This window comes from Kribbella sp. NPDC050124, from assembly GCF_044460355.1.
In the GTDB taxonomy this organism is placed as follows: Bacteria; Actinomycetota; Actinomycetes; order Propionibacteriales; family Kribbellaceae; genus Kribbella.
Genome location: NZ_JBITJU010000014.1, coordinates 1 through 55,602 on the forward strand (window position 1 = coordinate 1; position 55,602 = coordinate 55,602).

Consider the following 55,602-nt stretch of genomic DNA (forward strand, 5'->3'; position numbering starts at 1 on the left):
AGCAGATAGACCACCACCCGCGACGGCAGTCGCCGCAACCGCTGCTCACGCCCGCCCGCAGCAGTGAGCGCCTCATCGACAAGCTCGAACGGAACGACCTGGGTCAACTCGCCCAGATGCCCCGGGGCGAAGACCCCAGGCGCAGGGGTGATGGCAGAATCGGGCATCGCAGCCTTTGTTGGGGAAGACCAGTCTTGGAGGACCGGACATCCCTACAAGGGCTGCACCCATCTCGCCAGCCGCAACGCCGGAAGTTGCGCCACCAGCGCGATCCGTAACCGAACGGCGTTGGGGTTAGCGGGGGGTGACGACTACCTCGGCGCCTCGGGCGGGGACCAGCGTGACGTTTTTGGGTTTGGCTGGTTCGGGGGTGGGGTTCGGGGTGGTGAAGTTGTGGGTGGCGAGGGCGGCGCGGAGGATTTCGGTGGCTTCCATGAGGGAGAAGCCGGCGCCGATGCAGCGGCGGGCGCCGCCGCCGAAGGGGATCCAGGTGCCGGGGGCCGGCGGGTCGTCGTCGAGGAAGCGTTGCGGGCGGAAGTCCTCCGGCGCCGGGAAGTGCTCGCCGTCGCGGTGCACCAGCCCGATCGCCGCCATGATCGTGGTCCCGCGCGGCAACCGGTAGCCGGCCACGTCCGCGGTCTCGGTCAGCCGCCGGCCGACCTGGTAGACGACCGGATGCAGCCGCATCGCCTCCTTCGCGATCGCCTCCAGCTCCTCGTCCGCCCCCGCGTCCGCGGCCCGTTGCCCGAACGCCAGGTCCTCCGGCCGCCGGGCGAGCTCGTGGAAGGCCCACGCCAGCGCCGTCGCGGTGGTCTCGTGCCCGGCCAGCAGCAAGGTGACCAGCTGGTCCCGCAGCTCCACGTCCGACCAGTTGCCCGCGGCAAGCAGTCGGGAGAGTACGTCGTTGCGTCCGGCAAGGTTCCCGCGTCGCCGGGCGATCTCGTCGTACAGGATCTCGTCGACCTGCTGCTGCACGGTCAGGTACGTCCGCCACGGTGGCACCCGGAGCAGCGCCGGGTAGAACCCGCCGAGCATGATCACCGGTGACACCGAGACGATCTTGTCCAGCAGCGGCCGGAGCCGGTTCAGTTTGTCGGAGTCCGTCACGCCGAACACGACCTGCAGGATCACCTCCAGCGTGAGGTTCCGCATCCGCTGGTGCAGCTTGAACGGCTTGCCGACCGGCCAGGTCTCGACTTCGGCGCGGGCGAGCTCGTGGACCATCCCGGCGTACCCACGCAGCGCCTGTCCGGAGAAGGCAGGCATCAGCTGTCGCCGCATCCGGACGTGGTCCTCGTCGTCGAGCAGCAGCAACGAGTGCGCGCCCATGATCGGCTCCAGCACCGTGTTGCCCTCGCCCGCGTGCATCACCGACGGCGGGCTGCCGAACACCTCCCGGATGTGCTCCGGTCTGCTCAGTACGACGACCACGCGGCTCGACGGGACCAGGCGGATCGTGAACACGTCGCCGTACCGCTCGCGCATCCGCGGGAAGAACGTCTTGCGGTGACTCGCGAACAGCACGGTCTGGGCCAGCGTGGGCAACCGCGGACCCGGCGGCAGTGTGCGAGCCGTCTGCCGATCGAGCGTCCGGGAGCCGAGCAAAGGTGTCGAGGCCATGCCACCTCCTAGCCGGGGTCTCCAACCTACGTCAGCTCGGTGAACTGTTGCCTATGTCTGGGCGTCGAATGCAACAAGCGCGGCCACCAGCCGAGAAATGGCCGCCTTCGCCACCATCGTCGCCGCCCATTTCGCTGGCTGACCAGCGGGCTTGTGGGTTTGCCACCCGGAACCAGGGTGGCAAACCCCGCGTTCGGCTGGTCAGCCAGCCAAAGGCGGAAGGCCCGCCCGGGTGTGCCGGGCGGGCCTTCGTGGGGTGGGGGTCAGGAGCGGGTGAAGCGGAGGGTGAGGATTTGGAAGGGGCGGAGTTCGAAGGTCACGCCGCCGTCCACGAGCTCACGGTCGGCCAGGTGGCGTTCGAGGAGGTCTACCTCGGTTGCCGAGGCCGTCGCGAACGACGGGGTGATGGTGGCGCGGGAGCGGCCGCCGGTGGACTCGTAGAGCCGGACGACCACGTCACCGGACTCGTCGTCGGCCAGCTTCAGCGCCTCGACGATCACGTTCGGGTTGTCGACGGCAACGATCGGGGCGACCCCGTCGGCGCCGGTGACGACCCGCTCCGGCAGGTTGATCCGGTAGCCCTCCTCGATCGCGTCCGGGATGCCGGCGCCGACCACCAGCGCGTGGTTGACGGTGTGCACGCCCTGGTCGGTCTGCGGGTCGGGGAACCGCGGCGCCCGGATCAGCGACGTCCGGATCGTCGTGGTGGTGCCGCCGTCCTCGCGGGCGGTCCGGTTGACGTCGTGGCCGTACGTCGAGTCGTTGACCACGGCGACGCCGTACCCGGGTTCGCCGACGTGCACCCAGCGGTGCGCCGCGATCTCGAACTTCGCCGCGTCCCACGAGGTGTTCTGGTGGGTCGGCCGGAAGATGTGCCCGAACTGGGTCTCCGACGCCGACCGGTCGGCGTGCACGTCGACCGGGTACGCCGCCTTCAGGAACTTCTCCGCCTCGTGCCAGTCGATCGTGGTCTCGATGTCGACCCGCTTGGCGCCCGGCCGCAGCCGCAGCGTCTGGGTGACCGACGACCGGTTGAAGGACCGCTTCACGACGACCGTCGCGACACCGGAGACGGTGCTGAAGTCGACGCTGTCCACCTCGGTCACGTCCCGAACGTTGTTCTTGTAGAACGAGTCGACGTCCCACGCGTCCCAGTGGTTCGGGGTGTCCACGTGCAGCTGCAGCAGGTTGCCCGCGGTGCCCGGCGCGATCACCTCGCGCGCGGCCTCCACGTCGTACAGGGAGGTGATCAGGCCGCGCTCGTCGATCGTGACCCGGATCCGCCCGTTGTCCAGTACGCCGTTCTCCACCGAGACGGACTGGCCTTCGCCGGCGGCGACACCGGCGCCCAGGCCAGCGACACCGTTGCGGCTGTGCGGCGCGGCGTTGAAGACGATCTGCGCGTCACCGGAGCCGGCCAGTGCCTGCTGCGCCGTCGCGATGATCGCCTCGAGCTCCGACGCCAGCTGCGCGTACGTCGCCTCGGCCTCGCGGTGCACCCACGAGATCGACGAGCCCGGAAGGATGTCGTGGAACTGGTTCAGCAGCACGGCCTTCCAGATCCGGTCCAGGTCCTCGTACGGGTACGCGTCGAGCTTGCCCGCGACGACCGCCGCGGCGGACCAGAGCTCGGCCTCGCGGAGCAGGTGCTCGCTGCGTCGGTTGCCCTGCTTGGTCTTGGCCTGCGAGGTGTAGGTCGCGCGGTGGATCTCCAGGTAGAGTTCGCCCGACCAGACCGGCGCGTGGTCGTGGTACTCCTCCTCGGCCGCGCTGAAGAACTCGGTCGGGGACTCGATCGTCACCCGCGGCGAGGACTCCAGGTTGGCCACCCGGCGCGCGGTCGCGACGAACTCCCGGGTGGGGCCGCCACCGCCGTCGCCGTACCCGAACGGCACCAGCGAGCGGGTCGCCGCGCCGTTCTCGGCGAAGTTGCGCTGCGCGTGCGCTAGCTCGCGACCGGACAGGTCGGAGTTGTAGGTGTCGATCGGCGGGAAGTGGGTGAACACCCGGGTCCCGTCCAGGCCCTCCCACCAGAAGGTGTGGTGCGGGAACCTGTTCTCCTTGTTCCAGGAGATCTTCTGGGTCAGGAACCACTTCGAGCCGGACAGCTTCACCAGCTGCGGCAGCGCCGCGGTGTAGCCGAACGAGTCCGGCAGCCAGACCTCCTGGGTGTCGATCCCGTACTCGTCCAGGAAGAACTTCTTGCCGTGCACGAACTGGCGGGCCAGCGCCTCGCCGCCGGGCAGGTTGGTGTCGGACTCGACCCACATGCCGCCGACCGGGACGATGGTGCCGTCGGCAACGGCTTTCTTCAGCCGCTCCCACACCTCGGGGTAGTTGTCCTTCACCCAGGCGTGCTGCTGGGCTTGCGAGAACGCGAAGACCAGCTCCGGGTACTCCTGCGCCAAGGTGGCGACGTTGGAGACGGTCCGGGCCACCTTGCGGCGGGTCTCCCGCAGCGGCCAGAGCCAGGCGGAGTCGATGTGCGCGTGCCCGACCGCGGACAGTTGGTGGGCGCTGGCGTGCGCCGGGCGGCTCAGGGCGTCAGTCAGCTGCGCGCGAGCGTCGGCTGCGGTGCCGGCGACGTTCTCGTAGTCCAGCGCGTCCAGCGCGCGGCTCAGCGACCGCAGGATCTCGCGGCGGCGCGGCTCCTGCGGCGACAGCTCCTTCTGCAGGCCGTCCAGTGCCTCCAGGTCGAGGATCAGGTCCCACACCTCGGCGTTGAAGACGGCCAGGTCGGCGCGGGCCAGCCGGTAGATCGGCGTGCCGCCCGGCTCCGGCTTGCTGCCGATGTCGGTGGGCGCGAACGCGTTCGACCCCAGCACCTCGGGGTTGGCCGCCGCCTCGACGTAGAACTCGATCCGGTCGCCGGGCGAGGCCGCCGTACCGTCGGGGCCGAGGATCGACAGCGGGGCGTAGGTCTGCCGCGGGTGCAGGCCCTTGAGCGGTACGCCGGACGTGGTGTGGATCAGGCCCTCCGCGGAGAACCCGGGGCCGCCGCTGAAGCCGAGGTCGACCACGGCCTCGATCTCGCGGCCGGCCCACTCGGCCGGCACCTGGCCGCTGAACTTGAACCACGCGGTCCCCCAGGCGGGACCCCAGGGCAGGCCGATCGCGGCCGGCTCGTAGGTGGCCGCGATCGCCTCGGCGGCCGGCACCGGCTCGCCCGGGGCGTGCCACACCTGGATGTCCAGCGGGACCGCCGCGCCGTAGATCGCGGGGCGGATCCGCTCCCGCAGGGCGCGCTGGAGCCGCTCCTCGATGAGTTGACGGTCGTCGTGCACGAAATCATCCTCCGGGGGTATCTGCCGTGCCTAGTCCTGCGACCCACGCGGCCGCTGCGATGACAACGCTGTCACACCCACCCCAGGCCCGTCCAGACGCAGTTCGTCGTCGCACTCCTGGTAGCGGCCGGATCGCAGTCTGCGGCCGCGGCTACCGGATCGGACCTGTTGCCGTCTAGGTTGTCCTGCATGGATCGCCCCCGCCTCCTGACCCCTCCCGGGAACGGCCTCCTCAAACCCAGCGGAATGACCCGCCGCAGCGTGCTCGGGCTCGGTGCTGCCGCGGCAGCCGCGCTGGCTGTGCCGGGCTGCTCCCGCGGTCGCTCCGACGAGCCTGCCCCGGCCGGCCCGGCCACGCTGGCGACCGGCAACAAGGGCGGTGTGTACGACGTCTTCGGCACCGGGCTCGCGAAGCTGGTCAGCGAGGTGACCGGGATGGAGATGCGGACGCTGGCCTCCGGCGGGTCGGTCGACAACCTGCAGCAGGTGGCCGGCATGAAGGTCGACATGGGCTTCACCACGTCGGACACCGCGCTGAACGCGCACGAGGGCACCGGGTTGTTCAGCTCCGGCGGGCTCAAGTTCAGCGCGCTGGCCCGGACCTACGACAACTACGTGCACGTCGTGGTGCCGACCGCGTCGAACGCCGTCCAGCTGAAGGACCTGAGCGGCCTGACGGTCAACGTCGGCCCGATGAACTCCGGGACCAAGGTGGTGGCCGACCTGATCCTGGAGACGGCCAAGCTCCGGAAGGTGCGGACGACCAACCTCTCGCTCGAGGACGCGGTCAAGTCGCTGAAGGAGAAGGCCGACCGGATGGGCAAGGGCCCCGGGATCGACGCCTTGATCTGGAGCGGCGGCCTGCCGACCACCCCGATCGCCTTGCTGCAGAAGTCGGTCGGCTTCCGGCTGGTCGACATCGGCACGGTCGCCGAGGAGATCTCGCTCAAGCGGTTCGGCGGCTACATCGTGTCCTCGATCCCGCCCTCGGTGTACGGCCTGGCCAGCTCGGTGCCGACCCTGGCGGTGCCGAACTACCTGATCGCCCGGCCGAACCTGTCCGACTCGTGGGCCTGGTGGACGGTCAACACGATGTTCCGCCGGCAGAACGACCTGATGGCCGCGCACCAGGAGGCCGGCTCACTCGACCCGCGCTCGGCGATCGCCACCATGCCGATCCCCCTCCACCCCGCCGCCGAACGCTGGTACCGCGCCAACCACATCTGACCCGGCAGCCGGTACGCCGTACCGGCTGTCAGGCGTCGTAGTCGTCGATGAGGGGGACTCGGACCTCGATGACGAGGCCGCCGCCGATCGGGGGGCGGGCGACGACGCGGCCGCCGACGCGGGCGGCCTCGGAGCGGACGATCGCGAGGCCCAGGCCGGTGCCCGGCATCTCGCGGTGGTGGGCGCTGCGCCAGAACCGCTCGCCGACCTTCTTCAGGTCGCGCGACCCGAGTCCGAGGCCGTGGTCGCGGACCGACATGACCACCTCGGTGCCGTCCCGGGTCACCGAGACCTCCACCGGCGGAGCGCCGTACTTGGAGGCGTTGTCGAGCAGGACGTCGAGGATGTCGTCGACCTCGAGCTCCGGCGCGACCCCACCCGGCACCATTTCGCCGATGATGAGCTCCAGGTCGTCGGCGGCGTACACGGCCTTCCAGCCGACCAGCCGCTCCTTCACCGCCTGGGCCAGGTCCAGCGGCTCTTCGTTGCCCTCGGCATCGGCTCCGGGGCGGTCCGAGCCGGCCAGCCGGGACAGCCGCTGGACGATCCGGCCGAGCCGGTCGATGTCGCTGAGCGCGAACCGCGCGGTCGGCGACAGCCGGGACAGGCCCTCGATGTGGATCCGGGCCGAGGTGAGCGGCGTCCGGAGCTGGTGCGACGCGTCGGCGACGAACTCACGCTCGCGCTGGCGGGCCTGGTGCAGGCTGAGCGCCATCGAGTTGAAGCTGTCGCCGAGTCGCCGGAGCTCGGGCGCACGGCCGTCGGTGGACACCCGGGTGTCGAGGGCGCCGCGGGTGATCTGGTGGGTCGCGTTGTCCAGGTCGTTCAGCGGCCGCAGCACCCAGCGGGTGATCGGCCGGACGATACCGATGACGATCGCGCCGATGCTGATCAGCAGACCGCCGAGGAGCAGCAGCAGACCGCGCTCCACCTGGTCGCGGGCCTTCTCGGTCGGCACCCGCAGTACGGCGGCGCCGAGCACGCGGCCGTTGTTGACGACCGGGCGGGCGACCACCATCTCGCCGGTGCGCCACGGGAACAGGGCCGGCGGCTCGGCCGGCAGCCGGCCGGCCAGCGTGCTGTCGAGGGCGGTCTTGAGGTCCGGCTCGTCCACGTTCACGCCGGAGCGGGACGTGGCGACGACCTTGCGGTCGACGTCCACGACGAACACCGGGGTGTTGTAGAGCTCGTGGTAGCGCACGGCCAGCTCACGCAGGTTGGCGATGTCACCGGACTGCAGCGGCGACTCGGCCATCGTGGCGAACCAGTCCGCGTCGTTGCTGCGGGACAGGAACAGCGTGCGCGACGTACTGGTGGCGATGTAGTTGGCCAGCGGTACGGCGGCGACGATGGCGAGGACGATCACCATCGGTACGAGCGACTGCAGCAGGCGACGGCGCAACGGTCAGTCCGAACCCAGGCGGTAACCGACACCGCGGATGGTCTGGACCAGCTCGGGCCGGCCGAGCTTGGCGCGCAGGCTGGCGACGTGCACGTCCATGGTGCGCGACGAGGCCTCGAAGACGGACTGCCACGCGTACAGGGCGACCTGTTCGCGCGGGACCACCCGGCCGTGGTGAGCGGCCAGCACAGCTAGCACGTCGAACTCCTTGCGGGTCAGGGCGATGGGCTTGTCCGCGACCTGGACGGTCCGGGCCTCGATGTCCACGGTCAGGTCGCCGACGGTCACCCGGGGGCGGGGCTGCAAGAGGCCGGTACGACGAAGTACAGCATCGATCCGGGCCAGCAGCTCGGATATCGCGAACGGTTTCACCACATAGTCGTCGGCGCCGCTGCGCAACCCCCGCACCCGGTCGGCCGCCTCGCCGCGCGCGGTCACCGCGATCACCGGCACGTCCGACACCGTGCGGATCTGCCGGCACACGTTGATACCGTCCCCGTCCGGCAGGCCGAGGTCCAGCAGGACCAGGTCGCCGGGGTCCGCCGCGAGGGCGTCAGCGGCCGTCCGGACATGCGTCACCATCAGGCCGTAGCGCCGCAACGCGGGTATCAGGGCATTCGCGATATCGAGATCGTCCTCGACCAACAAGATCCTGACCGCGCCACTCATGCCGAGATCGTAGGCCAGGTGACGCTCATATGTGTCAGATCTTGGTAAAGACGTAATCACGCGACTCCACGCAGTGTTCGGCAACATTAGCCTTCCGGACACAGGAGGGAACCGGTAGATGACTGTCGGTATCGGTACGGGGGCCGGCTCGGCCGCGCCCTCCGACGAAGAACTCGCCGAGTACGAGCAGGAACGGCCCGCTCGGCGGCTTCGGCCTGCCCTGGATCTGGTGATTGCGGTCTGGTGCGCAATCGTCAGCGTCGGCGTGCTGCTGCAGGTGTTCTTCCCTCTACCACAAGGCACGCAGTTTTACCTGGTGATCTTTCTCGCAGCCGTTCTGCCGATCACGCTGCTCTGTTACCGCGGCTGGAAGGTCCCGCCGTTCCTCAACCCGTTCCGGAACCGGTCGAACGACGACCCCGGGATCACCGACTGGATCCTGGCCGTGGTCGCGTTCGCGGTCTGCGTCTACCCGCTGCTCGACTTCGACGGTTACCTGGAACGCCGGCAAGCGCCGACGGGTCTCGATGTGGTGGTCGGCGCGCTGTTGCTACTGCTTCTGCTCGAGGCCTGCCGCCGTACCACTGGATGGGTCCTGCCCGCCTTCAGCCTGCTGTTCATCGCCTACGCGTACTACGGCGGCTTCCTGCCCTACACCTGGTCGCTGGCGCACCAGGGCTTCAACTTCGACGCGATCATCGCGCAGTTCACCATGGGCACGGCCGGCTTCTACGGGACGCCGTTGGCCGTCGCGGCCAGCTACATCGTGCTGTTCACGATCTACGGCGCCGTACTGGACTACTCCGGTGCGGGCAAGTTCTTCATCGACCTGTCGTTCGCCGCCTTCAAGCGCAGTCGTACGGCGCCCGGCCGCACGGTCACCCTGGCCGGCTTCCTGCTCGGCAGCGTCTCCGGATCGGGGACGGCGACCGCGGTCTCGCTCGGCACGGTGTCGTGGCCGATCCTGCGGCGGGCCGGGTACCCGCCCGAACCCGCCGGCGGCATGCTGGCCGCCTCCGGCATCGGCGCGATCCTGTCGCCGCCGACCCTCGGCGCGGCGGCGTTCATCATCGCCGAGTTCCTGCAGGTGTCCTACCTGACCGTCCTCGGGTACGCCGTCATCCCGACCATCCTGTACTACCTGGGCATCCTGCTCGCGATCGAGATCGACGCCCGCCGGCACGGGACCACGTCGGCGGAGACGTCGACGGACTCGGCGCTGCGGCTGCTGATGCGGTTCGGGTACCACTTCCTCTCGTTGTTCGTGATCATCGGCTTCATGGCGGTGGACGTGCCGCCGTTCAAGGCCGTGGTCTACGCGGTGCTCGTCCAGTTCGCGCTGTCGTTCCTGGACGGTGAGCACCGGCTGACCGCGAAGCCGCTGTTCAAGGCGCTTGCCCAGGGCACCCGTTCGGTGCTGCCGGTGGCGGCAACCTGTGCGACCGCCGGCGTGATCGTCGCGGTCACCACCCAGACCGGGCTCGGACTGAACCTGGCCGAGATCATCGTCGGCGCGGCCCGCGGGCTGACCGACAACCACACCGTGGTGCTGATCCTGACCGTGGTGCTGTCCGCGTTCGCGGTGCTGATCCTCGGCCTTGCGGTGCCGGTGACCGCGTCGTTCATCATCGCCGCGGTGATCATCGCGCCGGCGCTGGTGCAGCTCGGGGTGACGCAGCCCGAGGCGTACATGTTCATCTTCTACTACGCGGTGCTGTCGGAGGTGTCACCGCCGACCGCGCTGGCAGCGGTGGCGACCTCCGCGATCACCGGCGGCAGGGTGATGCCGACGATGTGGCAGGCGTGGAAGTACACGCTGCCGGCGTTCCTGGTGCCGTTCGCGTTCGTGCTCACCGACAACGGCGCGCACCTGCTCGGCCAGGGCGCGTTCGTCGGCATGCTGTGGACGCTGGCCGTCTCGATCCTGGCCATCGCGGCGCTCGCGGTGGTGACCGGTGGCTGGATCGTGGTCGAGGCCGGCTGGCTCGAGCGGGCCGTCTGCGCGCCGGCCGCCGTACTGCTGCTTTACCTCGCGCCCGTAACCATCACGGCCGGAATCTGTTTGCTACTTGTTGCCGTCGTCATCAACCTGATCCGGCGCTCGCGTCAGGTCGGGCCAACGGAAGGATCCGCCGCTTCATGAGAATCCGTCGCCTCCCTGCCGCCCTGGTGGCGCTCGCCGCATCCGTCTCGCTGGTCGCCTGCGGTGGTCAGCGAGAACCCTCCGGATCCGGTTCGGCCGACGGCGGCCGGCTGACCATTGCCACCGGCAACACCACCGGGGTGTACTACCAGCTCGGCGGAGCGCTGGCGTCACTGATCTCGCAGAAGGTCTCCGGCTACCGCGCGACGGCGAGCGAGACCGGCGCCTCGGTGCAGAACGTGCAGGGCCTGGTGGCGGGGAACTACGACATCGCGTTCTCGCTCGGTGACACCGCGGCCGACGCGGTGAAGGGCGAGAACAGCTTCCAGCAGCCGCAGGACGTCGTCGCCCTGACCCGGCTCTACAACAACTACACGCAGGTCGCCGTGCGTACGTCGGCCAACATCAACTCGATCGCCGACCTCAAGGGCAAGCGGGTCTCGACCGGCTCGCCGAACTCGGGCACCGAGGTGATCGCCCGGCGGCTGCTCGAGGCGGCGGGCCTGGACCCGGCGAAGGACGTCACCGCGCAGCGGCTCGGCCTGCCGGAGTCGGTGGACGCGATGAAGTCCGGTTCGATCGACGCGCTGGTCTGGTCCGGCGGCCTGCCGACCGGCGGCATCACCGACCTGACCACGAGCATGGGCAAGAACGTCAAGCTGATCCCGATCGCTGACCTGCTGCCGAAGATGCAGGAGAAGTACGGCTCGGTCTACAGCCAGGCGCCGATCCCGGCGGCGACGTACAAGCAGCCGGCCGACGTGGCGACCATCGTGGTGCCGAACGTGCTGCTGGTCCGCAAGAACATGAAGGACGACCTGGCTGAGCAGCTCACCAAGGTCATCTACGAGAACAGGGACGCCCTGGTCGCGGTGAACGCGGCGGCCAAGGGTATCGAGCTCGCGAACGCCGGCAACACCGACCCGGTGCCGGTGCACCCGGGCGCGAAGAAGGCGATCGACGGGTTGAAGTAGACCGGACTGTCCTCTTCCGCACACCAGGCGCAGCGGGAGAGGGCACAACGGTCCCACCTCCGCAAACCAGGCGCAGCGAAGGCGGGGCCGAGCCGGCTCTCACAACCAGGCGCAGTGAGAGCAGGCAGGCCGGGCCCGGCCCTCCGGAGGCATCCGGAGGACGCCGGGCCCGGTCACTTCCCAGGCCGTGGCCGGCACGGCCTACTTGGCGTCTTCCTCGGTCCCCGGCAGCGGCGTGCCGTACAGGTAGTGCGACAGAGCCGAGTCGCGCTTCGGGTGCACGTGGTACTTCGTCGGAATGACGCGGCCCTCGGCGCTGTCCCACGCGGAGTCGGCCATCCGCCACATGCGATGCGCCAGCCGGCCTGCCATCCCGGTGTGGGGCGAGTACGGGTGTGCCCTGGTCGGAGCCACCTCTTCCGCCTCCAGCAGTTCCTCCGTCAGTGTGTTGACCTCCGCGTCGTCCAGCTGCTCACTGAGCCGTTGGCTGCAGGTGGTCTCCAGGAGTTCGTGCCGGGCGAGCAGCCGGTCGATCGACTGCCACACCTCGTACGACGACAGGTCCTGCATGCGGCTGTCGCCGTACTGGCGGCCCTTCAGGAATCGCAGCGACCGCTCCAGCTCCTTCGCGTTGCCGACGTACCTGGTGACCAGCTCGTCGCCGTCGGGCAGACGGCGGACGCGCGGGAGGAGGATGTCCTCGGCAGCGGCGAGGTGCTGGGCCGCGATGGCGTAGAACCAGTCGGTCTGATGCCTGCGGTCCGGATGCGCGGCGGCCGGATGCTGAGCCGGACCGGCCAGCTCACGAATCCGGGCATGTTCGTAGGTCAGGGCCAGTTCGAGCGTCGAAGCGGTCATGACAACCACCTCCAGGGGGTCTTCACTCCAGCGTGTGCCCATCCACCGCAGAGTGCAACCGTCGCAAGTGGTCCGTGACAGCCGGCGTGATCACGTCCGCGCGCTCGGCGTTGGCGAGGTGCGCGGCCCGCGGTACGACGAGCAGTCGGCCGTGCTGGACCGTGGTCGCGATGTGCTCCAGATGATGTGGTGGCGTGGCCGGATCGTCGGCCCCGGCGATCGCCAGAGTGGGGGCCGTAATGGCCGGCAGATCGGGGCGGAGGTCCATGGTGGCGATCAGCTCGCAGCAGGCCGCATAGCCTTCGGTCGACGTCGATCCGACCATCTTCTCGGCTTCCGCCCGGAGCTCCTCGTGGCGGTGGGTTGTGAACCAGCGCCGTACGACGGTCTCGGCAACCGCCTGTGGTCCTTCGGCTCTGACGGTCGCGGCGCGGTCGGTCCACAGCTGCGCGGGTTCGAGACGTGCGCCGGTGCAGAGCAGGACGAGCCGGTCGATCCGTTCCGGGGCGCGGGCGGCGAGGCGCATGCCGGTCATGCCGCCGAGCGAGAGACCGACGAAGTGGACCCGGTCCAGGGCCAGGTGGTCGAGCAGGGCGAGGACGTCGTCTGCGAGGTCGTCGATGGTGTACGGCCCGGGCGGAGCTGGTGAGCGGCCGTGGCCGCGGGTGTCGTACCGGACGACGGTGAAGTGCTGCTCCCACTCGGCCACGTTGGCGTCCCACATCGCCCAGGTGGCGCCGAGGGAGTTGGACAGCACGACGACCGGCCCGTCGGCCCGCCCGCTGACGACGTGGTCGACCGGGACAGCGCTCATCCCCTGACAGTAGGAGTCCGGACCGAGAGGGAGAAGTATCCATTTCGGCTCGATCAAGACTCTGCGAGTATGAATCGGTGGAACTGCGGCACCTGCGGTACTTCGTCGCCGTCGCCGAGGAACGGCACTTCGGCCGGGCGGCGGCGCGGCTGCACATGGCCCAGCCGCCGCTGTCGCAGCAGATCCGCCAGTTGGAGGACGAGCTCGGCCTGCGGCTGCTTCGGCGGACCACACGGCGGGTCGAGCTCACTGCTGCCGGGGAGGCGTACCTCGTGCGGGCGCAGGAGATCCTGTCGGCGGTCTCGTCGGCGGGGCAGGAGGCGCAGCGGGTTGCGGCCGGATCGCAGGGCCGGCTCGTGATCGGGTGCGTGGGCTCGGCGACGTACAGCCTGCTGCCGCCGCTGGTGCGCAAGCTGCACGAGGAGTTGCCCGGTGTCGACGTGGCCGTGCAGGGGGAGATGCTGGCGCCGGCGCAGGTTGAGGCTTTGCATGCGGGGCAGATCGATCTGGCGCTGCTACGGCGACCTGTCGAGGAGGCAGGGCTGCGGTTGCAGACGCTTCGGGCCGAGCGGCTGATCGTCGCCGTACCCGATGGGCATCGGTTGGCTGCGCGGAAGCGAGTGCGCTTACGGGACCTGGCGGACGAGGACTTCGTGATGCATGCGGGTGGTGGTCGTTCCGCGCTGCAGGCGACGGTGCTGGCGTTGTGCCGAGAGGCCGGGTTCGAGCCTCGGGTCCGGCACGACGTTGCCGAGACGTCGACGCTGGTGACGTTCGTGGCAGCTGGCCTAGGTGTGGCGCTAGTGCCTGCGCCGGTTGCGGAGCTCCGGGTGCCAGGCGCTGCGTATCGCCCACTGACTCGTCGCGCTCAGGTCGAGTTGGTGGTCGCGACGCGGACTGATGACGACGCACCACATTTGCTGCGCGCTCTCGGCGTACTGACGGCTCTGGTCAGAAGAACCCATCGCGCGCCGGGATCACTGGACGCGGATTCCCGACCAACTTCAGATCGTCGGTGATCGCCGCAGCCGTCTCCAGCATCACGGGTACGACGGTGGTCACGACCTTCTCGGCCGTCATCCGCCCGGACGTCGTGGAGTAGGCCAGCGCAGCGAGGACGTCACCGCGCGGATCGCGGACCGGGACGGCGGCCGACAGCAAGCCGTCCTCGAGCTCGGACTCGACCACCGCGAAGCCCTGCGTGCGGACCTTGTGGAGCGAGTCGCGGTAGACCGTAGGATCCGTGATCGTCCGCTGCGCCAGCCGAGGCAGACCGGCTGCGATGACTGCGTCAACGACCGCGGAGTCGGCCCAGGCGGTCAGCACCCGGCCCATCGAGGTCGCGTACGCCGGAACGCGACTGCCGACGTCGACGGCGACACTCATGATCCGGCGCACCTGGACGCGGGCGACGTACACGACCTCGGTCCCGTCGAGTTGCGCCAGCGAAGCGGACTCCTGCGTCGCTTCGGCGAGCCGGAGCAGGTGTGGTTGCGCGGTCTCCACGAAGCCATGGGTCGCGGCGTAGTGCTGGCCGATGGTGAGCACCCGTGGGGTCAGCGACCACCTGCTGCCTTGGGCGGCGACGTACCCGAGCCGTTGCAGGGTGAGCAGGATCCGGCGGACTGCCGGGCGGGAAAGCCCGGTCGCGGTGGCGAGCTCGGCCAGGGTCGGAGTCGGGCGGTCGGCGTCGAACGCCAGCAGGACCGCGAACCCGCGCTCGATGCTGCGGATGAGGTCACGCTCCTCGCTCATGGCGGTCATTCTCGCAGTCCCTTCTTCGTAGTTGAGCTCTTGACAGTCGGGTGCCGACGACGCCATGGTGAGCCGTACGCACCGCGTACAAATTGTACGCACAGCGTACAAGGAGGTGACGCACGATGGACTCACGAGAGCTCCGCAACGCCTTCGGCCGGTTCGCCACCGGCGTGACCGTGGTGACCTGCGTCAGCGACGACGGCGGTCCGCACGGCGCCACCGTGAACGCCTTCACCGCCGTCTCGCTCGAGCCGGCCCTGGCCCAGGTCACGCTGACCCGGTCGTCGAAGGCCTGTCAGTACCTGGCCGGCAAGCCGTTCGCGATCAACGTGCTCGCCGACGACCAGCTCGACGTCGCCTGGCACTTCGCCGGGCGCCCGGCCGACCGCACCCCCGGCTGGGTCGACGGTCCGCTCGCTCCGCTGCTCGAGGGCGCGGCCACGACGATCTCGTGCCGGCCGTGGCGGACGTACGACGGCGGCGACCACCTCATCGTGATCGGTGAGGTCGCCGCGGTCGCCATCACCGCCCGGGACCCGCTGCTGTTCCACGGCGGCCGGTTCCGCTACCTCGGACCGGTCGAGTCCCACTGGTCCGGCTCGCTCGACTGCCCCGACCGCGGCTGGTTCGACGCCAGCGCCGTCTTCACGCCGCTCGCCGCGGCGGCCCACGCCTGAAAGGACTTCCCATGACCACGACCACGGCTGTTCCGGCCGAGCAGGACTCAGTCCCGACCACGCGCCCGATGACCGGCACGGAGTACCTCGACTCGATCCGCGACGACCGCGAGATCTGGATCTACGGCGAACGGGTCAAGGATGTCACCGAGCACCCGGCGTTCCGCAACCCGACCCGGATGACCGCCCGCTTGTACGACGCCCTGCACGACCCGGCCACCAAGGACGAGATCACCGTCCCGACCGACACCGGCAACGGCGGCTACACGCACCCGTTCTTCCGCACCCCGCACAGCTCCACCGATCTGCAGAAGGACCGGGTAGCTATCGAGCACTGGGCCCGGCAGACCTGGGGCTGGATGGGCCGCAGTCCCGACTACAAGGCCAGCTTCCTCGGCACCCTCGGCGGGAACACCGACTTCTACGCGCCGTACGAGGAGAACGCGAAGCGCTGGTACAAGGAGTCGCAGGAGAAGGTCCTGTACTGGAACCACGCGATCATCAACCCGCCGGTCGACCGCAACCTGCCGCCCGACGAGGCCGGCGACATCTTCATGCGGGTCGAGAAGGAGACCGACGCCGGCGTGATCGTGTCCGGCGCGAAGGTGGTGGCGACCGGCTCGGCGATCACCAACTACAACTTCATCGCGCACTACGGCCTGCCGATCAAGAAGAAGGAGTACGCCCTGATCTGCACGGTCCCGATGAGCGCTCCTGGTGTGAAGCTCATCTGCCGGCCGTCGTACACCATGCAGGCCGACGTGATGGGCAGCCCGTTCGACTACCCGCTGTCCAGCCGGATGGACGAGAACGACACCATCTTCGTCTTCGACAAGGTGCTGGTGCCGTGGGAGAACATCTTCCTGTACGGCGACGTCGACAAGATCAACGGGTTCTTCCCGCAGTCCGGGTTCATCCCGCGGTTCACCTTCCACGGCTGCGTCCGGCTGTCGGTGAAGCTCGACTTCATCGCCGGACTGTTGCTCAAGGCACTGGAATGCACCGGGAGCAAAGACTTCCGGGGCGTGCAGACCCGGGTCGGCGAGGTGATCGGCTGGCGGAACCTGTTCCGCGCGCTCGCCGACGCGATGACGATGAACCCGGACCCGGGCCCGAACGGGACCGTGCTGCCGAAGCTGGACTACGGCCTGGTGTACCGGCAGTTCATGATCACCGGCTACCCGCGGGTGAAGGAGATCATCCAGCAGGACGTGGCCTCCGGCCTGATCTACCTGAACTCGAACGCGGTCGACTTCAAGACCCCTGAGGTGCGTCCGTACCTGGATCGCTTCGTGCGCGGATCCAACGGCTACGACGCGGTCGAGCGGACGAAGCTGATGAAGGCGCTGTGGGACGCGGTCGGCACCGAGTTCGGCGGCCGGCACGAGCTGTACGAACGCAACTACTCCGGCAACCACGAGAACGTGAAGGCCGAGATCCTGTTCGCCGCCGAGGCGCAGGGCGAGACCGGCGCGATGAAGGGCTTCGCCGAGACCATGCTCGCCGAGTACGACCTGGACGGCTGGACCGTCCCCGACCTGATCAACCCCACCGACGTCAGCCGGATCCTGAACCGCTGAAGGAGCGCATCATGACTACTGTGCAGGATTCCCCGACCGCCGCCGGCTCCGGCGCGAGTGCGAGCCAGAACTTCAAGGCCAAGGCGCTGGCCGACGCCGGATCCTCGCCTGAACGCGTGAGTGCGGTGGTGACCGCCGTACTGCAGGGCGTGCATGCGGCGATCCGGGAGCACAACGTCACCTATCCCGAGTTCCAGGCCGCGAAGGCGTGGCTGATGGAGGTCGGCGAGGTCGGTGAGTGGCCGCTGTTCATGGACGTGTTCGTGGAGCACGTGGTCGAGGAGGTCGCGGCCTCGTCGCAGCGCGGGACGCTCGGAACGATCGAGGGTCCGTACTACCTGCCCGATCAGGTGCGGCTCGACGCGACCTGCGAGCTTCCGCGTCGGCCGGACGAGAAGGGTTCGCCGCTCGTGCTGAGCGGCCAGGTCCGGGACCTCGACGGCACGCCGCTCGCCGGCGCCGAGGTGGACATCTGGCACGCGGACGCCGACGGTTACTACTCGGGGTTCGCTCCGCAGTTGCCGGACGGGAACCTGCGGGGCGTGGTGGTGACCGATGCCGAGGGCCGCTTCGCGATCCGGACCGTGCAGCCGGCGCCGTACCAGATCCCGACCGACGGGCCGACCGGGAAGCTGATCGAGGCTGCCGGGTGGCATCCGTGGCGACCGGCGCACCTGCACCTGATGGTGCGGGCGGACGGGCACCGGACGATCACGACGCAGCTGTACTTCGCCGGTGGTGAGTGGCTGGACTCCGACGTCGCCGAGGCGACCAAGCCCGAGCTGATCCTCGATCCGGTCGACGACGGCACCGGCACCCGCCGGGCGAGGTACGACTTCGAGCTCGAGCCGGCCTGATCCCCGCCTACTTCGTTGTGAAAGGCACCATTGTGTCCATCTCCGATGACGACTTGGTCGTCGAGCGGCTCGAGACCGTCATCATCGACGTACCGCTGCGACGCCCGCACAAGTTCGCCCGCGTCACGATGACGGCGCAACCGGTCCTGCTCGCGTTCGTCCACACCCGCGGCGGCGTGGTCGGCGTCGGTGAAGGCGTGGTGCCTGGCGGGCCGTGGTGGGGCGGCGAGTCGGTCGAGTCGATGAAGGTCACGCTCGACACGTACGTCGCTCCGCTGCTGCCCGGCACTCGTGTCGACCGGATCGAGTCGGTGTGGCAGGACATCGCCGACCACGTGAACGCCAACCTGTACGCGAAGACCGCGGTCGAGGTCGCCCTGCACGACGCCTGGGCGCGGACCCTGGGCGTCCCGGTCCACACATTGCTGGGCGGTCTGGCCCGGACGAGCATCGACGTGACCTGGGCGCTCGGCGCCGAACCCGAAGAGCTCGTGGTCGAGGAGGCGCTGGCCAAGCTGGAGTCCGGTGAGCACAAGACCTTCAAGCTCAAGATGGGTGCTCTCGATCCCGAGGCCGACACCCGCCGGATCTGTGCGATCGCCGAGAAGCTCAGCGGCTCGGCCGGCGTACGGGTGGATCTCAACGCACGCTGGGATCTGAGCACCTCGAGGACGTACCTGCCTCGGCTCGCCGCGGCCGGGGTCGAGCTCATCGAGCAGCCGGTGCGGGGGGAGCAGGTGGAGGCGCTGGCCGAGCTCAACGCGCTGCTGCCGATTCCGGTGATGGCGGACGAGAGTCTGCGGACGCCGGTCGACGCGCTCCGGCTGGTGCAGCTGCGGGCGGCCGATGTGTGGTCGATGAAGACGACGAAGGTCGGCGGACTGCGGCGGGCCCGGGACATCGTCGCGATCGCCGCCGCGGCCGGGATTCCGTGTCATGGCGGGACCTCGATCGAGACCGGGATCGGTACGGCGGCGTCGCTGCAGCTGGCCTGCGCGGCGCCGGGAGTCACGTGGGGCAGCGAGCTGTTCGGTCCGAAGCTGTTCGCCGAGGAGATTCTTCGTACGCCGTTGCGCTACTCGGACGGCTCGCTGCACCTGCCGGACGGGCCGGGGCTCGGAGTCGAACTCGACCTGGATGCCGTTGCCGCGCTGCGCCGTACCGGATTGAACCGGGAGGACTGACCATGCTCTTCCATGTCCGGATGGACGTTTCGCTGCCGCCGGACCTCGATCCGGAGGTGCGGGCCGACCTGGTCGCGCGGGAGAAGGAACGGGCGCTGGAGCTGCAGCGCGCCGGGGTCTGGCCGCAGTTGTGGCGGATCGTCGGCGAGTACGCGAACTTCAGCGTCTTCGACGTCGATTCCAACGACACGCTGCACTCGGTGCTGTCCAGCCTGCCGCTGTTCCCGTACATGCGGATCCAGGTCACACCCCTGGCCCGCCACCCCTCAAAGCTGGACCTCCCGTAGCGGGTCGCCGCCGTCGACGAAGAACCTGCCACCCGGCTTCAACGCGGCCGCGATCCGCCGCCGGGCCTCCTGCTCCAACTCCGGATGCCGTCCGTCCAGCGCCCCGACCCGCACCGCGAACACCAGGTCGAACCCCGCCTCACCCGGCGCCAGCTCAAACTCCTCGACCTCCGCCTGCCGGAACCCCAGCACCCCAGCCGCAATCAGCTCCCCCGACCCAGCCTCCGCCAGCCGAACCGCCTTCGCCGACCGATCAACCCCCAACACAAACCCACCCGCCCCCGCGTGCTCACCCGCGCCCACCCGACGAGCCACCTCCCGAGCCGCCGCCCCCGGCCCACACCCAACCTCCAACACCCGCATCCCACCCTCCAACGGCAACGCCTCAACCACAGCCAGCAACCGCCCCGACAACCCCTCACCCACAGGACCACCTCCCGGTCACCATCTTGCAGTCACGCAGACCGATCCCCTGTCACTGAAACGCCCGGGTTCAACCTGGTCGGTTGAACCCGGGCGGGGTCCTGCGGGGTGCTGCGAGTGGTCAGGCGTCGGAGCTCTTCTTCCAGAGGTTGATGCCGGCTTCTACGGCGTCGGCGTCGATGGCTTCGAGCTCTTCGGGGCTGAACTTGAGGTTGTTGACGGCGGCCAGGTTGTTCTCCAGCTGGGCGACGCTGGAGGCGCCGATCAGGGCGCTGGTGACGCGGTCGTCGCGCAGCGTCCAGGCGAGGGCGAGCTGGGCGACGGACTGGCCGCGCTCCTTGGCGATCTCGTTCAGCGCGCGGACGTGCTTCAGCGTGTCCTCGGTCAGCGAGTCCGGGTTCAGCGACTTGCCCTGCGCGGCGCGGGAGTCCGCCGGCACGCCATCCAGGTAGCGGTCGGTCAGCACGCCCTGCGCCAGCGGCGAGAACGCGATCACGCCGACCCCGAGCTCACCGACGGTGTCCAGCAGGTCCTCCTCGATCCAGCGGTTCAGCATCGAGTACGACGGCTGGTGGATCAGCAGCGGCGTGCCGAGCTCCCGCAGGATCCGCGCCGCCTCCCGGGTCCGATCCGCCGAGTACGACGAGATCCCGGCGTACAGCGCCTTGCCCGAGCGGACGGCGGCGTCGAGCGCGCCCATCGTCTCCTCGAGCGGGGTGTCCGGGTCGAACCGGTGCGAGTAGAAGATGTCGACGTAGTCCAAGCCCATCCGGCTCAGCGACTGGTCCAGCGAGGCGAGCAGGTACTTCCGCGACCCACCACCCTGACCGTACGGACCCGGCCACATGTCGTAGCCGGCCTTGGTCGACAGGATCAGCTCGTCACGGTACTTGCCGAAGTCGCGGGCGAAGTGCGTCCCGAAGTTCGTCTCCGCGGAGCCGTACGGCGGACCGTAGTTGTTCGCCAGGTCGAAGTGCGTGACGCCGAGGTCGAACGCCCGGCGCAGGATGTCGCGCTGCGTGGCGAACGGCTTGTCGTCGCCGAAGTTGTGCCACAACCCGAGCGAGATCGCCGGCAGCATCAACCCGCTGCGCCCCGTCCGCCGGTAGGCCATCGGGTCGTCGTACCGGTCCTGAGCGGCTACGTAATCAGTCACGGGACCTCAGTCTGCCTCATGTCACGACAAGTTCAAACCCCCTTGTTTTACAGCAGAAACCGCAGCACTGAGACAAAGAACCCCAGCTTCTTGATGCGCTGGGTCAGGACCAGCGTGGGCCAGTGGCCGGTGGGGTGCTACGTGTCGTTGGCGCCGCGTCGTCGGAACGGGCCGACCATGCGTGGGCCCGCGAGCCGGGTCTCCAATCGACGCGCCTCACGCTTGAGCGGCCGCGCCAGGTACTGACCGAGGATCACCCCGGCCGCGAGCGCAAGGGCGGTGGCGAGCGCGGAGGCCAACTCGAGGACGCCGTCCTTGCCCTCCGCAAGGAGAGCGAGACCGCGGTAGATGTCGAGTCCCGGCAGGAGTGGCACGATCGCGGGGACCACCACCACAAGCGGCGGGACCCGGAACCGGCCCGCAACGAGATAGCAGACTGCACCGATGGTGACGGCCGCGGCCGCCGAACCCCAGGTCCGGCCGATTTCGGAGCTGTCAACGGCCAGCAGGACCCCCTGTCCGAGCGCCGCGACCAGGGACACAACCACCAGGGAGCGCGCCGGTGCGTACGACGCGTAGGCGAACGCCGTAGCGGCCAGGGCGGCGCCGAACACGGTGACCCCGACCTCCGCCAGGCCGGCCGCCCCGGGGGTGAAGGTGGTCAGGCCCACCCCGAGGATGTCGCCGACGGTGAGCCCGGCGGCCACCCCGGCGATGATGCCCGCCGTGTCCAGCACGGCATCGATCAACCGGGCGCTGGCCGTGACCGGGAAGCCGGTCAGGGCGTCCTGGGTGGCACCCATGATGCCGACTCCTGCCAGGAGCATGACGATCCCCGTGGTGACGACGCGGGACGGGTCCACGTCGAGCTCAGTGGCAGAGGCTGTGACCGCGATGAGCGTGGCCACGAAGCCCCCCGCCGCATGCTGGTAGAAGGCCGGGATGCGGTGCTGCGGCAACAGCACCTGGGTCCCGTCGATCGCGCAGGCGGCCACGAAGGCGAGCAGGCACACCAGAGGGCTGCCGCCGAGGGTGAGCGCGATACCGGTTCCCATCAACCCCCAGCCGATGGTCACCGCCCAGCGGCGCCGGTGGTGGCCGGTGGCCACAATCCGGGCGACCCGGCGACGAGCCTCGCCCCGGGTGACATCTCCGGCGACCAGGCTGTTCACGGTCTCGTCGACCTCGATCAGGTCCGTGTAGTCGAGCGGGCGCCGGGTCACCCGGCGAACCTGAATGGCAGCGGGCGCGTCATCGGTCGGCTGGTGGCGGAGGGTCAGGTCCACGAACGTCACGTCCGCGGTCACGTCGCGCACCCCGCATGCCTGGGTCACCTCCAGCATGGTCACCGCCACATCAGCCGCCCCGGCTCCGGACGACAGGAGGACCTCGCCCACGCGCAGCGCCAGATCGAGCGCTTCGTAGACCTCGCGTCGTTCCGCCATGTCCCTGTCCGATCACGGCACCGAGTCACTCCACGCGCGTGAAGCACGACGGACGGCACTTGCCAGGTTGCCATCATCAGCGTCTCCGATCCCTCCGACATCGTCCGGTATGGGTGATTGATCGGCCAGCACGAGCCGGCCACCCGCCCCGACTCGTGCCGGGGCACGGTGCCTGCACCGGATTTGTGTACTGCGAGCGTGCGTGTCGATCTGGATCCGGAGGAGCTCGGGCGGCGGGAGTTCTACGCGGCGCTGAACTCCGTGGTGGTGCCACGGCCGATCGCGTGGGTCTCGAGCCGGTCCGCCGACGGCGTGCTGAACCTCGCGCCGCATTCGTTCTTCACCGTGGCGTGTGTGCAGCCGCCGATGGTGCAGTTCACCTCGGTCGGGCGGAAGGACAGCCTGAACAACGTCGAGGCGACCGGCGAGTTCGTGGTGAACTTCGCAGCTGAACCGCTGTTCGAGCAGATCAACGCGACCGGGACGAACTTCCCGGCGGAGATCTCCGAGTTCGATGCCGTCGGGCTGACCATCGAAACGTCTCGCACCGTCACCGTACCGCGGGTTGCGGAGTCGCCGGTGGCGATCGAGTGCACCCTCCACACCACCCTCGAACTGGGCGACTCGACTGTCGTGATCGGCCGGGTCCGCCACCTCGCGGTCGACGCCGCGGTCATGGTCGACGGACACCCGGAGATCCGGCTGCTCCGCCCACTGGCTCGTCTGGGCAAGGATGAATGGTCGACCCTCGGCGAGATCCGCACCATCACCCGGATCCGCCACTCCGACTGGCCCGGTCACTTCACACGACCGGCCTAGCAGGGGGTGGAGGCTCTTTGAGGGCGACCACCTTGGCGAGGGCGTCGAGCTGAGGGGACAGACGGAGCCGGGTGCCGTCGGGGGATGACGTCGTAGCCGGGTGCCACTCGAGAGTGGGGGTGACCAGGTGGACGTCGGGGGACAGCGGACCGGGGTCGTGGGTGAACGAGCGAGCCGCGAGGTTGAGCATCAGGCCCAAGGCGGGGATGACGGACAGGTCGCGGATCACGTGGATCAGGAGCAGGTCGCGGGCGGGAACGGCGGCGAGCACGCCGTGCGGCGGGGGCTCGAGGTGGAGAGATTCGCGCAGGACGGTGTCGAGTACCAGCGCCCGGGACGCGGCGAAGATGGTGCCGGTGACCAGGGCGATGGTGATGCCGTCGTGCTCGACGTACTCGACGTGATCCTCGAGACGACGCAGGTTGGCCAGGCCAAACAGCTCGGCGTCCGACCAGGTCAGCCCGAAGTCGGCCGGATCGAGGTACATCGTCACGACGCCGTCCTGTGCAGTGGCAGGGACGGACAGCAGACCGGGCAGGTAGTCGACGCGGTCCGCGCCCCATTCGACCGGGAGCGACTGGCGTGGAACGAGCCGCTGGATCAGCTGGCGTTCGGGGTCATCGGGCGGCCGCGGGGGACCGTGCCGCAGGCGGTTCAGGACCTGGGTGAAATGCTCCTCGATCAACGCTGGCCAGCGGTCCTCGGTGTGCTTGGACACCCGGCGGGCCAGGTTGCTCAGGCCGAGGACGGCGTCGTCCGCGGACGGCGCGACCGGGACGAGAGCCGCGCCGCCCTCGTAGGTCAGCTCGAGGCCGAGCTGCGCTGCGGTGGTCAGGCCGAGCCGCACGAACCGCGCGGCCTGGCCGCGGGTGAGCGGGATCAGGACCGGGTGGGGCCGGTCGGAGTGGTTGCCTTGGGCACGTTCGGTGGAGCTGTCGATGGTCATCGTGGCCACCTCCTCGGCAGAGAAGGTACGAGGAAAGGCACCCGTTCCAGCCGGTCTTTTCGAGCCTGTGGACAACCGCCCGGGATAGTCTGCGGCCACATCGTCCGATCCAGGAGGAGTCGAGCAGGATGTCCAGCACGCCGTCGTCGCGGCCTACCTCGGTGACCCGGTTGTCGCTGTCGCACATCACCGCCCAGACCGAGACCAACCTGCTGGGCACCGTGCACGGCGGCGTGATCATGACGCTCGTCGACTCGGTCGCCGGCGTGGTCGCGGCGCGGCACTCGGGTGGGCCGGCGGTCACCGCGTCGATGGACGAGATGACCTTCCTGGTGCCGGTCCGGGTCGGCGACGTGGTGCACTTCAGCGGTCAGGTGAACTGGACCGGCCGCAGCTCGATGGAGGTCGGCGTACGGATCACGGCCGATCGCTGGGACTCCGTCGGGCCGCAGGTGCACGTGGCGTCGGCGTACCTGGTGTTCGTCGCGGTCGACGAGGACGGGAAGCCGCGCGAGGTCCCGCAGGTCGTCCCGGAGACAGATGAGGACCGCCGGCGGCTGCGCGAGGCGGAGATCCGGCGGAGCCACCGCCTCGCCCGCCGTGCCGCCATCATCGCGTCCCGCGAGGAAGACGCAGAGCGGGCAGCCGGGGACGAGTCCGAATGACCTGGTTCGCCAGTGCCCGACGGCATCCGTCGGCGGTACTGCTGCTCGTGCAGTTGCTGGGCGTCCTCGTCTACCCGGCGATGGAGGGCTCCCGCGGCGGCCGGGTCGCGTTCGAGATCCTCGGGATCGCCGTACTGGTGCTCGCTGTCTTCTCCGTCCGCTCCACCCCGGGCCTGACCTGGGTCAGCATCGGCCTCGGCATCCCGGCCGTGATTCTCTCGCTGGTCGACGCCTTCAACCCCACTCAGCCCGTGGTGGCCATCTCGGCCGTACTGCACGCGGCCTTCTACTTCTACGCCGCCTACAGCTTGCTGCGGTACATGCTGTCCGACCATGACGTCAGCACGGACGAGCTCTACGCGACCGGTGCGACGTTCACCTTGGTGGCTTGGGGCTTCGCGTACATCTACACCTTCGTCCAGGTGTTGGTGCCGGGCAGCTTCATCGCGGCGGTCGACCCCACCAGCGACCGGACCTGGATGGAGTTGCTGTTCCTCAGCTTCACCACCCTGTCCAGCACCGGCCTCAGCGACGTCGTCCCGGTCACAGCCTGGGGCAGGTCGGTCGTCATGCTCGAGCAGCTCGCAGGACTCGGGTACGTCGCCATGGTCGTGTCCCGCCTGGTCGGACTCACCATCACCAGACGAAGCAACACCTAGCCGCGAGGCCAGCCGGCCAGCAAGTCCGCCGCAGCCCGCTGAGCCACCTCTGGCGCATGCGGCATCGCGGCAACCCGGTAGGTCACGAGAGCGCCCTCGTGAAGGATGAGGAGGCGGTCGGCGAGCTCGGACGGGTCGGCGAGACCGGCCAGCCTCGCCTGGGCCTCGAACTCGGCCCGCATCCACTGCTTCTGCCCCACGATCACCGGCATCGCCGGATGGTCCGGTGCGGCGAGCTCGACGCTCGCGTTGATGAAGCCACACCCGTTCCGCGCCCCCGCGACCCAGTCCGTGAGCGCCGCGAACAGCGCCAGGATCACCTCTTCCGGCGTCGCCGGACGGCGGGCCGCGAGCTGCTCGTCCAGGAACTCGTGCCACATTCGGTCGCGCCGCTCCAGGTACGCCGCGATCAGCCGGTCCTTCGAGCCGAACCGGTCGTACAGCGTCTTCTTCGTCACGTCCGCCACCTCGGCGATCGTGTCGACGCCGACCGCCCGGATGCCCTGCTCGTAGAACAGCGTGGACGCCGCGGTCAGGATGCGCTCACCGGCCGGGGTCAGCCGGGTGGCCTCCGGCACCTCGCGGTCCACGAGCAGTCTCATCTGCTGATCAAGCACACTGACAGTATACCGACCGGTGTGGTTACTCTCCCGGCATGACGACTTCGACGGTGCCGGTACGGCGTACGAGCTACCTCCCGCTGCTCGCGGGCGCGGGCTTCGTCGTCCTCTGGAGCTGCGGCTTCATCGGCGCGCGCTGGGGGACCGAGTACACCAACGCGTTCGACCTGCTCGCCTGGCGCTTCCTGGTCGCCGGTGCAGTCGGTGCGATCATCCTGGCCGTACGGCGACCCGCCATCAGTCGCGTGGACCTGGCGACCCAGGTGTGGATGGCCTTCCTGACGCAGTGCGTCTACCTCGGCCTGATCTTCACCGGCATCGACCACGGCATCTCAGCCGGCGTCACCGCGCTCATCGGCTCGCTGCAGCCGCTGCTGATCGCGACAGTGGCCGGCCCGCTGCTCCGAGAGGCGGTCAGCCGCCGTCAGTGGATCGGTCTCGTCATCGGTGTCGCCGGAGTCGGTCTGGTCGTGGCGGACGACCTGCATGGCTCGCCACTGCTGTTCTTGCTCCCGTTCGGCGGTCTGCTCGGTCTCGTCATCGGCACCTGCCTCGAACGCCGCCGTAAGCCCAGTATCGGCTCACTCGACGCGCTCTGTCTCCAGAGCATCGTCTCCGGGGTGTTCTTCATCGCACTGGCCACGTTCACCGACCAGTTGACGGTCCCGCACGAAGCAGGGTTCTACGGTGCGGTGGTCTGGCTGGTGCTGCTGGCAACAGGTGGTGGCTGGGGTCTCTACCTGGTCAACCTGAGGCTGTCCGGTGCGACCCGGATCAGCAGCCTGCTGTACCTGGTGCCGCCGACCACGATGGTGTTCGCGTTCCTGATGTTCGGCGAGACCATCGGTCCACTGGCCGTGATCGGCATGCTGGTGTGCGCGCTCGCCGTACTCCTGATCAGGTTGAACGCTACGCTGCGGGGATGGCGGAACCCCGGTGGCTGAACGAGAAAGAGCAGCACGCGTGGCGCGCGTTCATCGCGGCGCAGCGTGTGGTGAACACCCGGATCGAGCAGCAGCTGCAACGCGACGCAGGGATACCGCACACCTACTACGAGATCCTGGTCCGGCTGTCCGAGGCGCCTGACGGCCGGCTGCGGATGAGTGAGCTCGCCGTGGCCACGCAGGGGTCCCGCAGCCGCCTCTCGCACGCGGTCAACCGGCTCGAGCAGGCCGGCTGGGTACGGCGGGAAGGCATCGAGTCGGACCGTCGTGGCCAGGTCGCGATCATGACCGACCTGGGACGGCAGAAGCTGGTCGAGACCGCGCCCGGTCACGTCGAGGAGGTCCGCAAGTCGATCTTCGACGCGCTGGACGAGGAGCAGGTCGAGCACCTGTACGACATCTGCGCAACGCTGGCCCGGCACTCGGGCGACACGGTCGACCGCGCCGCCTGGGAGCGCCGCTGACATGCAGCGCACTGCAGTCGCGGTCGTGCTGACAGCGCTCCTGCTGACCGGCTGCAGCGACACCGACGAGCCCACCGCCGGTCCCAGCACCGTGCCGTCCTCCTCGGTGCCCCTGCCAACCACACCAGCGCCGACACCGACACCAACTCCCACACCGACGCCTACGCCCACGGCCACGCCGACGCCGGTCAGCTGCGTAGACCAGAAGCTGCGAGCCCTCACGCTGAGGGAGCAGGCGGCCCAGCTGGTCATGACCGGCATCAGCGCCAACGGCATGACCTCGTCCCAGCGGCCGATCGTGCAGAAGCAGAAGCCCGGCGGCATCCTGCTGCTCGGCAGCGGCGGCAGCCTCTCCCACACGCGTACGGCGATGGCCGCCGTCACCGCAACCGCCACCGTCAAGGGCATCCGTCCATTGATCGCAGCAGATCAGGAGGGGGGTCAGATCCAGCGGCTGAAGGGCTCCGGCTTCGACCGCATCCCCTCAGCGACCGTGCAAGGCGGCTGGTCCAGCTCGAAGCTCACCACAGAGGCCGAGGGGTGGGGCGACCAGCTCAAGAAGGCTGGGGTCAACGTAGACCTCGCGCCGGTGGCCGACGTCGTACCAAGCTCGCAGAAGTCCAGCAACGCCCCGATCGGCCAGCTGAACCGCGAGTACGGCAACACGCCGGAGGAGGTCGGGCCGCCCGTCCAGGCATTCGTCAGAGGTATGCAGCAGGCCGGTGTGATGACCTCGGTCAAGCACTTCCCGGGCCTTGGCCGAGTGCGCGGCAACACAGACTTCTCGTCCGGTGTGGTCGACAACGTCACCGTCCGCGATGACGCGTACCTGCAGCCGTTCGCCGACGGGATCGAGGCCGGCGCCGACATGGTGATGATCGCCACAGCCACCTACACCAAGATCGACCCGAGGAACCGTGCGGTGTTCTCGCCGACCGTCATCCGGGGCATGGTGCGTGGCGACCTGAAGTGGGCCGGTGTGGTGATCACCGACGACGTCGGGGCGGCTGCCGAGGTGGCGTCGGTGCCGGCCGGCCAGCGGGCGACCCGGTTCGTCGCGGCCGGCGGGGACATCGTCATCAACGCCACGGCCGGGCTGACCGCCACCATGGTCAACGCCGTGGTCGCCAAGGCCGAGCAGGACAAGACCTTCGCCGCACAGCTGACGAGTAGCGTGAGGCGTGTGCTGACACTCAAGGAGAGCCACGGCCTGGTGAGCTGCGGATGACGGAGGAGCAGGAACCCGACTACCGCTTCACACTGGCGAACGAACGCACGTACCTGGCGTACCTGCGCACGTCGCTCGCCTGCTACGCGGGCGGCCTGTCCGCGGTGCAGTTCCTCGACCTCGGCCCCGACCGCTGGCCGGCCCGCATCATCGGTGTGGTCCTGGTCACTGCCGGCATCGTCACCACGGCCGGCGCCTTCCGCCGCTGGCAGCAGAACCTGGCCGCCATGCGCAACGGCGGCCGGCTCCCGGTGACCAGGCTCCCCGTGGTGCTGGGGGCAACCATCATCGTGGTCGGCCTGATCGGCCTGCTGTTCAGCCTGTGGCGGCAATGAACCGCGACCCCGGGCTGCAGCCGGAACGGACCCTGCTCGCCTGGCGGCGGACCGCGCTCGGCCTGATCGCGAACGGGATCCTGTTGCTTGCCTCCGGCTACGGTACGTCGGACGTCCGCACCGGCCTCGGTGTCGTCGTCCTGGTCCTGTCGCTGGCCTGCTGGACCGCGGTGAGCGCCGTCTACCGCCGTACCAAGGGCGCTCCGGTGCATGCTCTCGGCCACCAGCGGGTGCTCCGGGCGGCGGCCGGTCTGGTGCTCGTGGTGGGGCTCTTCGACCTGTACGCCGTCCTCACCCGCTGAGACCGCCTGGTTACTGACCGGTCGTGTCCAGGCGGGGGAGTTCACCGCAACGCGGTACGTTGGCTAGGCGGATGCCGCGTCAACGGCCCGTTCCCCCTAGCATGTTCACGGTTTGTCCCTCGTTCATCCGGAGCTTGAAGTGCCGTTACGTCTGCGTCCGAACGACCCGACGTTCTACGACCTTTTCACCGAGTCCGCCAACCACCTCGTGGACGGATCCCGGATCCTGGCCGAGCTGCTCGGCAGTACGGCGGGAACCGGGCTGTCGTCGAGTCACCAGATCGCCGCCCAGATGAAGGACGCCGAGCACGCGGCGGACGAGACCACCCACTCGATCATCCGGCGCGTGAACTCGACGTTCGTCACGCCGTTCGACCGCGAGGACATCTACCGGCTGGCCTCCGACCTCGACGACGTCATGGACTACATGGAGGAGGCGGTCGACGCCGTCCACCTGTTCGCCCTGGAGAAGCTGCCGGAGGAGATCGCCGAGCAGATCGAGGTGCTGCAGCGGGCGGCGCAGCTGACCGCGGAGACGATGCCGCGGCTGCGCACCATGAAGGACCTGGCCGAGTACTGGATCGAGATCAACCGGCTGGAGAACACCGGTGACGCGGTGCACCGGCGGCTGATCGCCAAGCTGTTCAGCGGCGAGTACGACGCGCTGATGGTGATGAAGGTGAAGACCGTCGTCGACCTGCTGGAGGCCGCGATCGACGCGTTCGAGCACGTCGCGAACACGGTCGAGCAGATCGCCGTCAAGGAGAGCTGAGCGTGGAGCTCGCGCTCGTCGTCGCGGTCGTCGTCATCGCGCTCGTGTTCGACTACACCAACGGCTTCCACGACGCGGCGAACGCGATCGCGACGTCGGTCTCCACCCGGGCGCTGACCCCGCGGGTGGCGCTGGCGATGGCCGCGGTGATGAACTTCGTGGGCGCGCTGCTCGGCACCGAGGTGGCCGAGACGGTCGGCAAGGGCATCATCAGCACGCCGTCCGGCGAGCACGGGCTGGTGATCGTGCTCAGTGCCCTGGTCGGCGCGATCACCTGGAACCTGATCACCTGGTACTTCGGCCTGCCCAGCTCCTCGTCGCACGCGCTGATCGGTGGCCTGGTCGGCGCCGGGCTCGCCTCGGCCAGCACGGTGCTGTGGTCCGGCATCCTGGACAAGGTCGTCATTCCGATGGTGATGTCACCGACGATCGGCTTCCTCGGCGCGTTCATCCTGATGACCGCGATCCTGTGGGTGTTCCGGCGCAGCAACCCCGGCCGGGTGACCCGGGGCTTCCGGATGTCCCAGTCGCTGTCCGCCGCCGCGATGGCGCTCGGCCACGGCCTGCAGGACGCTCAGAAGACGATGGGCGTGATCTTCCTGGCCCTGCTCACCACCGGCTACGTGTCGGAGGGCGACGGCATCCCGATCTGGGTCAAGCTGGCCGCCGCGACCGCGATCTCGCTCGGGACGTACTCCGGCGGCTGGCGGATCATGCGGACGCTGGGCCGGCGGATCATCCACCTGGACCCGGCCCGTGGCTTCGCCTCGGAGGCGATCGCCGCGTCGGTGCTGTACGTGATGGCGATCGGCCTGCACGCACCGGTCTCCACCACGCACACGATCACCTCCGCGGTGATGGGCGCGGGCTCGACCAAGCGGCTGTCCGCGGTCCGCTGGGGTGTCGCCAAGGGCATCGTGACGGCCTGGATCCTGACCATCCCGGCCGCTGGCGCGGTCGCCGCGCTGTGCTACGGGCTGGCCCACCTCATCCTGGAGTGAGCCTCAGCGGTTCCAGCGGCGGACTGCCTTGGCCACCTCCTTGGGGCGGATGGAGCCGAGGTTGAGCTCCCAGGTGGCGGCCAGGCGATCGCCGAGTCCGGTCAGGTCGAGGTACGCCTGCGGCCGCACCGCCACCACCCAGGTGGCCGCGGCTGCGTGGCCCTGCTGGAAGAGCAGGTGGTTCGCGGTCGCCTCGAGCTTGCTCCGGTTCTCGCCGTCCAGCCCGCTCGCGGACCAGTCCTGGAGGATCGCGCCGTCGTCGGCGGTCATCCGGGCCAGGTACGTCAGCGGGCCGCGCCAGAAGCCGCGGCTGCCGATGTTGTCCAGGCTCTCCAGCGGGAACCAGCCGTTCTGGCAGCGCCGCCCGTTGATCGCGGACTCCACCTCCCGAGCCTGCCCCGGGTTCAGGCCCCGGATCGCCCAGTCGAGGAAGAACGCGCCGACGTCGGGGATCTCCTCCGCGACATGCGGAGCCACGGTCAGGATCCCCGGCTCGAACAGATGCAGCTCTTCGGATGACTTCACCAGCAACTTCCCCCGCCTACCTGAATACGACGGCCCCGCGCGCCACCACGCGGCCGAGTGCACAGGGACCCCCCAGGTACCTGCTACTACACCAAGTGCTCTTAGTACCCCCACGCCGTACCGGGGTCAAGGTCCTGTCCGGTAGCCGACTACTTCTTGCGGGCGGCCCGGCGGGCCAGTTCCTCCCGGTCCAGCCGCTCGGCCTCGACGGGCGTGGGCGCGCTGCCGCCGTACGAGGCCGGCAGCCACCAGGCGCCGGCGGGCTGCTCCGGATAGGCGCGGATGGTGCGGTCGAGCATGCCGGCCATGGTCGAGCGCAGCTGCGCGGTCGCCTCGGTCGGGTCGTCCGCCGCGGTGACCGTGATCGGCTCGCCGATGGTGATCGCGATCGTGCGGTGCCGGGAGAAGTCGCGCGGATGGTCCTTGGTCAGCATCCGCTGCGTCCCCCACAGGATCATCGGCAGCACCGGTACGGCGGCCTCCGCGGCCATCCGGACCGTGCCGGACTTGAACTCCTTCAGCTCGAACGACCGGCTGATCGTCGCCTCCGGGAAGACGCCGACCACCTCCCCGGCGTTCAGGTACTCGATCGCCTGCCGGTACGACGCCGTACCGGCCGCCCGGTCCACCGGGATGTGGTGCATGCCGCGCATCAACGGGCCGGAGACCCGGTTGCGGAACAGCACCTCCTTGGCCATGAACCGCACCAGCCGCTTGCTCGGCAGCGCGCCGAACCCGCCGAGCACGAAGTCGACGTACGAGATGTGATTCATCGCGATCACCGCGCCACCGGTTCGCGGCACGTTCTCCGTCCCGGTCAGCTGGAACTTCAGGTCCAGCACCTTGAACGCCGTCTTCGCGAAGCCGATCACCGGCGGGTACACGAGGTCGCGCATTCCCGAACGCTACCGGCTCAGGTCAACCGGCGGCCGTGACGCGCCCCACGGAATCCCGTATCCAGTTCTTCGCTAGGGTGGACGGCGACAACTTCAGATCGCGGGAGCTCGCACCGTAGCGGGCTGAGAGGGCGGCTGGGTGAACCCGGTGCCGCCGACCGCCGAACCTGTCCGGGTAATTCCGGCGTAGGGAGCAGCAATCGTGACAACCATCGGAAACAGCGTCCGACCCACTGTCACCACCGGCCCGATCTCCGGGTCGGAGAAGATCTACCGCGGCGAGCTGAACGTCCCCGCCCGCCGCGTCCACCTCACCAACGGCGAGCACTTCGACCTGTACGACACGTCCGGCCCGTACACCGACTCCTCCGCGCAGATCGACGTACAGGCCGGTCTGCCCGCGCTCCGGCGGGACTGGATCGCCGGGCGGACGCCGTTGACTCAGGTCGGGCACGCCCGGGCGGGCACCATCACCGAGGAGATGAAGTACATCGCCGTCCGGGAGGGCGTCGACCCGGAGTTCGTCCGGGACGAGGTGGCCCGCGGCCGGGCCGTGATCCCGACGAACCGGCGGCACCCGGAGTCCGAGCCGATGATCATCGGCAAGAAGTTCCTGGTGAAGGTGAACGCGAACATCGGCAACTCCGCCGTGACCAGCTCGATCGAGGAGGAGGTCGAGAAGCTGGTCTGGGCGACCCGGTGGGGCGCGGACACCGTGATGGACCTGTCCACCGGCAAGAACATCCACGAGACGCGCGAGTGGATCCTGCGCAACTCGCCGGTGCCGATCGGGACGGTCCCGCTCTACCAGGCGCTCGAGAAGGTGAAGGGCGACCCGGCAGCGCTGTCGTGGGAGGTCTACCGCGACACCGTGATCGAGCAGTGCGAGCAGGGTGTGGACTACATGACGGTGCATGCCGGCGTACTGCTGCGGTACGTCCCACTGACCGCGCAACGGATCACCGGGATCGTGTCGCGCGGCGGCTCGATCATGGCCGCGTGGTGCCTGGCGCATCACCAGGAGTCCTTCCTCTACACGCATTTCGCCGAGCTCTGCGAGATCCTGCGCGAGTACGACGTGACGTTCTCGCTGGGCGACGGGCTGCGGCCGGGGTCGATCGCGGACGCCAACGACGCGGCGCAGTTCGCCGAGCTGCGGACCCTCGGGGAACTCACCAAGATCGCCTGGGAGCACGACGTCCAGGTGATGATCGAGGGTCCGGGTCACGTGCCGATGCACAAGATCGCCGAGAACGTGCGGCTCGAGGAGGAGCTGTGCGGGGAGGCGCCGTTCTACACCTTGGGGCCGTTGGCAACTGATGTGGCGCCGGCCTACGACCACATCACCTCGGCGATCGGCGCGGCCCAGATCGGCTGGCTGGGTACGGCGATGCTCTGCTACGTCACGCCGAAGGAACACCTCGGCCTGCCGGACCGTGACGACGTGAAGACCGGGGTGATCACCTACAAGATCGCTGCCCACGCAGCCGATCTGGCCAAGGGCCACCCGGGTGCGCAGGACTGGGACGACACGTTGTCCAAGGCAAGGTTCGAGTTCCGCTGGGAGGATCAGTTCAACCTCTCGCTGGACCCGGACACCGCGCGGTCGTACCACGACCAGACACTGCCCGCCGAGCCCGCCAAGACCGCGCACTTCTGCTCGATGTGCGGGCCGAAGTTCTGCTCGATGCGGATCACCGCGGACATCCGCGCGTACGCGGAGGAGAAGGGCCTGACCTCGACCGAGGCCATCGAAGCCGGCTTCGCCGAGATGTCGGAGACGTTCGCGGCACACGACAAGAAGCTGTACCTGCCGCTGGCCGACTGATGGTTCGAGGGCCCGGAGTACGCCGTACTCCGGGCCCGAACCGTGCTGACGCGGAGTGAAGTCGCGGGCGAGTCGAGATGCCGGGCAGTCTGGATCCAGCGGAGAATTGGGAGATCGGCGGGCCCGCGGAGCGGTCACTGGGAGTGATCGGGTGAACCGATTCAGGTTTCTTCCTTCACTCTACGTGAATAAGACTGTAGCCTTAATGCGTCGGGAAGGAGGTGTGGCGATGGTCTTCGTTCTCACGGTAGATCAACGGGGCAGCCGAAGCATGACCGATCTCGTACCCGAGCTACTGAACACCCTGAACCGGCGGCCGCGGCGGACCGGGCTGCTCCGGAGGTTCGAGCGGACGGCCGGCGACGAGGTGCAGGGCGTGCTCTCGGAGGCGCGCGCGACCATCGACGTGATCGTCGAGCTGCTGCGCTCGGACACCTGGTACGTCGGCCTCGGGGTCGGCGATGTCGCCCAGCCGTTGCCACGCAGCACGCGAGCCGGCAGCGGCGAGGCGTTCGTGAACGCGCGGGAAGCGGTGAACCGGGCGAAGTCGAGCCCGCACCACGTCAACGTGGTCGGCTCCGACGCCCGCGTCGCGGAACAGGTCGAGACGGTGCTGTGGCTGATGGCGTCGGTGCTGCGGCGGCGTAGCGAACGCGGCTGGGCAGTGGCCGACCTGCTGGCCGAAGGACTCACCAGGCGGGAGATCGGCGTGAAGCTGGGGATCAGCCAGTCGGCGGTGACGCAACGGGCCCAGGCGGCCGGCTTCGCCGAGGAGCAACGCGGACGGAAGCTGGCAGCCCAGCTGCTGGGCCCAGGGGCCGCTGCGTGACGGCACTCATCCTGTCGTTGACCGCAGCTGCCCTGGTCGTCGCCGTAGCGGCGTGGGTGCCAAGGGCCGGCTCCGCAGTACAGATCGTGTTGAGCGGGGTGATGCTGGCCTGTCTGATCGCGGTCGGCCTCCTGCTGCTCGCAGGCGACGGTGTGGACGGCTGGCGCGAGCGCTGGTGGAACGTCCTGCTCGTGCTGGCCGGCGGGCTCGCAGTCACCGGTGGCGGGCCGCTGACGACGTCTGTGCTGGCTCTGGTCGACCGGGGCAACACCAGAGCTCAGTCGACGCAGAAAGCCGGCGAGGTACTGCGTGGCGGCGCGCTGATCGGTTCACTCGAGCGCGGCGCCATCTACGCCGCCCTGGTCGCGGGCTGGCCGGAGGGCCTCGCGATCGTGCTGGCCATCAAGGGACTGGCCCGCTACCCCGAGCTGCGCAGCCCCGATCAGCCCGCCTCGGTCACCCCGCAGGCAGTGGCCGAGCGCTTCATCATCGGCACCTTCACCAGCGTCCTGTGGTCGGTCACCTGCGCCGGATTCCTGTTGTCGCGCTAGTCGGTCTTGATCACGTAGGTGGTCATCACCTTGTCGTGCCAGGTCTGCTTCTGGTCGTCCCACAACGGCCACAGCAGGTTCAGAAAGCAGGCGTTGTTGAAGAGCCCGCTCAGGAACTCGCGCAGGAACGCCTTGCCGGCGCCGACCGGTGTGAAGTACTGGGCGTCGACCAGGCGCAGGTTCAGCGCGCTCTTGCCGACGCTCTGCCCGGTCTTGCCCTGGCGGAAGACCCGGTTCCACAGCGAGAGGCCGATGCTGGCGACGATCCCGAGCAGGAAGACGATGATCGCGAACGCGCCCGGGGCGTCGTTGGACGACGACAGGTCGTCGGAGCGCATCGCGATGTCGGCGATGAAGACGGCGTACCCGATGGCGAGCGGCACGCCGCTGATCAGGCCGTCGATCAGGTAGGCGCCGGCCCGCGGCGCCCACTCGGCCAGGGGCGCCTGCGGTACGCCGTACCCGTAGCCGTACTGGGGCTGCTGCCCGTAGGGGTTGTAGCCCTGCTGCGGGTGCCCGTACTGCGGCTGCCCGTACTGCGGTCCGTACTGGGGCTGCCCGTACTGCGGCTGGCCGTAAGGAGGCTGCTGTCCGTACGGACGGTCCTGCGGTGGTGGTGTCGGCGTACTCACATCGGTTCCATCTCTTCCAGCGTCAGTCGGCGTCCGCAGGCGGTCAGAGGCGGATGACCACGTCGTTGACGACCTTGTCGTGCCAGGTCTGCTGCTTCTCGTCCCACAGCGGCCAGAGCACGTTGAGAGTACAGATGTTGTTGAACAGCACCGAGCAGAACTCGCGGCCCAGGGTCGAGCCGATACCGATCAGCCGACCGGTCTCGGCGTGCACGACCTTCAACCCGGTGACCTTCTTGCCGAACGACTGGCCGGTGCGGCCCTGCTGGACGACCCGGTTCCACACCCAGACCAGGAACGCGACGAAGAACCCGCTGAGCATCGCGATGCCGCCGGCTGCGCCCAGCTCCTCCTGGTTGCCGTCGATGACGAGCGCCACGATGATCCCGGTGACAGTGGGGATGAACTGGATCAGCGAGTCGAGCAGCGACGCGCCGACTCGGATCGGCCAGCCGGCCAGCTGCCCGGGCGGTGCGTACCCGTAGCCGTAGCCCGGGCCCTGTCCATAGGGGTTGTAGCCCTGCGGGGGCTGCTGGTAGCCACCCGGTTGCCCTGGCGGGTACTGCGGTGGCCGGTGCGGCTCGCCGTACGGAGGGGTGCTCACCTGGGGTCCTTTCCGGAACGCCGAACGCCGCGGCCTCGACAGGCCACGGCGTCCGGTGCTGCGCGGGCTACGTCAGAGCTTGATGACGTAGGTGTTGTTGATCTTGTCCGCGAAGGTCTGGCGCTTCTCGTCCCACAGCGGCCACAGGTAGCCGACGTAGCACGCGGCGCTGTCCAGGATGTGGGTCAGCTGGCGCACGAACGTCTTGCCCGCGCCGATCGGCTGGCCGGTGTCCGCGCCGACCAGCTTCAGGCCGAGGACCTGCTTGCCGACGGTCTGGCCGGTGCTGCCCTGGCGGATCACGACGTTCCAGATCGCCAGGCCGATACCGATGAGGTAGAAGATGATCGCGACGACGGCCAGGTTCTCGTTGGACGAGAACGCGCTGCCGATGCCGTACGGCACACCGACGATCAGACCGTCGATCAGCGCACCGCCGACCCGGTTCGGCCAGGCGGCGAGGTTACCGGGGACGGCGCCGAAGCCCGGCTGGCCGTACTGCTGCGGGTAACCGGCCTGGCCGTACTGACCCGGCTGCTGCCCGTACTGCCCGGGCTGCTGCGGGTACCCCGGCTGCTGACCGTACTGGCCCGTCTGCTGCTGACCGTACTGCGCCGGCTGCTGCTGGCCGTACCCGTCAGGCTGCTGCTGGCCGTAGCCCGGCTGCTGCGGAGCGCCGTAGCCGGGCTGCTGCCCGTACTGGCCCGGCTGCTGCCCAGGCTGTCCGTACTGGCCTGGCTGGCCGTACTGAGCCGGCTGCTGCGCGTCCTGCGGGCCGTAACCCGGCGGTGGCGTCGGAGAGCTCACGACGATCCCTTCTACTGATAGCTACTTGAGGAGTGAGTTGCAGGCTAGTGGTCCGACGGCTCACCCATGCTCACGGATCCCACGGGATGAGAGTTACCGTTGTCGGGTGAGCCTTTCGCTGAACGTCGTACTGCGGCCGACCGGACCGGTCCAGCCTGTGGACAGGCGGGTGCTGGGACTGGCCGCCACGGGGATCGGCGGCTTCGGGCTCGCCGCCGTCTACCAGCTCTCCGGCGGGCGGATCGGAATTCCTTGCCTGCTGCACGCAACCACGGGCCTGAACTGCCCGTTCTGCGGCGCCACCAGGATGGCTGCCGCGATGCTCCGCGGCGATCTGGTCGCCGCCTGGCACTTCAACCCGGTGGTGCTGGTGCTCGGCCCACTCATCGGTGTTGCCGTGGGCTACCAATTGCTTGCCTGGTCGCTCGAGTCGCTCCGGCTCGTCCGGTTGCCTCGGCTGAAAATGAGTTCACGCACGGTGGACTGGGTGATCAAGGGCCTGATCGCCCTGTTCGTCGTGTACGGCGTCGCGCGCAACCTGAACTGAACCGCCGCCGGACCGGGCGGCGGTTCAGCGTCGCGCTCAGTAGTTGACCAGGCCGGTGGCGTAGGACACGATCGACAGCACGATCGAGACGATGCCGCCGATCCAGGCCACCTTGGCCAGCGTGTCCGGCCGGCCCTGCTCCCGGAACTTGCTCTGGGCAATCAGTCCGAGGACGATCGAGGCCGGGCCGCAGCAGAACCAGCAGACGATGCCGATGATGGACAGAGTCTGCGGGGTGTTGTTCTGCGGGGCGGCGCCGCTGCCGTAGCCGTAGCCACCCTGGCCCGGGTACTGGCCGTAGGCGCCGGGCTGCTGCTGAGCGTACGAACCCGGGTACTGGCCCGGCTGCTGCTGTCCGTAACCCGGTTGCTGGCCGTACTGCCCCGGCTGACCTGGGTACTGGCCCGGTTGCTGCTGCCCGTAGCCCGGCTGCTGGCCGTACTGCCCGCCCTGCTGCCCATAGTCAGGCTGCTGCTGGCCGTAGGGCGACTGCTGCCCATAACCGGGCTGCTGCCCATAACCAGGCTGCTGCTGCCCGTATCCACCCGGCTGGCCGTACTGACCAGGCTGCTGGCCGTACTGGCCCGGCTGGTCGTCGTCCGACGGGCCGGCTTCGCCGTACTGGCTGGGCCCGTTCTGCTCGCCGTACTGGCCGGGCTGCTCTCCAGGGGTCTCGCCAGGGGTGTCCTGCGGCCGGTTCGGGTCGTTCGGGTCGTCGCCGGGAGGCGTCGGAGTGCTCACCGCGGTCCCTTCTGAGAACGTCGAGGATCCTCGCAGGCTATCTTTTCCACAGGGCGGTGGTCACGCACCCACACCGGATCCTTTGAACACCTAAGGTTAGCCGGGTGACTCATCCCCCTCAGCCCCCGGCGTCCGATGGCCGTCCCGGGGATCAGACGCCGGACCCGACCCGCCACCTCCCGGTCCAGTACGAGCCGCCCACGCCGACGTTCGAGGCGGCGCCGTCCCCGCAGCCCGGGCCACCGCCGGGGCCGTACCAGCCACCGGCCGGCGGCCCGTACCAGCCTGCCCAATCCCTGCAGGGATTGCCGAGCGGGCCGGTGCTCGTGACCGTGGGCGACATCTCGGTCGAGCAGTTCCGGATCGTCACCCCGGCCGGCGTGCTGCCTACCCAGGGCACGAACTGGTCGGCCATGGACATGTCCCGGACCGAGGAGAAGATCCCCGCCTGGGCGATCATCCTGGCCATCGTGTTCGCCCTCGCCTGCCTGCTCGGCCTGCTCTTCCTGCTCTGCAAGGAGCGCAAGACCACCGGCTTCGTCCAGGTCACGGTGCAGAACGGCAACCGCACCCACAACACCCACGTCGGCGTGAGCTCGCCCCGCGAGGTCGCCGACACCCTTGCCCGGGTCAACTTTGCCCGGACGCTCTGCGTGTAAAAGAACAGCGCGGCCCCGCCGGGGGCCGCGCTGCGCAGTACGGCGGGATCAGCCGAAGCGGCCGGTGATGTAGTCCTCGGTCGCCTTCTCGTTCGGGTTCGAGAAGATCTGCTTCGTCGGGCCCATCTCGATCAGCCGGCCGGGCTTGCCGGTCGCGGCCAGGTTGAAGAACGCGGTCTGGTCCGACACCCGGGCCGCCTGCTGCATGTTGTGGGTGACGATGACCACGGTGAACTGGTCCTTCAGCTTCTCGATCAGATCCTCGATCGCCAGCGTGGAGATCGGGTCCAGCGCCGAGCACGGCTCGTCCATCAGGATCACCTCGGGCTCGACCGCGATCGCCCGGGCGATGCACAGCCGCTGCTGCTGACCACCGGACAGGCCCGCGCCGGGCTTGTCCAGCCGGTCCTTCACCTCGGTCCAGAGGTTGGCGCCCTTGAGCGACCGCTCGACGACCTCGTTGAGCTTCTTGCGGTCCTTGACCCCGTTCAGCTTCAGCCCGGACGCGACGTTGTCGAAGATCGACATCGTCGGGAACGGGTTCGGCCGCTGGAACACCATCCCGACTACCCGGCGGACCGCCACCGGGTCGACCCCGGTCGCGTACAGGTCCTGCTGGTCCAGCATGACCTTGCCCTCGACCCGGGCGCCGGGGATCACCTCGTGCATCCGGTTCAGGGTCCGCAGGTAGGTGGACTTGCCGCAGCCGGACGGGCCGATGAACGCGGTGACCGAGCGGGGCTCGATCGTCATCGACACATCCTCGACGGCCTTGAAATCGCCGTAGTAGACGTTGAGGCCGCTGACCTCGATGCGCTTCGCCATATCGACTCAGAACCTCTCGTGACTATTTCGACTTGATCGTGCTGAACCGGGCGATCAGCCGGGCCAGCAGGTTGAGGGCAAGGACCAGGAGGATCAGTGTGAGCGCCGCCGCCCAGACTCGGTCCGCGGCCGGCTCCAGCGCCAGCTCGGTCCGGTCCTGGTTGATCATCGTCGGCAGCGCGCCCATGAACCCGTCGAACGGGTTCAGGTTGATGTTCTTGGAGTAGCCGACCAGGATCAGCAGCGGCGCGGTCTCACCCATCACGCGGGCCAGGCCGAGCATCACGCCGGTGACGATGCCGCCGAACGCCGTCGGCACGACCACCTTCAGGATCGTCTTCCACTTCGGCACCCCGAGCGCGTACGACGCCTCGCGCAACTCGTCCGGCACCAGTTTGAGCATCTCCTCGGTGGAGCGCAGTACGACCGGAAGCATCAGCAGCACCAGCGACAGCGAGACCGCGAAGCCGACCCGGTTGAAGCCGAACACCGTGATCCAGACCGCGTAGATGAACAGCGCGGCGACGATCGACGGCACACCGGTGAGGACGTCGACCATGAAGCTGACCGCCCGGGCGACCTTGGTGCCCTTGCCGTACTCGACCAGGTAGATCGCGCCCAGCACGGCGATCGGGACCGCGATCAGCGCGGTGATCAGGCCCATGATCAGCGTGCCCATGATGGCGTGGTATGCGCCGCCGCCCTCCCGCCGTACGGTGATGCCGCGCTGCGACTGGCTCCACCAGTTGGCGTCCAGCAGCAGGCTGTAGCCCTTGCTGATCACGGTCCAGAGGATCCACACCAGCGGGATCAGCGCGACCAGGAACGCCAGCGTGATCAGCACAGTCGCCAGCGTGTTCCGGAAGGCGCGAGCCCCCGACTTCCCGGTGAGGTCCAGCGTCTTACCGTCGTACGTCGGCCGGTTCTCGGCAATCACACTCATCGTCGTCCTCGCTTCGCTCCGGGCGCCGATGAGGCACATAGTGGGCTGTTCTTTTTGATTCGCTCGCTGCGCTCGCTCATGCGGAGGCTCCTTCGGTGGCGGCGGCGCCGGCGCGGCGGTTGCGGCGCGGCCGCTTCGCGCCGGGGGCGCTGCGGGCGACGATGAGCCGGGCCGCGGAGTTGACCAGGAACGTCACCACGAACAGCACCAGGCCGGCCGCGATGTAGGCGCCGGTCTTCTCCGGGGAGTCGAACTCGGCCGCGTTGTTGGCGATCTTCGACGCGAACGTCTCGCCGCCGGCGAAGATCGACGAGTTCCACGGGTCGTTGCTGTTCGGCACCGTGAGGATGATCATCACCGCCACGGTCTCGCCGAGCGCCCGGCCGAGGCCGAGCATCGAGGCGCTGACCACGCCCGAGCGGCCGTACGGCAGCACGGACATCCGGATCATCTCCCACTTGGTCGCGCCCAGCGCGAGCGCGCCCTCGCGGTGCGCGATCGGGGTCTGCGCGAAGATCTCCCGGCTGATCGCGGTGACCACCGGCAGGATCATGATCGCCAGCACCACCGACACGGTGAAGACCACACCGACGTTGTCGCCCACCGGCTTGTCGAACAGCGGGATCCAGCCGAGCCCGGTGGACAGCCCGTCGATCACCGGGCGCAGGATCGGCGCGAAAAACAGGATGCCCCAGAGGCCGTAGATGATCGACGGTACGGCGGCCAGCAGGTCGACCGCGTACGCGACCGGCTGGGACAGCCGCTTCGGGGCGTAGTACGTGATGAACAGCGCGACCCCGATCGCGATCGGGACCGCGATCAGCATCGCGATGATCGAGCTGATCACGGTGGTGTAGAACAGCGCCGCGATCCCGAACCGCGGCGCTTCGCCGCCGGGCTCCCAGACCCGGGAGAACAGGAAGCTGCTCTGGTTGTCGATCAGGGCCGGGACCGCCAGCGCCAGCAGGAAGATGCCGACGAACGCGACGATCGCGATCACCAGGCCGCCGGAGCCGTTGGCCAGGCCGGCGAACAACCGGTCGCCGAGGTGACCGACCGGGCCGAGCTCGAGCTTCGGCCCCGTGGTCTCCGTCGCCGGTGCAGTGGTCTCGGCCGGCTGCTCGCCGGCGTGCTTCTCGGCCAGCCCCTCGAAGTGCGGGGTGGGTCCGGCCGGCTCGTGGACCAGGTCCTCGATCCGGGGATCCTCCTGGGCGGCGTCGGCCTCGCCGGCCGGCCGGTCGGGCGGTTCCGTGCCGTCTGGACTACTCATCGATGGTGCTCCAAGCGCCTGGTTCGTGGGCTCTGTGTGCTTCGGGTCCGACGAGGCGAAGCCCCGGCCGCCTCCGATGACTCGGACCGGCCGGGGCTCGCATCACTGCTGCTTCGTGGTCAGCTGATCGACTGGCTCAGCTGATCGACTGGATGGCCGCGTCGACCTTGGTCCGGATCTCGTCCGGGAGCGGCGCGTAGTTCAGCTCGGTCAGCGAGGCCTGGCCCTCGGTGCTCGCGAAGTAGCTCAGGAAGCTCTTCACCAGCGCGGTCTTCTCGGCCGGCAGGCCCTTGCTGCAGGCGATCTCGTAGGTGACCAGGATGATCGGGTACGCGCCCGCCTCCTTGGTCGCGTAGTCCAGCGACATCGACAGGTCGTTGCCGGTGCCCTTCACCTTCGCGGCGGCCAGCGCCTTACCAGCGGACTCGGCGGTCAGCTCGACCGGGGTGCCGGAGCCGTTGTCGACCTGCGCGACGCCGAGCTTGTTGTCGACGGCGTACGACCACTCGACGTAGGTGATCGAGTTCGGGGTGCTCTTGACGCCCTCGGCGACACCCGCGGACTTCTCCTTGCCGGCGCCGGTGCCGGTCCATTTCTTGGCCGGCTTGCCGGTCCAGGCGCCACCGCCGGCGGCAGCCAGGTACTTGGTGAAGTTCTCGGTGGTGCCGGACTCGTCGGAGCGGAAGTACACCGAGATCGGGGCCGACGGCAGGGTGGTGCCCGCGTTCAGCTTGGCGATCGCCGGGTCGTTCCAGGTCTTGATGGTGCCCTGGAAGATCTTGGCGGCGGTCGCGCCGTCCAGGACCAGCTTGTCCAGGCCCTCGACGTTGTAGGCGATCGCGACCGGGCCGATCACCATCGGCAGGTTCAGCGCCGCGTTGTTCTGGCAGCGCTTGGCCGCGGTCGCAGCCTCGGAGTCGCCGTCGGCGGCCTCCGTCTTCAGCGCGGAGTCGGATCCGGCGAAGTCGACCTGGGCCGCGTTGAACTGCTTGATGCCCGCACCGGAACCGGTCGGGTTGTAGTTCACTGTGACGTCGGCGCACTTCTCGTTGTACTTGGCGATGACTTCCTCGATGGCGTTCTTCTGTGCCGAGGAGCCCTCTGCGTTCAGGGTGCCCTGCGGGCAGTCGGCGGTCGACGCCGAACCCTCCGGGCTGGAGGAACCAGATGGCTCCGGGTCACTGCCACAGGCGCTCAGAGCGAGGACGCCGAGGGAAGCCACGGCGACGGTGCCGACGCGGAGCAGGCGATTGACGGACACGAGAGTGTTGCCCTTCTGCGGGAATCAGACTTGTTGAACTTCCACAGACGGTAGGGAGAGCAGGTGTCCGACCGGTCCGTCGTCGGTGAACGAGCGGTGAACGATTCCGATAGCGTCGGCGACACTTGGCGTGCCTACAGGCGGCCAACAGGTGAACTGAGTTAAGAGCCGTGACTCTGCGTCGAACCAAACGCCCATTGGCTCACGTTTCGGTAACGCTCAGCGCACTGTCAACATGAACGGCCGCCGCAACGCCAGTACGTCGGGGTGCCACGCCGTACCGGGCAAAGTCAGCTGGAGAAGTCCTCGGGGGCGACGCCGTCGAGGAATTGGCGGAAGCGTTCGAGCTCGGCCTGTTCTTCCTCCGGGGTGGCGACGCCGGCCTCACGCAGTACCTGTTCCGTACAGCGGATCGGGGTGCCGAGGCGAACCGCGAGGGCGACCGAGTCACTCGGCCGGGCGGAGACCCGGGCGCCGTTGGCCAGCACGAGCTCGGCGAAGAACACCGCATCGCGAAGCTCGACGATCTCGACGGCCTCGATGTGCACGCCGAACGCCTGGATCAGGTCGCGCATCAGATCGTGGGTGAGTGGCCGCGACGGACGCAGGCCCTGCTCTTCATAGGCGATCGCGGTCGCTTCGACCGAGCCGATCGAGATCGGCAGGTAGCGGTAGCCGTCGGTCTCGCGCAGCATCATCACCGGTGCCCGGTTGGGCGATTCCATCCGGATCCCGATCAGTGTCAGTTCTCGCATCATCGTCATGGTGCGGTCCGAACCTCTCCTCAGACCCGGGCCCGGTGGGGCGCCAGGTTCCTCGGTAGGAACATACCCGTCGGCCCCAAGGTCATCCGGTCGCCCCCGCGGCTGTGCCTGGATCGTCACCGACCCGTGCTGCGCATGCGTTCTACGGAGCGCTGAACCGCTCGTAGATGAGACGTCCGTCACCCAACCGGTGCGCGACCAGGAACGCGCCCGGCGAGAACTTCCCCACCCGCAACCCGAGCTCGCGCGACAGTGTGGGCAGCACCGGCCGATGGGAGCACACCACCGTCACCTTGCCCGGCTTCCACGCCCGCTCGCCCATCCCGTTGATCCCGTCGGGGTCCGCGTCGAACCCACGCTCCGAGATCTCCGGCCAAAGGTGGATATGCCTGTCGATGGAAGCGGCGTACGGCGTGACCGTCGCAACACACCGCTCCGCGTCGCTGCTGATCAGCCGGTTCGCCCCGAGCGCATCCAGTACGGCGGTCAGTCGCTCGGCCTGACCGGTTCCGTTGGTGCTGAGCGGCCGGTTGGTGTCCTTGCTCTCCCAGTCCTTCCGCTTCACCGCCTCGGTGTGCCGCAGCAGGATCAGAGTCGCGGTGACAGGTACGACCCGGTCGAGGGCGTCGAGGATGTCCACGTCACGCGGATAGCTGAGCTTGGTGCGCGCCTTGTCGACCGGGAGCCAAGCGATCTCGTCGACCTCGCTGTTCGGTTCGAACTCGGCATCGTCGAGCGGTGTGGCGGACCAGTAGTGCACGAGCTTGTCCGCCGTTCCGCCGTTCTTGCGGACCGTGTACCGCTGCACTCCGAGCGGTGGACCGAGGACGACCTGCAGTCCGGTCTCCTCCTCGATCTCACGCCGTGCGCCGACCAGGACGTGCTCGTGCGCGGTGAGTTTCCCCTTGGGAAGGGACCAGTCGTCGTACCGGGGCCGGTGCACGAGCAGCACCTGCCGGGTGCCGCGGCGCTCACGCCACACGACACCGCCCGCGGCGATGACGGTCGCCGGGTTGCTCATGGAAACAACCCTAGGTAATGGGGTCGGCAGTTCTGCGGCGGCCACGCGTGGCGATGAGTCTTTCCTGCAGATCGCGCAGCGGTTCGCCGCCCGGCCCGGTCAGCCGGGGCTGCCAGGTGTCGTCGGGCTGCAGCCACCACGACCCGGTGCCCTCGTCCAACGCCTGGTCGAACATCTCCCGGATCTCGCCGACGTGGTCCTGCTCCTTCAGTTGGACCAGCACCTCGACCCGGCGGTCCAGGTTGCGGTGCATCAGGTCGGCCGACCCGATCCACACCTCCGGCTCACCGCCGTTCTCGAACCAGAAGGCCCGGCTGTGCTCGAGGAAGCGGCCGAGGATGCTGCGCACCTGGATGTTGTCGGACAGTCCCGGTACGCCGGGACGGAGCGTGCAGATGCCGCGGATCCACAGCTCCACGGGTACGCCGGCTTGCGACGCCCGGTAGAGCGCATCGCACAGAGCCTCGTCGACGAGACTGTTCACCTTGAACCGCACCCGGGCCGGGCGGCCCGCCAGGTGGTGCTGGACCTCGCGGTCGATCCGCTCGACGAGCCCGCGCCGTACCGACTGGGGAGCGACCAGGATCCGCCGGTAGCCGGCGCTGCGGGCGAAGCCGGAGAGGTGGTTGAAGAGGTGGGCGACGTCCTCGGTGACCACCTTGTCGCTGGTCAGCAGCCCGAGGTCCTCGTACAGGCGGGCGGTCTTCGGGTGGTAGTTGCCGGTGCCGATGTGGCAGTACCTGCGCAGGCCGTCCGGCTCGTCGCGGACCACCATCGACAGCTTGCAGTGCGTCTTCAGACCGATCACGCCGTACACGACGTGGCAGCCGGCATGCTCCAGCTGACGGGCCCACTTGATGTTCGCCTGCTCGTCGAAGCGCGCCTGGATCTCCACCAGCACCAGCACCTGCTTGCCGGCCTCGGCGGCGTCGATCAGCGCGTCCACGATCGGGGAGTCGCCGCTGGTCCGGTACAGCGTCTGCTTGATCGCGAGCACGTGCGGGTCGGCCGCGGCCTGCTCGATGAAGCGCTGCACGCTGGTCGAGAACGAGTCGTACGGGTGGTGCACCAAGACGTCGCGCTGCTTGAGCGCGTGGAACATGTCGGCCGGGTTGGAGGTCTCCACCTCGGCCAGGTGCGGGTGCGTGGACGGGACGAACGCCGGATACTTCAGCTCGGCCCGGTCCAGCCCGGCGATCGCGAACAGGCCGCGCAGGTCCAGCGGGCCCGGCAGCTCGAACACCTCGGCCTCGGTGACGCCCAGCTCCGACAGCAGCAGCGCCTTCACCTGCGGGTCGATGGACTCCTCCACCTCGAGCCGCACCGGCGGCCCGAACCTGCGGCGCAGCAACTCCTTCTCGAGCGCGGCCAGCAGGTTCTCGGCGTCGTCCTCCTCGACCTCCAGGTCCTCGTTGCGGGTGACCCGGAAGGTGTGGTGCTGGGTGACCTCCATCCCCGGGAACAGTTGTCCGAGGTGGGTCGCGATAACGTCCTCGAGCGGTACGAAGCGGCCCTCGGCCACCGGGATGAACCGCGGCAGCAGCGGCGGCACCTTCACCCGGGCGAAGTGCTCGCCGCCGGTGTCGGGGTTGCGGACCACGACGGCCAGGTTCAGCGACAGGCCGGAGATGTACGGGAACGGGTGCGACGGGTCGACGGCCAGCGGGGTCAGCACCGGGAACACCCGCTCCCGGAAGAACCGGGTCATGTCCTCGCGCTCGGAGTGCTCCAGCTCGTCCCAGCGCAGGATGTCGATGCCCTGATCGGTCAGCGCCGGCTGGACCGCCTTCCGCCAGGTCTCGGCGTGCCGGTCCATCAGCTCGCGGCTGCGGGCCAGGCTCCGGTCGAGCACCTCGCGCGGCAGCAGGCCGCTGGCCGCCTTCACCGCGACGCCGGCCGCGATGCGCCGCTTCAGACCGGCGATCCGGACCATGAAGAACTCGTCCAGGTTGCTGGCGAAGATGGCCAGGAACTTGGCCCGCTCGAGCAGCGGGATCCGGTCGTTCTCGGCGAGCTCGAGGACGCGCTGGTTGAACGCGAGCCAGCTCAGCTCGCGGTCCGAGAAACGGTCCGCCGGAAGGTCTCCGGCCGCCGTGATGTCGTACGGCGGCTCGACGTCGTACTCCCGGTTGTGGGATGCCAGCAAGTCTCCAGCCACGTTCACCAGCATCCCATCCTTTGGTGGACTCCCGGTAGCCGCATTGCCAGATGGTTCGTGTCACCTGCCCGGCCTTGTTGCTAGCGTCACTCCTTGTGAACCCACGACTGGACTCGCTGCTCCGCGGCACGGTCAACGCCGTACAGACGAACGCCCTGACGCCGCTGTTCGCGCTGCCCACGGCCGTACGGCGCCGACTCGCCGGTGCACCGATCCAGATCGACGGCAACACGCTCGACCCGGAGCTCCAACTGCTCCTGCGAGTGGAGGGACTGTTGCCGAGGACGCCCAAATCATCGGTGCCCAAGGCCCGCGCGCACCTGCGGATCCTGTGCAACCTGGTCGCGGGTCATCCACCAGAGCTACAGCGCGTGACCGAGCTCACCGTTCGCGGAGCGGACGGCCAACTCGGAGCCCGCCTCTACGTCCCGCGCACCGCCGGAGGCGGCCTGCTCGTCTTCTTTCATGGCGGCGGCTGGGTCGTCGGTGATCTCGACACCCACGACTCGCTCTGCCGCTCGATCGCCGACGACGCCGGCATTCGGGTGCTGTCCGTCGACTACCGCCTCGCCCCGGAGGCCCCCGCACCGACCGCGGCCGAAGACGCCATCGCCGCCTTCACCTGGGCCGTCGACCACGCTGAAGACCTAGGCGCTGATCCTTCGCGGGTAGCGGTCGGTGGCGACAGCGCCGGCGGCAACCTGGCCGCCGTCGTCGCCCAGCAGTGCGTACGGCGCGACCTCCCGCGCCCCGCCCTCCAGGTACTGCTCTATCCCGCCCTCGACCTGGTCAACCGGCGCCCCAGCCGGGACCTGTTCGGCGAAGGCGGCTTCATCCTCAGCGAAGACGACATCATCTGGTACCGGGACCACTACACCCCCGACCCCTCGGTCCGCCCCGACCCCCTGATCTCACCCCTCCTGGCCGACGACCTGTCCGGCCTCGCCCCCACCTACATCACCACCGCCGGCTTCGACCCCCTCCGAGACGAAGGCCTCGAGTACGCCGAAGCACTCACCGCCGCGGGCGTCCAAGTAACCCACGACCCCAACCCCTCCCTAACCCACGGCCACTACAACCTCCAGTCCATCCCCGGCACCACCCGCCAAGCCCACACCGCCCTAACCACCCACCTAAACCAAGCCCTAAACCCCTAACCCCCGGCTCCACCAAAACCGGCACAGCCCCCCGACCTCTCGGGTACCGGTGCACCCACTGGCAGGTTCTTTGACCACTGACCAGTTGCAGAGGCTGTTGAGTTTTGGTGTTGGCTGGCGGGGGTTGTGCCGGTGTCGGCGGTGCGGTGTGGGCGGTGCGGTGTGGGCGGTGCGTGGGCTGTGGGGTTCAGGTGGCTGGCTGGGTGGTGTGGGTGTGGAGTTTGAGGAGGTTGACGACCGCGGCGGCGAGGTGGAGTTCGCTGACCGCGGCGGCGAGGCCGCGGCGGCTGAATCGGCGTAGCCCGGTTTGGTCTTTGAGGTGTCCGATGACGGGTTCGACGGTAGCGGCGCGGCGTTTGTAGGCCTGGTGTCCTTCGGGAGTGCGGAGCCGGTGGCTCATCTGCTGGATCGCGGTCGCGTCCTCGGGTGGTGGCCCGCTGGTGGGGTTCGCGGCCGCGTCGCGGGCCTGGTCGCGGTGTTTGCCGAGCGCGATCAGCCGGTCGGGGCCGGGGGCGGTGAGATTGTCATCGGACAGGTAGCCGGCGTCGAACAACAGCAGACCGATCCCGTGATGCGGATCAGGATCAGGATCGGGATCGTTGCTGGTTGCTGGGCTGGTTGCTGGGCTGGTTGCTGGGCTGGTTGCTGGGCTGGTTGCTGGGGTGGGGCGGTGTTTCTGGATCAGGGCGGCGGCCTCGAGTGCGGCGGTGGTCATCGGTTCGGCCTGGCCGGTGTCGACGGTGTCTTGGGTGATTGCGGTGGTAAGGATGAGGTGGTCGTCGGTGACGGCGAGCTGGGCGTTGTAGCCCTGGATCCAGCCCTTGCGGGTGGGCATGATGCGGGAGTCCGGGTCGGTGACGTTGCGCCGCGGCGCGTCCTTGGACGGCTTCTTCGCCGCGGCTTCGGCCTGCGCGCGGCGCCGGGCTTCGCGATCGGCGTGGCGTTGTTCAGCCTTCGCGAGGCGTTCCCGCGCGAGTTGAACCCGCTGGGAGTTCTCGATGTTGACCGGCGGCCGCCGCCGCCCCGGCACTCTGCCCCGGCGGTCGGCCGGGACCGCGGCCCACTTGTCCTGCCAGGCCCGCATCTTGGCCCGGGCCTCGTTCTCGGCCCGTTCCACCCGATCCCTGGCCGCCTGCAGCGTGGCCAGTGCCTTGGCGTCGGCCGCGGTCTGCTCGGCGACCCGCTCGGCGGTCTCGGTCTCGATCTGGCCCAGGCACTCACGGATCCGGGCCTGCCGCCCACCACCACCGCCCCGCATCGAGGGCGGCAGTTCGTCACCGCGCTTGTCACCGAACAACGCGTCCTCGGCCGCATCAGCCGCGGCCGCCGCGCCGACGATCTGTTCAACCTCCCGCTCGATCTCGGCACGCAGTTTGTCCTCGGTGCGGTTGGCGTCCAGCGACGCGTTCGCGGCGATCTTCGTGCCATCCACCGCGATCGACCCCACCCGGCCCAGCCCCGCCTTCGCGCACAACACCAGCACCTGCGTGAACAGTTGCGCGAACACCGCCTCGTGCTCGGACCGGAACCGCGCGATCGTCGAATGATCCGGCACATCCTGGGCACAGATCACCCGGAACGCCACATCCGTCACACACAACCGCTCGATCTGCCGCGACGAGCGCACCTCGTGCGCATACGCGTACAACAACAGCGTGACCAGCATGTCCGGATCGAACCCCGCCCGCCCCTGCCGAAACCGCGCCTTCGCCTGCCGGGAGTGCAACACCGTGGTGTCCATCTCGGCGACCACATCGATCAGGAACCACACCAGATGATCCGGCCCCAGCCAGTCCGCCATGTCCGGCGGCAACAAAAACGCCTGACCACGATCCACCGGCCGATACGAGTTCGCCATCCCCCAATCCTCAAACCCCAACCCACCCCGCACCGCCAACGCCACGCCCATTTCGCAACAGGCTCTGCAACCCGTCAGGCGCACCACAGCCCGCCATCGGCCACGCGAGCGACCGCCTAGCCGCCCGGCTCCACCAGCACCGGCACCGCCTCGCGGACCTGGAGTGCGGTCACCGGACCTGTGACGGGAATCAGGCCGTCGACGTACTGCCAGCCCGTGCCGGCGACATTGAAGCGGGCGGCGTAGTTGGTCGTGAGGCTAAGGCCGACGGAGCCTTTCTTCATGTACTTGTGCGTGATCTCTTTCGACGGATACGGCTTCCCGGGAGTCGTCGTACGGAGAACCGGCGACCCGTCCCCGAAGCTCCAGCTGTAACTCATCGGCGTCGCCTCAACCACCACCGGAAACCCCAGCAGCGTCACGGTATTCGTCGAAACTCTGCTCGCGTCCGTGTAAACAATGGTGTCGAGATTAACGAGCGTCCGATCCTTCGGCTGCACCTTCACCGACAACCTCGGAAACAACACCACCTTCGACTCCGTCACGACCTGCTCCCAGGTCACATCCTCCGGCCGCGGCACCGCAACCTCCGGCGGCAACCTCCGCCGAGTCATCTCCGGCTCCTCCGGTTCAGCCGGAGTGCATCTCGCCGGACCTGGAAAGGTCCCATCAGGCATCCGCCGCCCGCAGATACCGATGTTCATGTTGAACTGATCGGCGCTCGAAGTCGGCGGGTTGTCTCGGCGTGGTGGGTCGCCGATGGCCTGCCGTTGATGGCGTGTGTCCTTACTGGCCGACCCGTCACGAGGCTTCTTGGCGGGCCGGGACGGCTTGCGATGAATCATGCGGTCCTCGGTGTTCACCCGCAGCCCTTCGCGGGTGGGAACGCCGGAAACCGGTGGAGGCGAAGGCTTCTTGGCCGACTTCAGAGGTGCATCATGGCTCGCGCCTGCCGGGCTTGGGGCGCACACGAAGATTCCGACCAGCAGGGAAGCCAACAGGACGCGCGATACCGGCCGGGACGTCATTGGGGCACCAGTTCCATCTCATACATCACCCATGATCCCTGCTGCGGTGACAACGTGAATTCCCGCTTGTACTTGCGCACTGTGCTCGTGACGGGCTTCGCAGATGGCGAGTCTTTCGAGGTGTAGGCACCAATCGTGACTGCCGCGTAGCCGCCGAGGCGTCCGCTGTCTCCGCGGAAAAGGTCGGGAACATCGGTGACTCGTTCGACGTAGTCACCACTCAGCCCTCCGTTGGCTGCGTTCACGCCTTGGACGTAGTTCGCGTAGACCTTGCATTGGCGACACCCGCCCTCGCTCGCCGAGAGGAGAGGTTGCACATCTCCGGTCGTGGATGCGTAGTTCAACAGGCCGACGTAGTACTTCACGAACGCCTCTCCGGCCGAGAGCGTGAGGCCGACCGCGGCTTCCGGTCGCTGAGGAGGCGTCGTCGCGGGGGGCGACGAGGGCACGGAGATTGTCGTCGAGGGCGATCCCGAGTTGGTCGGAGGATCTGTGTTGGGGCGACCGGCCTCCGGAGAGCCGGGGCTGCAGGCCACGAGCGTGGTGGCGCTGACGGCTGCAGTCAGCCAGTTGAACAGCATCTTGTTGCGGTTAGTCACGAGTGTCTGCCCTCCGTAGTCGAAGTGATCGTAACGGTGGGCTGGGGGCGGGTGGGGTGTGGAATTCGGGGGCTGTGGATAAGTGGTTGGGCCAGGAGCCGTCCGGCTGGGGGGTTAGAGGCGCGGACGGCTCCTGGTGGTGGTGGGACGGGGGTGGGGTGGGGTTTATGACGCGAAGTGAGCGGGGGGATTCGTTGTGATGTCGTTCACAGGGGGGTGGTGGGGGCGAATTGGACGTCCAGGGCGGCTGTGGTGAAGCCGAGGGAGGTGTAGAGGGCGCGGGCTGCGGTGTTGGTGCCGTCTACGTAGAGGACGACGGTGTCCAGGTCGCGCTCTTCCTGTAGGTACTGCAGGCCTTGGAGGGTTAGGGCCTTGCCTAGGCCGCGGCCCTGGTAGGCGGGGGAGACGCCGACGACGTATACCTCTCCTACTCCCTCCTCCACCTTCGTCCAGTGGTAGCCGGCCAAGGCGCCAGTAGAAGAGTCCACGGCGAGGAAGAAGCCGGCTGCGTCGAACCATGGCTGCTGGAGTCGTTCGGCCAGGTCTGCGGCCGTCCAGCTGCCCTGCTCCGGGTGGTCCGCGAACGCCTGGCTGTTCACCTCCAGCCACGCCGCCTCGTCCTGTCCGGGGACGAACGCCCGTACGGCGATCCCGTCCGGCCACACCGGTTCGGGGAGAGAGGCTCTGGTACGGCGGAGGAAGTAGAGCTCCCGCGTCACTTCCAGGCCCAGCCGGTGGGCGAGTTCGTCGCTGCCAGGCAGTCGTCCGTGCGCCCACAGGCGGAGGCGTGCGCCGCCGTGGTCGATCAGCATGCGGAGAAGCGCCGTACCGGTGCCTTGTCGTCTGGCTTCGGGGGTGACGACCAGCTCGGCCGAGCCGTCTGGTGACAGGGCGGCGTACCCGATCAGGTTCCGGGCGCTTTGCAGGCCGGAGACCTCGATCGTGCCGGGGTCGCCTTCGTAGGCAAGGACATGGAGGTCGCCCGGGTGTTCGCCGTCGAGGTGCAGCAGGGTGCGCTCGGACAGCGGGTTCACGCCGTCGCTCTGTGCGGCCGCGCGGGCGAGATCCGTGACGGCCGAGGCAGTGGCCGAGGGCAACGGTGAGGGAACGGCTTCGAGGGTCACCGGAATACCGTAAAAGGTCCGGGTCAGTTCATGCTCAGGTCCTTGGAAGGGCCGCGTCACGTCGGGTAATTTCTCGGCACCGCACACCAGCGGACCAAACCTACGACGGAGTAGACATGGCCTTCACAGGACGAGACAGGACGCGGATGCGGGGCCGGCGGGCGATCGGCCTGCTGGCCGCGGGGACGGCCGCGGTGCTCGGCTTGGCCACGGGGGGAACCGTGACCCAGGCAGCGACGACGACGGCGGCGAAACCCAAGCCGACGCACACCCAGATCCAGCTGCTCGCCATCAACGACTTCCACGGGAACCTCGCGCCCAACAGCCCGACCAGCTCGAGCGGCAACGTGAACGGCACCCCGGCGGGCGGCGCGGAGTACCTTGCGACGCACCTGAAGCAGATGCGTGCAGCCGCGGCAGCCAAGGGCCAGCAGTCCGTCACTGTCGCCGCGGGCGACCTGATCGGTGCCTCGCCGCTGTTGTCGGCCGCGTTCCACGACGAGCCGACGGTCGAGGCGCTGAGTGGGATGGGCCTGGAGATCGCCTCCGTCGGCAACCACGAGTTCGACGAGGGCTGGCGCGAGCTGCTCCGGATGCAGACCGGCGGCTGCCTGCCGGACGGCGACGGGCAGAACAACCAGAACTCCTGCCCCGACCCGGCGACGCCGTTCACCGGCGCGAAGTTCAAGTACCTCGCGGCGAACGTGTTCTTCGAGAACACACAGGAGACGCTGTTCGCGCCGTACAAGATCAAGACCTTCAAGGACGGCCGCAAGGTCGCCTTCATCGGCATGACGCTGGAGAACACGCCGAACATCGTCACCAAGTCCGGTGTCGAGGGCCTGACCTTCACCGACGAGATCGAGACCGCCAACAAGCTCGTCCCGATCCTGAAGCAGAAGGGCGCCGAGTCGATCGTCGTGCTGCTGCACGAGGGTGGCTTCCCGGCCGACCCGCGGGCGTACAACAGCTGCCCGGGGATCTCCGGCCCGATCGTGGACATCAACGCCGGCCTGGACCCGGAGATCGACGCGATCATCTCCGGCCACACCCACCAGGGCTACAACTGCACGCTGCAGGACAAGGCCGGCCAGCCGCGCCTCGTCACCAGCGCCTCGTCGTTCGGCAAGCTGGTCACCGAGGTGCGGCTCAGCATCGACAACAAGACCGGTGACGTCGACCGGGCGAACACGACCGCCAACAACGAGATCGTCACTCAGGACGTGACGAAGGACGGTCCGACGACCACGCTGATCACCAAGTACCAGACGCTGGTCGCGCCGATCTCGAACAAGGTCATCGGGCACCTCGCCGCCCCCAACACCTCGGTCTCCCGGACGGCGGACGAGTCGCTCGAGTCGCCGTTGGGCAACCTGATCGCCGACGCCCAGCTCGCGGATCCGACGGTGGTGACGGACGGGAAGACGCCGGTGGCGGCGTTCATGAACCCGGGTGGAATCCGCGCCGACCTGGCGTCGAACGCCGGCGAGGTCACCTTCGGGCAGGCGTTCACCGTGCAGCCGTTCAACAACTTCCTGGTGTCGATGGACATGACCGGGACCCAGATCAAGGCCCTGCTCGAGCAGCAGTTCTCCGGGGTGAACGGTCCGGAGGCGCCGAAGTTCAAGGTGCTGCAGGTGGCCGGTATCACCTACACCTGGAACCCGGCCGCGGCGGCGGGCTCGAAGGTGGTGCCCGGGTCGATCCAGATCGGCGGGCAGCCGCTGGTGGACGGCACGACGTACCGGATCGTCACGAACAACTTCCTCTCCGACGGTGGCGACGGCTTCCCGGCCTTCACCACCGCGACGAACAAGTTCTTCGGCGGCCTGGACATCGACGCCTTCGCCAACTACCTGACC

The 55,602-nt window shown here is 68.7% G+C and carries 56 protein-coding genes and 1 riboswitch (1 of these 57 only partly in view); of the genes, 26 read left to right on the top strand and 30 right to left on the bottom strand.

The window, feature by feature from the left end; translation table 11 throughout:
- The 3 genes from ACIBL3_RS28065 to ACIBL3_RS28075 all read right to left on the bottom strand — a co-directional run.
- A partial coding sequence (locus tag ACIBL3_RS28065) for a transposase domain-containing protein (RefSeq protein ID WP_396356838.1) occupies positions 1 to 167 on the bottom strand: 167 nt, incomplete at its 3' end.
- 127 nt (positions 168 to 294) lie between these two features.
- On the bottom strand, positions 295 to 1,620 hold the full coding sequence (locus ACIBL3_RS28070) for a cytochrome P450 (protein WP_396356596.1): 1,326 nt from the start codon (positions 1,618 to 1,620) through the stop codon (positions 295 to 297).
- 263 nt (positions 1,621 to 1,883) lie between these two features.
- Complete coding sequence (locus tag ACIBL3_RS28075; RefSeq protein WP_396356597.1) at positions 1,884 to 4,904, bottom strand: alpha-mannosidase; 3,021 nt, start codon at positions 4,902 to 4,904, stop codon at positions 1,884 to 1,886.
- 189 nt (positions 4,905 to 5,093) lie between these two features.
- On the opposite strand from ACIBL3_RS28075, the gene ACIBL3_RS28080 reads away from it, so the two are divergent.
- Positions 5,094 to 6,131, top strand: coding sequence for a TAXI family TRAP transporter solute-binding subunit (locus tag ACIBL3_RS28080; protein ID WP_396356599.1), 1,038 nt, complete (start codon positions 5,094 to 5,096; stop codon positions 6,129 to 6,131).
- A 28-nt stretch (positions 6,132 to 6,159) separates the two neighbouring features.
- Here the strand turns inward: ACIBL3_RS28080 and ACIBL3_RS28085 are convergent, their stop codons facing one another.
- Together ACIBL3_RS28085 and ACIBL3_RS28090 are read right to left on the bottom strand one after the other, a co-directional pair.
- Positions 6,160 to 7,533 carry a sensor histidine kinase gene (locus ACIBL3_RS28085; protein WP_396356600.1) on the bottom strand — a complete coding sequence of 458 codons (1,374 nt, stop codon included), beginning with the start codon at positions 7,531 to 7,533 and terminating at the stop codon, positions 6,160 to 6,162.
- A gap of 3 nt (positions 7,534 to 7,536) precedes the next feature.
- Complete coding sequence (locus tag ACIBL3_RS28090) at positions 7,537 to 8,202, bottom strand: response regulator transcription factor (RefSeq protein WP_360473910.1); 666 nt, start codon at positions 8,200 to 8,202, stop codon at positions 7,537 to 7,539.
- Positions 8,203 to 8,320: 118 nt separating this feature from the next.
- Here ACIBL3_RS28090 and ACIBL3_RS28095 point away from each other — a divergent pair, with 118 nt between their 5' ends.
- Both ACIBL3_RS28095 and ACIBL3_RS28100 read left to right on the top strand, forming a co-directional pair.
- Complete coding sequence (locus ACIBL3_RS28095) at positions 8,321 to 10,345, top strand: TRAP transporter permease (RefSeq protein WP_396356601.1); 2,025 nt, start codon at positions 8,321 to 8,323, stop codon at positions 10,343 to 10,345.
- Positions 10,342 to 11,319 (top strand): TAXI family TRAP transporter solute-binding subunit, encoded by a 978-nt coding sequence (locus ACIBL3_RS28100; RefSeq protein ID WP_396356602.1) that lies wholly within the window; start codon positions 10,342 to 10,344, stop codon positions 11,317 to 11,319. Before ACIBL3_RS28095 ends, ACIBL3_RS28100 begins: the two co-directional genes overlap by 4 nt.
- A gap of 201 nt (positions 11,320 to 11,520) precedes the next feature.
- On the opposite strand, the gene ACIBL3_RS28105 is transcribed toward ACIBL3_RS28100, so the two are convergent.
- Together ACIBL3_RS28105 and pcaD are read right to left on the bottom strand one after the other, a co-directional pair.
- Entirely contained in the window at positions 11,521 to 12,177 is a 657-nt protein-coding gene (locus ACIBL3_RS28105; RefSeq protein ID WP_396356604.1) for a hypothetical protein, read from the bottom strand.
- A 22-nt stretch (positions 12,178 to 12,199) separates the two neighbouring features.
- Positions 12,200 to 12,991: a 3-oxoadipate enol-lactonase gene (pcaD, locus tag ACIBL3_RS28110; RefSeq protein ID WP_396356605.1), complete on the bottom strand. Its 792-nt coding sequence runs from the start codon at positions 12,989 to 12,991 to the stop codon at positions 12,200 to 12,202.
- A 77-nt stretch (positions 12,992 to 13,068) separates the two neighbouring features.
- Between pcaD and ACIBL3_RS28115 the strand changes: the two genes are divergently transcribed.
- The gene (locus tag ACIBL3_RS28115) at positions 13,069 to 14,010 is read left to right on the top strand and encodes a LysR family transcriptional regulator (protein WP_396356606.1); all 942 of its coding nucleotides are present in this window, start codon (positions 13,069 to 13,071) and stop codon (positions 14,008 to 14,010) included.
- Here ACIBL3_RS28115 and ACIBL3_RS28120 read toward each other — a convergent pair.
- Complete coding sequence (locus tag ACIBL3_RS28120) at positions 13,943 to 14,746, bottom strand: IclR family transcriptional regulator C-terminal domain-containing protein (RefSeq protein WP_396356607.1); 804 nt, start codon at positions 14,744 to 14,746, stop codon at positions 13,943 to 13,945. The two genes, ACIBL3_RS28115 and ACIBL3_RS28120, sit on opposite strands and share 68 nt — an antisense overlap.
- A gap of 125 nt (positions 14,747 to 14,871) precedes the next feature.
- Between ACIBL3_RS28120 and ACIBL3_RS28125 the strand changes: the two genes are divergently transcribed.
- Genes ACIBL3_RS28125 through catC form a run of 5 tightly spaced genes read left to right on the top strand, consistent with a single transcriptional unit; the run spans position 14,872 to position 19,334 of the window.
- Positions 14,872 to 15,426 carry a flavin reductase family protein gene (locus ACIBL3_RS28125; RefSeq protein WP_396356608.1) on the top strand — a complete coding sequence of 185 codons (555 nt, stop codon included), beginning with the start codon at positions 14,872 to 14,874 and terminating at the stop codon, positions 15,424 to 15,426.
- Positions 15,427 to 15,437: 11 nt separating this feature from the next.
- A complete protein-coding gene (locus ACIBL3_RS28130; RefSeq protein WP_396356609.1) occupies positions 15,438 to 17,006 on the top strand; it encodes a 4-hydroxyphenylacetate 3-hydroxylase family protein in 1,569 nt (522 codons plus the stop codon).
- An 11-nt stretch (positions 17,007 to 17,017) separates the two neighbouring features.
- The gene (gene catA / locus ACIBL3_RS28135; protein WP_396356610.1) at positions 17,018 to 17,863 is read left to right on the top strand and encodes a catechol 1,2-dioxygenase; all 846 of its coding nucleotides are present in this window, start codon (positions 17,018 to 17,020) and stop codon (positions 17,861 to 17,863) included.
- A gap of 32 nt (positions 17,864 to 17,895) precedes the next feature.
- Entirely contained in the window at positions 17,896 to 19,047 is a 1,152-nt protein-coding gene (locus ACIBL3_RS28140) for a muconate/chloromuconate family cycloisomerase (RefSeq protein ID WP_396356611.1), read from the top strand.
- A 2-nt stretch (positions 19,048 to 19,049) separates the two neighbouring features.
- Positions 19,050 to 19,334, top strand: a complete 285-nt coding sequence (catC, locus tag ACIBL3_RS28145; protein ID WP_360516137.1) for a muconolactone Delta-isomerase — start codon at positions 19,050 to 19,052, stop codon at positions 19,332 to 19,334.
- Here catC and ACIBL3_RS28150 read toward each other — a convergent pair.
- The 3 genes from ACIBL3_RS28150 to ACIBL3_RS28160 all read right to left on the bottom strand — a co-directional run bounded on the left by ACIBL3_RS28150 (position 19,314) and on the right by ACIBL3_RS28160 (position 22,358).
- On the bottom strand, positions 19,314 to 19,760 hold the full coding sequence (locus ACIBL3_RS28150) for an SAM-dependent methyltransferase (RefSeq protein ID WP_396356612.1): 447 nt from the start codon (positions 19,758 to 19,760) through the stop codon (positions 19,314 to 19,316). The genes catC and ACIBL3_RS28150 overlap by 21 nt on opposite strands.
- A gap of 118 nt (positions 19,761 to 19,878) precedes the next feature.
- A complete protein-coding gene (gene mgrA / locus ACIBL3_RS28155) occupies positions 19,879 to 20,913 on the bottom strand; it encodes an L-glyceraldehyde 3-phosphate reductase (protein WP_396356613.1) in 1,035 nt (344 codons plus the stop codon).
- A 137-nt stretch (positions 20,914 to 21,050) separates the two neighbouring features.
- Entirely contained in the window at positions 21,051 to 22,358 is a 1,308-nt protein-coding gene (locus tag ACIBL3_RS28160) for a threonine/serine exporter ThrE family protein (RefSeq protein ID WP_396356614.1), read from the bottom strand.
- Positions 22,359 to 22,556: 198 nt separating this feature from the next.
- Between ACIBL3_RS28160 and ACIBL3_RS28165 the strand changes: the two genes are divergently transcribed.
- Positions 22,557 to 23,177 carry a flavin reductase family protein gene (locus ACIBL3_RS28165; protein ID WP_396356615.1) on the top strand — a complete coding sequence of 207 codons (621 nt, stop codon included), beginning with the start codon at positions 22,557 to 22,559 and terminating at the stop codon, positions 23,175 to 23,177.
- Here the strand turns inward: ACIBL3_RS28165 and ACIBL3_RS28170 are convergent.
- Positions 23,161 to 24,123 (bottom strand): hypothetical protein, encoded by a 963-nt coding sequence (locus tag ACIBL3_RS28170; protein ID WP_396356617.1) that lies wholly within the window; start codon positions 24,121 to 24,123, stop codon positions 23,161 to 23,163. The two genes, ACIBL3_RS28165 and ACIBL3_RS28170, sit on opposite strands and share 17 nt — an antisense overlap.
- Before the next feature lie 128 nt (positions 24,124 to 24,251).
- Between ACIBL3_RS28170 and ACIBL3_RS28175 the strand changes: the two genes are divergently transcribed.
- Together ACIBL3_RS28175 and ACIBL3_RS28180 are read left to right on the top strand one after the other, a co-directional pair.
- Complete coding sequence (locus tag ACIBL3_RS28175) at positions 24,252 to 24,788, top strand: acyl-CoA thioesterase (RefSeq protein ID WP_396356618.1); 537 nt, start codon at positions 24,252 to 24,254, stop codon at positions 24,786 to 24,788.
- Complete coding sequence (locus ACIBL3_RS28180; protein WP_396356619.1) at positions 24,785 to 25,447, top strand: potassium channel family protein; 663 nt, start codon at positions 24,785 to 24,787, stop codon at positions 25,445 to 25,447. Before ACIBL3_RS28175 ends, ACIBL3_RS28180 begins: the two co-directional genes overlap by 4 nt.
- Here the strand turns inward: ACIBL3_RS28180 and ACIBL3_RS28185 are convergent.
- Entirely contained in the window at positions 25,444 to 26,049 is a 606-nt protein-coding gene (locus tag ACIBL3_RS28185) for a TetR/AcrR family transcriptional regulator (RefSeq protein WP_396356620.1), read from the bottom strand. The genes ACIBL3_RS28180 and ACIBL3_RS28185 overlap by 4 nt on opposite strands.
- A 53-nt stretch (positions 26,050 to 26,102) precedes the next feature.
- Between ACIBL3_RS28185 and ACIBL3_RS28190 the strand changes: the two genes are divergently transcribed.
- From ACIBL3_RS28190 to ACIBL3_RS28220, 7 genes are all read left to right on the top strand, one after another.
- On the top strand, positions 26,103 to 27,011 hold the full coding sequence (locus tag ACIBL3_RS28190) for a DMT family transporter (protein ID WP_396356621.1): 909 nt from the start codon (positions 26,103 to 26,105) through the stop codon (positions 27,009 to 27,011).
- A complete protein-coding gene (locus ACIBL3_RS28195; protein ID WP_396356622.1) occupies positions 26,990 to 27,475 on the top strand; it encodes a MarR family winged helix-turn-helix transcriptional regulator in 486 nt (161 codons plus the stop codon). The genes ACIBL3_RS28190 and ACIBL3_RS28195 overlap by 22 nt, the downstream gene beginning before the upstream one ends.
- Before the next feature lies 1 nt (position 27,476).
- On the top strand, positions 27,477 to 28,703 hold the full coding sequence (locus tag ACIBL3_RS28200) for a glycoside hydrolase family 3 N-terminal domain-containing protein (RefSeq protein WP_396356623.1): 1,227 nt from the start codon (positions 27,477 to 27,479) through the stop codon (positions 28,701 to 28,703).
- Positions 28,700 to 29,038, top strand: a complete 339-nt coding sequence (locus ACIBL3_RS28205) for a YidH family protein (protein WP_396356624.1) — start codon at positions 28,700 to 28,702, stop codon at positions 29,036 to 29,038. Before ACIBL3_RS28200 ends, ACIBL3_RS28205 begins: the two co-directional genes overlap by 4 nt.
- The gene (locus ACIBL3_RS28210; RefSeq protein WP_396356626.1) at positions 29,035 to 29,340 is read left to right on the top strand and encodes a DUF202 domain-containing protein; all 306 of its coding nucleotides are present in this window, start codon (positions 29,035 to 29,037) and stop codon (positions 29,338 to 29,340) included. Before ACIBL3_RS28205 ends, ACIBL3_RS28210 begins: the two co-directional genes overlap by 4 nt.
- Before the next feature lie 139 nt (positions 29,341 to 29,479).
- Entirely contained in the window at positions 29,480 to 30,112 is a 633-nt protein-coding gene (locus ACIBL3_RS28215) for a DUF47 domain-containing protein (RefSeq protein ID WP_396356627.1), read from the top strand.
- Positions 30,113 to 30,114: 2 nt separating this feature from the next.
- The gene (locus ACIBL3_RS28220; RefSeq protein ID WP_396356628.1) at positions 30,115 to 31,113 is read left to right on the top strand and encodes an anion permease; all 999 of its coding nucleotides are present in this window, start codon (positions 30,115 to 30,117) and stop codon (positions 31,111 to 31,113) included.
- 3 nt (positions 31,114 to 31,116) lie between these two features.
- Here ACIBL3_RS28220 and ACIBL3_RS28225 read toward each other — a convergent pair whose 3' ends face one another.
- Both ACIBL3_RS28225 and ACIBL3_RS28230 read right to left on the bottom strand, forming a co-directional pair.
- The gene (locus ACIBL3_RS28225) at positions 31,117 to 31,638 is read right to left on the bottom strand and encodes a hypothetical protein (RefSeq protein ID WP_396356629.1); all 522 of its coding nucleotides are present in this window, start codon (positions 31,636 to 31,638) and stop codon (positions 31,117 to 31,119) included.
- A 149-nt stretch (positions 31,639 to 31,787) separates the two neighbouring features.
- Positions 31,788 to 32,534 (bottom strand): lysophospholipid acyltransferase family protein, encoded by a 747-nt coding sequence (locus ACIBL3_RS28230; protein WP_396356631.1) that lies wholly within the window; start codon positions 32,532 to 32,534, stop codon positions 31,788 to 31,790.
- 90 nt (positions 32,535 to 32,624) lie between these two features.
- A riboswitch (TPP riboswitch) is annotated at positions 32,625 to 32,745 on the top strand.
- Between ACIBL3_RS28230 and thiC the strand changes: the two genes are divergently transcribed.
- The 3 genes from thiC (at position 32,737) to ACIBL3_RS28245 (ending at position 35,742) form a co-directional block, all read left to right on the top strand.
- Positions 32,737 to 34,362: a phosphomethylpyrimidine synthase ThiC gene (gene thiC / locus ACIBL3_RS28235; protein ID WP_396356633.1), complete on the top strand. Its 1,626-nt coding sequence runs from the start codon at positions 32,737 to 32,739 to the stop codon at positions 34,360 to 34,362. It overlaps the preceding riboswitch by 9 nt.
- 271 nt (positions 34,363 to 34,633) lie before the next feature.
- On the top strand, positions 34,634 to 35,191 hold the full coding sequence (locus ACIBL3_RS28240) for a transposase (RefSeq protein WP_396356634.1): 558 nt from the start codon (positions 34,634 to 34,636) through the stop codon (positions 35,189 to 35,191).
- The gene (locus ACIBL3_RS28245) at positions 35,188 to 35,742 is read left to right on the top strand and encodes a hypothetical protein (RefSeq protein ID WP_396356635.1); all 555 of its coding nucleotides are present in this window, start codon (positions 35,188 to 35,190) and stop codon (positions 35,740 to 35,742) included. The genes ACIBL3_RS28240 and ACIBL3_RS28245 overlap by 4 nt, the downstream gene beginning before the upstream one ends.
- Here ACIBL3_RS28245 and ACIBL3_RS28250 read toward each other — a convergent pair.
- The 3 genes from ACIBL3_RS28250 to ACIBL3_RS28260 form a co-directional block, all read right to left on the bottom strand.
- The gene (locus tag ACIBL3_RS28250) at positions 35,739 to 36,374 is read right to left on the bottom strand and encodes an RDD family protein (RefSeq protein WP_396356636.1); all 636 of its coding nucleotides are present in this window, start codon (positions 36,372 to 36,374) and stop codon (positions 35,739 to 35,741) included. The genes ACIBL3_RS28245 and ACIBL3_RS28250 overlap by 4 nt on opposite strands.
- Before the next feature lie 43 nt (positions 36,375 to 36,417).
- Positions 36,418 to 36,978, bottom strand: coding sequence for an RDD family protein (locus tag ACIBL3_RS28255; RefSeq protein ID WP_396356637.1), 561 nt, complete (start codon positions 36,976 to 36,978; stop codon positions 36,418 to 36,420).
- A 72-nt stretch (positions 36,979 to 37,050) separates the two neighbouring features.
- Complete coding sequence (locus tag ACIBL3_RS28260) at positions 37,051 to 37,785, bottom strand: RDD family protein (RefSeq protein ID WP_396356638.1); 735 nt, start codon at positions 37,783 to 37,785, stop codon at positions 37,051 to 37,053.
- 106 nt (positions 37,786 to 37,891) lie between these two features.
- Between ACIBL3_RS28260 and ACIBL3_RS28265 the strand changes: the two genes are divergently transcribed.
- Positions 37,892 to 38,332 (top strand): DUF2752 domain-containing protein, encoded by a 441-nt coding sequence (locus tag ACIBL3_RS28265; RefSeq protein ID WP_396356639.1) that lies wholly within the window; start codon positions 37,892 to 37,894, stop codon positions 38,330 to 38,332.
- A 36-nt stretch (positions 38,333 to 38,368) separates the two neighbouring features.
- Here ACIBL3_RS28265 and ACIBL3_RS28270 read toward each other — a convergent pair whose 3' ends face one another.
- Positions 38,369 to 39,073, bottom strand: coding sequence for a hypothetical protein (locus ACIBL3_RS28270; RefSeq protein ID WP_396356640.1), 705 nt, complete (start codon positions 39,071 to 39,073; stop codon positions 38,369 to 38,371).
- 104 nt (positions 39,074 to 39,177) lie between these two features.
- On the opposite strand from ACIBL3_RS28270, the gene ACIBL3_RS28275 reads away from it, so the two are divergent.
- Positions 39,178 to 39,732 (top strand): hypothetical protein, encoded by a 555-nt coding sequence (locus ACIBL3_RS28275; protein ID WP_396356642.1) that lies wholly within the window; start codon positions 39,178 to 39,180, stop codon positions 39,730 to 39,732.
- A 48-nt stretch (positions 39,733 to 39,780) separates the two neighbouring features.
- Here ACIBL3_RS28275 and pstB read toward each other — a convergent pair whose 3' ends face one another.
- The 7 genes from pstB to ACIBL3_RS28310 all read right to left on the bottom strand — a co-directional run bounded on the left by pstB (position 39,781) and on the right by ACIBL3_RS28310 (position 47,986).
- Positions 39,781 to 40,557: a phosphate ABC transporter ATP-binding protein PstB gene (gene pstB, locus ACIBL3_RS28280; RefSeq protein WP_396356643.1), complete on the bottom strand. Its 777-nt coding sequence runs from the start codon at positions 40,555 to 40,557 to the stop codon at positions 39,781 to 39,783.
- 22 nt (positions 40,558 to 40,579) lie between these two features.
- Complete coding sequence (gene pstA / locus ACIBL3_RS28285) at positions 40,580 to 41,500, bottom strand: phosphate ABC transporter permease PstA (protein ID WP_396356644.1); 921 nt, start codon at positions 41,498 to 41,500, stop codon at positions 40,580 to 40,582.
- Positions 41,501 to 41,576: 76 nt separating this feature from the next.
- Positions 41,577 to 42,770: a phosphate ABC transporter permease subunit PstC gene (pstC, locus tag ACIBL3_RS28290; RefSeq protein ID WP_396356645.1), complete on the bottom strand. Its 1,194-nt coding sequence runs from the start codon at positions 42,768 to 42,770 to the stop codon at positions 41,577 to 41,579.
- A gap of 136 nt (positions 42,771 to 42,906) precedes the next feature.
- A complete protein-coding gene (gene pstS, locus ACIBL3_RS28295; protein ID WP_396356646.1) occupies positions 42,907 to 44,031 on the bottom strand; it encodes a phosphate ABC transporter substrate-binding protein PstS in 1,125 nt (374 codons plus the stop codon).
- 290 nt (positions 44,032 to 44,321) lie between these two features.
- Positions 44,322 to 44,786, bottom strand: a complete 465-nt coding sequence (locus ACIBL3_RS28300; RefSeq protein ID WP_396356647.1) for a bifunctional nuclease family protein — start codon at positions 44,784 to 44,786, stop codon at positions 44,322 to 44,324.
- Positions 44,787 to 44,937: 151 nt separating this feature from the next.
- Positions 44,938 to 45,816, bottom strand: coding sequence for an NUDIX domain-containing protein (locus ACIBL3_RS28305; RefSeq protein WP_396356648.1), 879 nt, complete (start codon positions 45,814 to 45,816; stop codon positions 44,938 to 44,940).
- Between the two features lie 10 nt (positions 45,817 to 45,826).
- A complete protein-coding gene (locus tag ACIBL3_RS28310) occupies positions 45,827 to 47,986 on the bottom strand; it encodes an RNA degradosome polyphosphate kinase (protein ID WP_396356650.1) in 2,160 nt (719 codons plus the stop codon).
- Between the two features lie 83 nt (positions 47,987 to 48,069).
- On the opposite strand from ACIBL3_RS28310, the gene ACIBL3_RS28315 reads away from it, so the two are divergent.
- Positions 48,070 to 49,131: an alpha/beta hydrolase gene (locus ACIBL3_RS28315; RefSeq protein ID WP_396356651.1), complete on the top strand. Its 1,062-nt coding sequence runs from the start codon at positions 48,070 to 48,072 to the stop codon at positions 49,129 to 49,131.
- Between the two features lie 187 nt (positions 49,132 to 49,318).
- On the opposite strand, the gene ACIBL3_RS28320 is transcribed toward ACIBL3_RS28315, so the two are convergent.
- From ACIBL3_RS28320 to mshD, 4 genes are all read right to left on the bottom strand, one after another.
- Complete coding sequence (locus tag ACIBL3_RS28320) at positions 49,319 to 50,989, bottom strand: transposase (protein ID WP_396356652.1); 1,671 nt, start codon at positions 50,987 to 50,989, stop codon at positions 49,319 to 49,321.
- 116 nt (positions 50,990 to 51,105) lie between these two features.
- Complete coding sequence (locus ACIBL3_RS28325; RefSeq protein WP_396356653.1) at positions 51,106 to 52,017, bottom strand: PKD domain-containing protein; 912 nt, start codon at positions 52,015 to 52,017, stop codon at positions 51,106 to 51,108.
- Positions 52,014 to 52,616 carry a DUF6318 family protein gene (locus tag ACIBL3_RS28330; RefSeq protein WP_396356654.1) on the bottom strand — a complete coding sequence of 201 codons (603 nt, stop codon included), beginning with the start codon at positions 52,614 to 52,616 and terminating at the stop codon, positions 52,014 to 52,016. The genes ACIBL3_RS28325 and ACIBL3_RS28330 overlap by 4 nt, the downstream gene beginning before the upstream one ends.
- 206 nt (positions 52,617 to 52,822) lie before the next feature.
- Positions 52,823 to 53,740 (bottom strand): mycothiol synthase, encoded by a 918-nt coding sequence (gene mshD, locus ACIBL3_RS28335; RefSeq protein WP_396356655.1) that lies wholly within the window; start codon positions 53,738 to 53,740, stop codon positions 52,823 to 52,825.
- A 116-nt stretch (positions 53,741 to 53,856) separates the two neighbouring features.
- Here mshD and ACIBL3_RS28340 point away from each other — a divergent pair, with 116 nt between their 5' ends.
- Positions 53,857 to 55,602: the 5' portion of a bifunctional metallophosphatase/5'-nucleotidase gene (locus ACIBL3_RS28340; RefSeq protein WP_396356656.1), read on the top strand. 54 nt of this gene lie beyond the right edge of the window; only the first 1,746 of its 1,800 coding nucleotides appear in the window; it begins with the start codon at positions 53,857 to 53,859; the stop codon falls past the right edge of the window.

What these genes read in the sequence shown, in the direction of transcription:
- ACIBL3_RS28070 (WP_396356596.1), bottom strand. Translation starts at nt 1,620, where the DNA reads ATGGCCTCGACACCTTTGCTCGGCTCCCGGACGCTCGATCGGCAGACG.
- ACIBL3_RS28080 (WP_396356599.1), top strand. Translation starts at nt 5,094, where the DNA reads ATGGATCGCCCCCGCCTCCTGACCCCTCCCGGGAACGGCCTCCTCAAA.
- ACIBL3_RS28090 (WP_360473910.1), bottom strand. Translation starts at nt 8,202, where the DNA reads ATGAGTGGCGCGGTCAGGATCTTGTTGGTCGAGGACGATCTCGATATC.
- ACIBL3_RS28095 (WP_396356601.1), top strand. Translation starts at nt 8,321, where the DNA reads ATGACTGTCGGTATCGGTACGGGGGCCGGCTCGGCCGCGCCCTCCGAC.
- ACIBL3_RS28100 (WP_396356602.1), top strand. Translation starts at nt 10,342, where the DNA reads ATGAGAATCCGTCGCCTCCCTGCCGCCCTGGTGGCGCTCGCCGCATCC.
- ACIBL3_RS28105 (WP_396356604.1), bottom strand. Translation starts at nt 12,177, where the DNA reads ATGACCGCTTCGACGCTCGAACTGGCCCTGACCTACGAACATGCCCGG.
- pcaD (WP_396356605.1), bottom strand. Translation starts at nt 12,991, where the DNA reads ATGAGCGCTGTCCCGGTCGACCACGTCGTCAGCGGGCGGGCCGACGGG.
- ACIBL3_RS28120 (WP_396356607.1), bottom strand. Translation starts at nt 14,746, where the DNA reads ATGAGCGAGGAGCGTGACCTCATCCGCAGCATCGAGCGCGGGTTCGCG.
- ACIBL3_RS28125 (WP_396356608.1), top strand. Translation starts at nt 14,872, where the DNA reads ATGGACTCACGAGAGCTCCGCAACGCCTTCGGCCGGTTCGCCACCGGC.
- ACIBL3_RS28130 (WP_396356609.1), top strand. Translation starts at nt 15,438, where the DNA reads ATGACCACGACCACGGCTGTTCCGGCCGAGCAGGACTCAGTCCCGACC.
- catA (WP_396356610.1), top strand. Translation starts at nt 17,018, where the DNA reads ATGACTACTGTGCAGGATTCCCCGACCGCCGCCGGCTCCGGCGCGAGT.
- catC (WP_360516137.1), top strand. Translation starts at nt 19,050, where the DNA reads ATGCTCTTCCATGTCCGGATGGACGTTTCGCTGCCGCCGGACCTCGAT.
- ACIBL3_RS28160 (WP_396356614.1), bottom strand. Translation starts at nt 22,358, where the DNA reads ATGGCGGAACGACGCGAGGTCTACGAAGCGCTCGATCTGGCGCTGCGC.
- ACIBL3_RS28170 (WP_396356617.1), bottom strand. Translation starts at nt 24,123, where the DNA reads ATGACCATCGACAGCTCCACCGAACGTGCCCAAGGCAACCACTCCGAC.
- ACIBL3_RS28175 (WP_396356618.1), top strand. Translation starts at nt 24,252, where the DNA reads ATGTCCAGCACGCCGTCGTCGCGGCCTACCTCGGTGACCCGGTTGTCG.
- ACIBL3_RS28180 (WP_396356619.1), top strand. Translation starts at nt 24,785, where the DNA reads ATGACCTGGTTCGCCAGTGCCCGACGGCATCCGTCGGCGGTACTGCTG.
- ACIBL3_RS28185 (WP_396356620.1), bottom strand. Translation starts at nt 26,049, where the DNA reads ATGAGACTGCTCGTGGACCGCGAGGTGCCGGAGGCCACCCGGCTGACC.
- ACIBL3_RS28190 (WP_396356621.1), top strand. Translation starts at nt 26,103, where the DNA reads ATGACGACTTCGACGGTGCCGGTACGGCGTACGAGCTACCTCCCGCTG.
- ACIBL3_RS28195 (WP_396356622.1), top strand. Translation starts at nt 26,990, where the DNA reads ATGGCGGAACCCCGGTGGCTGAACGAGAAAGAGCAGCACGCGTGGCGC.
- ACIBL3_RS28200 (WP_396356623.1), top strand. Translation starts at nt 27,477, where the DNA reads ATGCAGCGCACTGCAGTCGCGGTCGTGCTGACAGCGCTCCTGCTGACC.
- ACIBL3_RS28205 (WP_396356624.1), top strand. Translation starts at nt 28,700, where the DNA reads ATGACGGAGGAGCAGGAACCCGACTACCGCTTCACACTGGCGAACGAA.
- ACIBL3_RS28210 (WP_396356626.1), top strand. Translation starts at nt 29,035, where the DNA reads ATGAACCGCGACCCCGGGCTGCAGCCGGAACGGACCCTGCTCGCCTGG.
- ACIBL3_RS28230 (WP_396356631.1), bottom strand. Translation starts at nt 32,534, where the DNA reads ATGCGCGACCTCGTGTACCCGCCGGTGATCGGCTTCGCGAAGACGGCG.
- ACIBL3_RS28240 (WP_396356634.1), top strand. Translation starts at nt 34,634, where the DNA reads ATGACCGATCTCGTACCCGAGCTACTGAACACCCTGAACCGGCGGCCG.
- pstB (WP_396356643.1), bottom strand. Translation starts at nt 40,557, where the DNA reads ATGGCGAAGCGCATCGAGGTCAGCGGCCTCAACGTCTACTACGGCGAT.
- pstA (WP_396356644.1), bottom strand. Translation starts at nt 41,500, where the DNA reads ATGAGTGTGATTGCCGAGAACCGGCCGACGTACGACGGTAAGACGCTG.
- pstC (WP_396356645.1), bottom strand. Translation starts at nt 42,770, where the DNA reads ATGAGTAGTCCAGACGGCACGGAACCGCCCGACCGGCCGGCCGGCGAG.
- ACIBL3_RS28300 (WP_396356647.1), bottom strand. Translation starts at nt 44,786, where the DNA reads ATGCGAGAACTGACACTGATCGGGATCCGGATGGAATCGCCCAACCGG.
- ACIBL3_RS28305 (WP_396356648.1), bottom strand. Translation starts at nt 45,816, where the DNA reads ATGAGCAACCCGGCGACCGTCATCGCCGCGGGCGGTGTCGTGTGGCGT.
- ACIBL3_RS28310 (WP_396356650.1), bottom strand. Translation starts at nt 47,986, where the DNA reads ATGCTGGTGAACGTGGCTGGAGACTTGCTGGCATCCCACAACCGGGAG.
- ACIBL3_RS28320 (WP_396356652.1), bottom strand. Translation starts at nt 50,989, where the DNA reads ATGGCGAACTCGTATCGGCCGGTGGATCGTGGTCAGGCGTTTTTGTTG.
- ACIBL3_RS28325 (WP_396356653.1), bottom strand. Translation starts at nt 52,017, where the DNA reads ATGACGTCCCGGCCGGTATCGCGCGTCCTGTTGGCTTCCCTGCTGGTC.